Annotated in this window: 58 protein-coding genes (2 of these 58 running past the window's edge); 42 read left to right on the forward strand and 16 right to left on the reverse strand. The window is 69.1% G+C overall.

Going from position 1 to position 55,439, the window contains the following annotated elements; translation table 11 throughout:
* Both Q0599_RS13260 and Q0599_RS13265 read left to right on the forward strand, forming a co-directional pair.
* Positions 1–273, forward strand: the final stretch of a protein-coding gene (locus Q0599_RS13260; RefSeq protein WP_298830117.1) for a hypothetical protein. The gene continues 708 nt to the left of window position 1, outside the view; the window shows 273 of its 981 coding nt (coding positions 709–981); the start codon falls outside the window, past its left edge; the stop codon is at positions 271–273.
* A gap of 6 nt (positions 274–279) precedes the next feature.
* Positions 280–1,245: a ribose-phosphate diphosphokinase gene (locus Q0599_RS13265; RefSeq protein ID WP_298830119.1), complete on the forward strand. Its 966-nt coding sequence runs from the start codon at positions 280–282 to the stop codon at positions 1,243–1,245.
* Here Q0599_RS13265 and Q0599_RS13270 read toward each other — a convergent pair.
* The 3 genes from Q0599_RS13270 to Q0599_RS13280 are packed head-to-tail and all read right to left on the reverse strand — an operon-like array spanning position 1,214 to position 3,404.
* A complete protein-coding gene (locus tag Q0599_RS13270; RefSeq protein ID WP_298830121.1) occupies positions 1,214–2,215 on the reverse strand; it encodes a hypothetical protein in 1,002 nt (333 codons plus the stop codon). The genes Q0599_RS13265 and Q0599_RS13270 overlap by 32 nt on opposite strands.
* A 14-nt stretch (positions 2,216–2,229) precedes the next feature.
* Entirely contained in the window at positions 2,230–2,751 is a 522-nt protein-coding gene (locus tag Q0599_RS13275; protein ID WP_298830123.1) for a CBS domain-containing protein, read from the reverse strand.
* Positions 2,748–3,404 carry a dienelactone hydrolase family protein gene (locus Q0599_RS13280; RefSeq protein WP_298830126.1) on the reverse strand — a complete coding sequence of 219 codons (657 nt, stop codon included), beginning with the start codon at positions 3,402–3,404 and terminating at the stop codon, positions 2,748–2,750. Before Q0599_RS13280 ends, Q0599_RS13275 begins: the two co-directional genes overlap by 4 nt.
* Positions 3,405–3,512: 108 nt before the next feature.
* On the opposite strand from Q0599_RS13280, the gene Q0599_RS13285 reads away from it, so the two are divergent.
* Positions 3,513–4,283, forward strand: a complete 771-nt coding sequence (locus Q0599_RS13285) for a bifunctional DNA primase/polymerase (protein WP_298830128.1) — start codon at positions 3,513–3,515, stop codon at positions 4,281–4,283.
* A gap of 14 nt (positions 4,284–4,297) precedes the next feature.
* On the opposite strand, the gene Q0599_RS13290 is transcribed toward Q0599_RS13285, so the two are convergent.
* Entirely contained in the window at positions 4,298–4,828 is a 531-nt protein-coding gene (locus Q0599_RS13290) for an HPF/RaiA family ribosome-associated protein (RefSeq protein WP_298830130.1), read from the reverse strand.
* Between the two features lie 64 nt (positions 4,829–4,892).
* Positions 4,893–5,906, reverse strand: a complete 1,014-nt coding sequence (locus tag Q0599_RS13295; RefSeq protein ID WP_298830132.1) for an MBL fold metallo-hydrolase — start codon at positions 5,904–5,906, stop codon at positions 4,893–4,895.
* Between the two features lie 99 nt (positions 5,907–6,005).
* On the opposite strand from Q0599_RS13295, the gene Q0599_RS13300 reads away from it, so the two are divergent.
* Positions 6,006–6,722 (forward strand): SagB/ThcOx family dehydrogenase, encoded by a 717-nt coding sequence (locus Q0599_RS13300; RefSeq protein WP_298830135.1) that lies wholly within the window; start codon positions 6,006–6,008, stop codon positions 6,720–6,722.
* 19 nt (positions 6,723–6,741) lie between these two features.
* On the forward strand, positions 6,742–7,857 hold the full coding sequence (gene ald, locus Q0599_RS13305; protein WP_298830150.1) for an alanine dehydrogenase: 1,116 nt from the start codon (positions 6,742–6,744) through the stop codon (positions 7,855–7,857).
* Here the strand turns inward: ald and uvrB are convergent.
* Positions 7,823–9,949, reverse strand: a complete 2,127-nt coding sequence (gene uvrB / locus Q0599_RS13310; RefSeq protein WP_298830152.1) for an excinuclease ABC subunit UvrB — start codon at positions 9,947–9,949, stop codon at positions 7,823–7,825. The genes ald and uvrB overlap by 35 nt on opposite strands.
* 99 nt (positions 9,950–10,048) lie before the next feature.
* On the opposite strand from uvrB, the gene Q0599_RS13315 reads away from it, so the two are divergent.
* The 9 genes from Q0599_RS13315 (at position 10,049) to Q0599_RS13355 (ending at position 16,805) form a co-directional block, all read left to right on the forward strand.
* A complete protein-coding gene (locus tag Q0599_RS13315; RefSeq protein WP_298830154.1) occupies positions 10,049–11,260 on the forward strand; it encodes an amino acid aminotransferase in 1,212 nt (403 codons plus the stop codon).
* 144 nt (positions 11,261–11,404) lie between these two features.
* Complete coding sequence (locus Q0599_RS13320; RefSeq protein ID WP_298830156.1) at positions 11,405–12,694, forward strand: polyhydroxyalkanoate depolymerase; 1,290 nt, start codon at positions 11,405–11,407, stop codon at positions 12,692–12,694.
* A 7-nt stretch (positions 12,695–12,701) separates the two neighbouring features.
* Entirely contained in the window at positions 12,702–13,370 is a 669-nt protein-coding gene (rsxB, locus tag Q0599_RS13325; protein WP_298830158.1) for an electron transport complex subunit RsxB, read from the forward strand.
* A 7-nt stretch (positions 13,371–13,377) separates the two neighbouring features.
* On the forward strand, positions 13,378–14,010 hold the full coding sequence (gene nth / locus Q0599_RS13330) for an endonuclease III (protein ID WP_298830160.1): 633 nt from the start codon (positions 13,378–13,380) through the stop codon (positions 14,008–14,010).
* A 71-nt stretch (positions 14,011–14,081) separates the two neighbouring features.
* Entirely contained in the window at positions 14,082–14,702 is a 621-nt protein-coding gene (locus Q0599_RS13335) for a GAF domain-containing protein (protein WP_298830162.1), read from the forward strand.
* Positions 14,703–14,789: 87 nt separating this feature from the next.
* Complete coding sequence (locus Q0599_RS13340; protein WP_298830164.1) at positions 14,790–15,008, forward strand: DUF904 domain-containing protein; 219 nt, start codon at positions 14,790–14,792, stop codon at positions 15,006–15,008.
* Positions 15,005–15,307, forward strand: a complete 303-nt coding sequence (locus tag Q0599_RS13345; protein WP_298830166.1) for a cell division protein ZapA — start codon at positions 15,005–15,007, stop codon at positions 15,305–15,307. Before Q0599_RS13340 ends, Q0599_RS13345 begins: the two co-directional genes overlap by 4 nt.
* A 255-nt stretch (positions 15,308–15,562) precedes the next feature.
* The gene (locus Q0599_RS13350) at positions 15,563–16,027 is read left to right on the forward strand and encodes an EVE domain-containing protein (RefSeq protein ID WP_298830168.1); all 465 of its coding nucleotides are present in this window, start codon (positions 15,563–15,565) and stop codon (positions 16,025–16,027) included.
* Positions 16,028–16,040: 13 nt separating this feature from the next.
* Complete coding sequence (locus tag Q0599_RS13355; RefSeq protein WP_298830170.1) at positions 16,041–16,805, forward strand: fumarylacetoacetate hydrolase family protein; 765 nt, start codon at positions 16,041–16,043, stop codon at positions 16,803–16,805.
* Positions 16,806–16,811: 6 nt separating this feature from the next.
* Here Q0599_RS13355 and Q0599_RS13360 read toward each other — a convergent pair whose 3' ends face one another.
* From Q0599_RS13360 to Q0599_RS13380, 5 genes are read right to left on the reverse strand one after another with little or no spacing between them, the layout of a single operon-like run.
* Positions 16,812–17,822, reverse strand: a complete 1,011-nt coding sequence (locus tag Q0599_RS13360; RefSeq protein WP_298830171.1) for a 2-dehydropantoate 2-reductase — start codon at positions 17,820–17,822, stop codon at positions 16,812–16,814.
* Positions 17,823–17,832: 10 nt separating this feature from the next.
* Complete coding sequence (locus Q0599_RS13365; protein ID WP_298830173.1) at positions 17,833–19,344, reverse strand: tripartite tricarboxylate transporter permease; 1,512 nt, start codon at positions 19,342–19,344, stop codon at positions 17,833–17,835.
* 9 nt (positions 19,345–19,353) lie between these two features.
* Positions 19,354–19,863, reverse strand: coding sequence for a tripartite tricarboxylate transporter TctB family protein (locus Q0599_RS13370; RefSeq protein ID WP_298830175.1), 510 nt, complete (start codon positions 19,861–19,863; stop codon positions 19,354–19,356).
* Between the two features lie 54 nt (positions 19,864–19,917).
* Positions 19,918–20,928 carry a tripartite tricarboxylate transporter substrate binding protein gene (locus Q0599_RS13375; protein ID WP_298830176.1) on the reverse strand — a complete coding sequence of 337 codons (1,011 nt, stop codon included), beginning with the start codon at positions 20,926–20,928 and terminating at the stop codon, positions 19,918–19,920.
* Between the two features lie 40 nt (positions 20,929–20,968).
* Entirely contained in the window at positions 20,969–22,492 is a 1,524-nt protein-coding gene (locus Q0599_RS13380) for an acyl--CoA ligase (protein WP_298830178.1), read from the reverse strand.
* Positions 22,493–22,747: 255 nt separating this feature from the next.
* On the opposite strand from Q0599_RS13380, the gene Q0599_RS13385 reads away from it, so the two are divergent.
* Complete coding sequence (locus Q0599_RS13385) at positions 22,748–23,566, forward strand: sulfite exporter TauE/SafE family protein (protein WP_298830180.1); 819 nt, start codon at positions 22,748–22,750, stop codon at positions 23,564–23,566.
* 15 nt (positions 23,567–23,581) lie between these two features.
* On the opposite strand, the gene Q0599_RS13390 is transcribed toward Q0599_RS13385, so the two are convergent.
* On the reverse strand, positions 23,582–24,622 hold the full coding sequence (locus Q0599_RS13390; protein WP_298830181.1) for a sensor domain-containing diguanylate cyclase: 1,041 nt from the start codon (positions 24,620–24,622) through the stop codon (positions 23,582–23,584).
* A 542-nt stretch (positions 24,623–25,164) separates the two neighbouring features.
* Between Q0599_RS13390 and nirB the strand changes: the two genes are divergently transcribed.
* From nirB to Q0599_RS13510, 24 genes are all read left to right on the forward strand, one after another.
* Positions 25,165–27,609 (forward strand): nitrite reductase large subunit NirB, encoded by a 2,445-nt coding sequence (gene nirB, locus Q0599_RS13395; protein ID WP_298830183.1) that lies wholly within the window; start codon positions 25,165–25,167, stop codon positions 27,607–27,609.
* Positions 27,609–27,965, forward strand: a complete 357-nt coding sequence (gene nirD / locus Q0599_RS13400; protein WP_298830185.1) for a nitrite reductase small subunit NirD — start codon at positions 27,609–27,611, stop codon at positions 27,963–27,965. The genes nirB and nirD overlap by 1 nt, the downstream gene beginning before the upstream one ends.
* Position 27,966: 1 nt before the next feature.
* Positions 27,967–30,738, forward strand: a complete 2,772-nt coding sequence (locus Q0599_RS13405; RefSeq protein ID WP_298830186.1) for a nitrate reductase — start codon at positions 27,967–27,969, stop codon at positions 30,736–30,738.
* A gap of 29 nt (positions 30,739–30,767) precedes the next feature.
* Positions 30,768–31,721, forward strand: a complete 954-nt coding sequence (gene ybiB / locus Q0599_RS13410) for a DNA-binding protein YbiB (RefSeq protein WP_298830188.1) — start codon at positions 30,768–30,770, stop codon at positions 31,719–31,721.
* Positions 31,718–32,491, forward strand: a complete 774-nt coding sequence (gene cobA, locus Q0599_RS13415) for a uroporphyrinogen-III C-methyltransferase (protein ID WP_298830190.1) — start codon at positions 31,718–31,720, stop codon at positions 32,489–32,491. Before ybiB ends, cobA begins: the two co-directional genes overlap by 4 nt.
* Positions 32,492–32,540: 49 nt before the next feature.
* Positions 32,541–33,680: a sterol desaturase family protein gene (locus Q0599_RS13420; RefSeq protein ID WP_298830192.1), complete on the forward strand. Its 1,140-nt coding sequence runs from the start codon at positions 32,541–32,543 to the stop codon at positions 33,678–33,680.
* A 125-nt stretch (positions 33,681–33,805) separates the two neighbouring features.
* Complete coding sequence (locus tag Q0599_RS13425) at positions 33,806–34,615, forward strand: enoyl-CoA hydratase-related protein (RefSeq protein WP_298830193.1); 810 nt, start codon at positions 33,806–33,808, stop codon at positions 34,613–34,615.
* Positions 34,616–34,619: 4 nt separating this feature from the next.
* Entirely contained in the window at positions 34,620–35,063 is a 444-nt protein-coding gene (gene paaI, locus Q0599_RS13430; protein ID WP_298830194.1) for a hydroxyphenylacetyl-CoA thioesterase PaaI, read from the forward strand.
* A 28-nt stretch (positions 35,064–35,091) separates the two neighbouring features.
* Positions 35,092–36,411 carry a phenylacetate--CoA ligase PaaK gene (gene paaK, locus Q0599_RS13435; protein ID WP_298830195.1) on the forward strand — a complete coding sequence of 440 codons (1,320 nt, stop codon included), beginning with the start codon at positions 35,092–35,094 and terminating at the stop codon, positions 36,409–36,411.
* Between the two features lie 11 nt (positions 36,412–36,422).
* Positions 36,423–37,433, forward strand: coding sequence for a 1,2-phenylacetyl-CoA epoxidase subunit PaaA (paaA, locus tag Q0599_RS13440; RefSeq protein ID WP_298830196.1), 1,011 nt, complete (start codon positions 36,423–36,425; stop codon positions 37,431–37,433).
* A gap of 1 nt (position 37,434) precedes the next feature.
* Positions 37,435–37,725 (forward strand): 1,2-phenylacetyl-CoA epoxidase subunit PaaB, encoded by a 291-nt coding sequence (paaB, locus tag Q0599_RS13445; RefSeq protein WP_298830197.1) that lies wholly within the window; start codon positions 37,435–37,437, stop codon positions 37,723–37,725.
* Complete coding sequence (gene paaC / locus Q0599_RS13450; protein WP_298830198.1) at positions 37,725–38,474, forward strand: 1,2-phenylacetyl-CoA epoxidase subunit PaaC; 750 nt, start codon at positions 37,725–37,727, stop codon at positions 38,472–38,474. The genes paaB and paaC overlap by 1 nt, the downstream gene beginning before the upstream one ends.
* Positions 38,471–38,956, forward strand: a complete 486-nt coding sequence (gene paaD / locus Q0599_RS13455; RefSeq protein ID WP_298830199.1) for a 1,2-phenylacetyl-CoA epoxidase subunit PaaD — start codon at positions 38,471–38,473, stop codon at positions 38,954–38,956. The genes paaC and paaD overlap by 4 nt, the downstream gene beginning before the upstream one ends.
* Positions 38,956–40,020: a 1,2-phenylacetyl-CoA epoxidase subunit PaaE gene (paaE, locus tag Q0599_RS13460; RefSeq protein ID WP_298830201.1), complete on the forward strand. Its 1,065-nt coding sequence runs from the start codon at positions 38,956–38,958 to the stop codon at positions 40,018–40,020. The genes paaD and paaE overlap by 1 nt, the downstream gene beginning before the upstream one ends.
* An 8-nt stretch (positions 40,021–40,028) precedes the next feature.
* Positions 40,029–40,655 (forward strand): TetR/AcrR family transcriptional regulator, encoded by a 627-nt coding sequence (locus tag Q0599_RS13465; RefSeq protein WP_298830203.1) that lies wholly within the window; start codon positions 40,029–40,031, stop codon positions 40,653–40,655.
* A gap of 54 nt (positions 40,656–40,709) precedes the next feature.
* On the forward strand, positions 40,710–41,861 hold the full coding sequence (locus tag Q0599_RS13470) for an ABC transporter substrate-binding protein (RefSeq protein WP_298830205.1): 1,152 nt from the start codon (positions 40,710–40,712) through the stop codon (positions 41,859–41,861).
* A 61-nt stretch (positions 41,862–41,922) separates the two neighbouring features.
* Entirely contained in the window at positions 41,923–43,152 is a 1,230-nt protein-coding gene (locus Q0599_RS13475; protein WP_298830207.1) for an NAD(P)/FAD-dependent oxidoreductase, read from the forward strand.
* 154 nt (positions 43,153–43,306) lie between these two features.
* The gene (gene rpsU, locus Q0599_RS13480; RefSeq protein ID WP_054018851.1) at positions 43,307–43,519 is read left to right on the forward strand and encodes a 30S ribosomal protein S21; all 213 of its coding nucleotides are present in this window, start codon (positions 43,307–43,309) and stop codon (positions 43,517–43,519) included.
* Between the two features lie 63 nt (positions 43,520–43,582).
* A complete protein-coding gene (locus Q0599_RS13485) occupies positions 43,583–44,029 on the forward strand; it encodes a GatB/YqeY domain-containing protein (RefSeq protein ID WP_298830209.1) in 447 nt (148 codons plus the stop codon).
* A gap of 12 nt (positions 44,030–44,041) precedes the next feature.
* Complete coding sequence (locus tag Q0599_RS13490) at positions 44,042–44,398, forward strand: TIGR01244 family sulfur transferase (RefSeq protein WP_298830210.1); 357 nt, start codon at positions 44,042–44,044, stop codon at positions 44,396–44,398.
* A 33-nt stretch (positions 44,399–44,431) separates the two neighbouring features.
* Positions 44,432–45,811 carry a cache domain-containing protein gene (locus Q0599_RS13495; protein WP_298830211.1) on the forward strand — a complete coding sequence of 460 codons (1,380 nt, stop codon included), beginning with the start codon at positions 44,432–44,434 and terminating at the stop codon, positions 45,809–45,811.
* Entirely contained in the window at positions 45,811–46,431 is a 621-nt protein-coding gene (locus tag Q0599_RS13500; protein ID WP_298830212.1) for a response regulator transcription factor, read from the forward strand. Before Q0599_RS13495 ends, Q0599_RS13500 begins: the two co-directional genes overlap by 1 nt.
* A gap of 93 nt (positions 46,432–46,524) precedes the next feature.
* Positions 46,525–47,163 (forward strand): TRAP transporter small permease subunit, encoded by a 639-nt coding sequence (locus Q0599_RS13505; RefSeq protein ID WP_298830214.1) that lies wholly within the window; start codon positions 46,525–46,527, stop codon positions 47,161–47,163.
* 3 nt (positions 47,164–47,166) lie between these two features.
* Complete coding sequence (locus Q0599_RS13510; RefSeq protein ID WP_298830216.1) at positions 47,167–48,984, forward strand: TRAP transporter large permease subunit; 1,818 nt, start codon at positions 47,167–47,169, stop codon at positions 48,982–48,984.
* A gap of 90 nt (positions 48,985–49,074) precedes the next feature.
* On the opposite strand, the gene Q0599_RS13515 is transcribed toward Q0599_RS13510, so the two are convergent.
* Both Q0599_RS13515 and pmbA read right to left on the reverse strand, forming a co-directional pair.
* Entirely contained in the window at positions 49,075–50,157 is a 1,083-nt protein-coding gene (locus Q0599_RS13515; RefSeq protein ID WP_298830218.1) for a TRAP transporter substrate-binding protein, read from the reverse strand.
* A gap of 128 nt (positions 50,158–50,285) precedes the next feature.
* Positions 50,286–51,668: a metalloprotease PmbA gene (pmbA, locus tag Q0599_RS13520; RefSeq protein WP_298830219.1), complete on the reverse strand. Its 1,383-nt coding sequence runs from the start codon at positions 51,666–51,668 to the stop codon at positions 50,286–50,288.
* A gap of 46 nt (positions 51,669–51,714) precedes the next feature.
* Here pmbA and yjgA point away from each other — a divergent pair, with 46 nt between their 5' ends.
* Positions 51,715–52,269 (forward strand): ribosome biogenesis factor YjgA, encoded by a 555-nt coding sequence (yjgA, locus tag Q0599_RS13525; RefSeq protein ID WP_298830220.1) that lies wholly within the window; start codon positions 51,715–51,717, stop codon positions 52,267–52,269.
* Positions 52,262–52,849, forward strand: coding sequence for a molybdopterin adenylyltransferase (mog, locus tag Q0599_RS13530; protein ID WP_298830221.1), 588 nt, complete (start codon positions 52,262–52,264; stop codon positions 52,847–52,849). The genes yjgA and mog overlap by 8 nt, the downstream gene beginning before the upstream one ends.
* Positions 52,850–52,996: 147 nt before the next feature.
* On the opposite strand, the gene cysE is transcribed toward mog, so the two are convergent.
* Together cysE and Q0599_RS13540 are read right to left on the reverse strand one after the other, a co-directional pair.
* Positions 52,997–53,776: a serine O-acetyltransferase gene (gene cysE / locus Q0599_RS13535; protein WP_298830222.1), complete on the reverse strand. Its 780-nt coding sequence runs from the start codon at positions 53,774–53,776 to the stop codon at positions 52,997–52,999.
* 59 nt (positions 53,777–53,835) lie between these two features.
* Positions 53,836–54,561, reverse strand: coding sequence for an RNA methyltransferase (locus Q0599_RS13540; protein ID WP_298830224.1), 726 nt, complete (start codon positions 54,559–54,561; stop codon positions 53,836–53,838).
* Positions 54,562–54,656: 95 nt separating this feature from the next.
* Here Q0599_RS13540 and Q0599_RS13545 point away from each other — a divergent pair, with 95 nt between their 5' ends.
* On the forward strand, positions 54,657–55,439 hold the 5' portion of the coding sequence (locus Q0599_RS13545) for an inositol monophosphatase family protein (protein WP_298830226.1). Its footprint extends 180 nt past the window's final position; only the first 783 of its 963 coding nucleotides appear in the window; it begins with the start codon at positions 54,657–54,659; the stop codon falls past the right edge of the window.

Here is a 55,439-nt window from a genome sequence, read left to right on the forward strand (position 1 = left end):
CCCGACGCGCCATGGAGCCGGCGCGTCTCGGGTGTGCTCGCGAACGAGCTCGCGGCCGAGCGGCCGGCGCAGGCACAGGCGGTGCTTCGCCCACGGCGCAGCGGCGACCTGATGGTCAGCGTGCGCGCCCCGCGTGCCAACCCGCACGGCGCCAGTCGGGTCTGCACCACCTTCGGCGGCAGCGGGCGGGCCGCGGCGGCCGGCATCGACGCGCTGCCGGCCGGAGAACTGGAGCGCTTCATCCAGGCCTTCGCCACCGCGCATTGGGAGTGACACGACATGCTGATCCATTCGCTCGATCCCACCTGCACGCTGGCGCCCGCGCTCGCGCAGGCGCTGGACGAGACGCTGGCGCCGCACGAAGACCGCGCCTTCGAGGACGGCGAACACAAGTGGCGGCCGCTGACCGATCCGCGCGGCGACGATGCCTACGTGGTCGCCGGCCTGCACGGCGGTCCGGCCGAGAGCCCGCAGGACAAGCTGGTGCGGCTGCTGATGTTCATCGCCACGCTGCGCGACCACGGCGCGGCGCGCATCACCGCGGTCGTGCCCTACCTCGCCTACGCGCGCAAGGACCGACGCACCAAGCCCTTCGACCCGCTGGCGCTGCGCTACGTGGCGCAGCTGCTCGAGGCCGTGGGCACCGACCAGCTGATCGTGCTCGAGCCGCACGACATCGGCGCCTTCCAGAACGCCTTCCGCCGGCCGGTGCAGGCGTTGAGCGCGCACCCGGCCTTCGATGCCGTCGTCGACGAGCTGGCCGCGCAGGCCACGGGCAGCCTCGCGGTGGCCTCGCCCGACCCCGGCGGCGTGAAGCGGGCGCAGCTGTGGCGGGAGTCGCTGGAGGCGCGGCTGCGCCGGCCGGTCGGATTCGCGATGGTCGACAAGCGGCGCAGCGCCGGCGTGGTGAGCAGCCTGCGGCTGGTGGCCGGCGAGGTGGAAGGCGCGACGGTGCTGCTGCTCGACGACCTCATCGCCAGCGGCGAGACGATGCAGCGCGCCGCCGCCGCGCTGCGCGAGGCGGGCGCGCTCGAGGTGCATGCCTTCGCCGCGCATGGCCTCTTCGTCGGCGGGGCCGCCCAGGCGCTGGCCGACCCGGCGATCGCGCGCGTGGTGGTCTGCGACAGCGTGCCGCCGTTCCGCCTGCCGGCCGACGCGGCGGTGCGCGGCAGGCTGCAGGTCGTCCCGGCCGTGCCCCTGCTCGCCGCCGCGATCAGGGACAGCCACCTGGCATGGCGACGCTGAAGGCGTCGCCACGCTCGAAGGCGTCGAGCGCGCACAGCGCGCGCGTCACGTAGCGTTGCGCCTGCGGCGGCCAGCGCTCGGGCGTGCGCGGCCGCGGATCGAGCAGGTGCGCGATCGCCAGACGCGCGCGCAGCAGCGCCCGGCCGGCGGTGTAGAGATGCAGCAGCGCCGCCGGCGGCGCGTCCTGCAGCGCGGCGGCGCAGCCGGCCACGAGCCGCGGGCCGATCCACGCGGCGCCGGCCATGTCGCATTCCAGCGCGAGGAAAGCCAGTTCGTCGAAGGGGTCGACCTGGCGCAGCGCGGCATTGAACTCCAGGCAGTCGATCACCACCGGCGGGTCGAGCAGGCAAACGTGCTCGGGGCGCAGGTCACCATGGCCGTCGACGATGCGACCCTGTTCGGCGCGCGCCTGCAGCAGGCCGCGTCCCTGCCTCAGCGCACGCTCGAAGCGGTCGAGCGCCGGCGCCGCGCCGGGCACCTGGAACTGCGGGCGCAGCAGCAGTTCGCGGTCGACCGCGTGCTCGCGCTCGAAGCGTGCGCCATAGGCGGCCGGATCGGGCGCGATGCGCAGCGCATCGCGGTAGAAGGTGGAGAGCACGGCCACCAGGGCGTCGAGCTCGGCGGGCTCGACGCGGCCCATCGCGAGCCTGCGGTCCAGCATCTGCTCGCGCGGCAGCCGCTTCATCCACACCAGCCAGTCGACCGTGCGTCCGGTGGCCGCCTCGCCCTCCTCGCGCAGCGCGAGGCGGCCGTCGCGCTCCTGCAGCACCATCAGTCCGCGGTAGACGCCCGGCGCGAGCCGCTGGTTCAACCGCACCTCCTCCCGGCAACAGGCCTCGCGCGCCTCCAGCGTGGAGAAGTCGAGGAAGGGATAGCGCACCGGCTTCTTCAGCTTGAGCACCTGGTCGCCGGCAAGAAACACCCAGGACATGTGCGTCTCGATCACCTCCACCGGCGAGGCGCCTGCCACGACGCGCAGCGCGCTCAGCCTCTCGGGCCCCAACCCGCCGTGCCCACTGCGGGAATGCGCAGCAGGTCGGTGGGCAGCGGCGGCGTCGGCAGTGTCTCGCTGACCTCGCGGTCGATGCCGGCCCGCAGCACGCCGGCCAGCCCGGCGAACTGGTTGGCGAAGCCGCGCAGCAGGTCGTCGATCGAGACGATGCCGGCGAGCCTTCCATCGGCATCGGTGACGAGCAGGCGCCGCACGCCGGCGGCCTGCATGGCGGCGATGGCCGCGGAGGCGTCATCGTCCTCGGACACGCTGGCCACGGTGGCGCTGGCCAGCGCGCCGATGCGGCTGCCGGCAGGATCCAGGCCGCGGGCGAGCACGTCCAGCACCAGGTCGCGGTCGGTGACGAGCCCGCTCACTGCCAGGCCCTGCGCGGTCTGCCTGGTGACGACCAGCGCACCGACATGGTGTTCGCGCATCAGCGCGGCGGCCTGAGCGAGGCCGGCCTCGGCGTCGACGGTGACGACACGGCGCGTGCACAGCGAGGCGATCTTCATGGGCTGCTCCAGCTCAGGTGGGCGGTGAACCAGTCGGCGGCGAGGTGCGCCACCGCATCAAGCGCACCCGGCTCCTCGAACAAGTGGGTGGCGCCAGGCACGACCTCCAGGCGCTTCGCGCAGCACAAGCTGCGCAGCGCCTCGCGGTTGAGCGCCAGCACCTCGGTGTCGGCCCCGCCGACGACGAGCAGGGTTGGCGCACGCACTCGTGGCAGCTCGGCCGCCGCCAGGTCCGGCCGCCCACCGCGGGACACCACCGCCGCCACATCACCGGGGCGACGCGCGGCCGTCCGCAGGGCTGCTGCTGCGCCTGTGCTCGCGCCGAACAGGCCGATGCGCAGGCCTTGCGTGGAGGGGCGCTTGCGCAGCCAGTCGAGCGCGAGGGCAAGGCGCTCGGCGAGCAGGTCGATGTCGAACACGAACTGGCGAACCTCCGCTTCTTCGGGGCTCAGCAGGTCGAGCAGCAGCGTGCACAGGCGGTGCGAATGCAGAACCTCGGCCACATGCCGGTTGCGCGGGCTTGCCCGGCTGCTGCCGCTGCCATGCGCGAAGGCGACCACGCCGACCGGCTGTGCCACCGCGACGAAGCTGCCGGCCAGCGCCTGCGGGCCGATGCGCACACCTTCGGCAGGCGCGCGATACCTGTTCTCCATGCGAGCCCAATCTAGGCGCACAGCGCCGCCGGCGGTTGATCAGCCTCAACCTTCGCCGGCACGCGGCGCGGCACAAGCGCGAATGGCCCCACTGCCGGGAGAGTTCACATGATGCTCGAGGCCGCCCTCGCCTATGCCGCGCGGGACTGGTCGGTCATCCCGATGCAGCCGCACGGCAAGCGCCCGCTGGTGGCGTGGCGCGGCTTCCAGCAGCGCCACGCCGGCGAATCGGAGATCACGGGCTGGTTCCGCCGCTGGCCCGACGCGAACGTGGGTCTGGTCACCGGGAAAGTGTCGGGACTGGTGGTCGTCGACGTCGACCTGCGCCACGGCGGACCGGCCAGCGTGGACGAGGCGGAGGCCGCAGAGGGCCGGCTGGAGGCCACGGTCGAGGCGATCACTGGCGGCGGCGGCCGCCACCTCTACTACGCCCACCCCGGCTGCTGGACGCCCAACCGTGTTGCCATCCGCCCCGGCATCGACGTGCGCGGCGACGGCGGCTGCGTCGTCGCGCCGCCTTCGATCCACCCGAGCGGCCGCCGCTACGCCTGGCGCGACGGCCGCGGGCCGGACGACGTCCGGCTGGCCGAACTGCCGCCGCACTTCTTCGGGCGCCGGCCGCCGTCGCACCCTGCCGGCCACCCGGCCGCGCACTGGCCGGAGGTGATCCGCGAACGCATCGCCGAAGGCCGGCGCAACGACACCATCGCCTCGCTGGCCGGCCATCTGCTCTGGCGCGACGTCGACCCCGCGGTGGTGCTCGAACTGCTGCTCGCCTGGAACCGCAGGCATTGCGCGCCACCGCTGGGCGACGACGAGGTGGCGCGCACGGTGGCGAGCATCGCCCGGCTGCACGGCCATGCCCCACCGGGCGGCTGAACGCCGCCCCGGGCTCAGGCCGCGCAGACGCGCCGCGCCTCGCGGCCGCCGCGACCCAGCGCCTCGAGGAATCGCACCTCCTGGTCGACGGCGAGCTGCTCGTAGCTCGGATGGTCGACCATGCCGCGGTCGAAGCGGTACTCCTCGCCAGCGTCGCTGACGATGCGGCCGACGCCCTGGTCGTCGAGAGCGACGATGCGGCCGTGCAGCACCAGCGGGTGCTGCTTGGTCTGCCCGCGCCGGCGGCGCACGTGGTCCTCGATCTGCCGGTCCACCGCGTCGAACGCGCCGTGCAACGCCACCATCACGTCCTCGTCGCCCTGGTGGCTTCCGGCGACGATCTCGCCCTCGGGCACGCGCACGTCGACCTTGACGCGGTACACGTGCCCCTGCCGATGCCGGTTGCCCTCGGCCTCGACGACCACGTGGCAGCTCATCACGCCGTGCCTCCAATGGTCGAGCCGCTCGACGCGACGCCGGATCTCGCCCTCCAGAGAGGGCAGCGGGACCATGTCCCGGAAGGTGATCTGCAGCGGCAGTTTCATGGCAGTCGAGGTGTCGGAGCTGTCGCCAATCTAGCCGGGCCGGCGTTCGTGCGGTTGACCAGCCTCAACCGCTGCCGGACCACGCGGCCCGCAGTTCGGCTTCGAGTTCCGCGGCGCGCCCGGCGTAGCGAGGCGAGAAGTGGAACGGCACCACGCAGCGGGCACCGAGCTCGCGCGCGATCAGGCCGGCCTGCCATGCGGTGAGGTGGTTCTTTCGCCGTGCATGCTCGCCCTCGGCGCTGAGGAACACGCTCTCGATGTAGAGCTGGTCGACGCCGGCAAGCAGTCGGGCGAGCACCTGCCGGTTCGCCGGCGTGAAGCGCAGGTCGGTGACGTAGCCGATGCGCTGGCCCGGCGCCACGTCGAGCAGCAGCCGCGCCAGTTCGCCGACGCTGCGCGTCGCCTCGTGCTCGCCGAGCCGGTCGCGCCAGTGCAGGCGGATCGGCGTGTCGGCCGGCGCGCCGCGCTGCACGGCGAGCCGCAGCTCGCGCAACCAGGCGCCGGTGGCGAGCCCCTCGGCGGCGAGCCGCACCTTGTCGACGCGCGGTCGCGGCTTCTCCTCCAGCGCGAAGGCGAGACAAGGCATCTCGTGGTCGACGAAGCTGCCGCGCACGCGCAGCAGCGCCTCGTCGTGCAGCAGGCCGTCCTGCACCACGAAGGCTTCCCCTTCCTCGCGACTGAAGCCATGGCGGCTGGAGAACCGGGCGCAACGCCCCTGTCCGTCGAGGCCCATCTCGCGCACCTCGAGCACCAGCTCGACCGCGTAGCGATGCACCACGTTCCAGGTGTAGGAACGCAGCCGATGCTCGACCTGATCGACGAACCCGGGGCCGCCGAACAGGGCGAGCCGCTGCATCCGTCCCAGCACCACGCGCAGCAGCGCATCGAAGCCGGCGAAGTGGTCCATGTGGGTGTGGCTGACGAACACCTGCGACAGGCGCAGCATCAGGCGCGGCGGCAGCCGGCTCACGTCGCCGAGGTCGAACAGCAGTGCGCGACCCTCGTCGCGCAAGTCGACATAGAGCGCCGGATCGCCGAAGGCGTCGTTGACGAGGCGGGAATCGAACAGACGGCGCATGAGGTGACGGGAGCGTCCCGCCTGTCTACCGTGGTGCCGGCGGCTGCGATTGATCGAGCGCAAGTGCGGTGCCGTGTTCGCTTGCCATCGTCGCGCCTGATGTCGCCCCACCCCGCTTTCCCCGAGCCGGAAGCCGTCGATGCGGCACGACGCGCGGCACTGGCACGCGCCCTCGCCGCGGCTGGCAGCCTGACGCTGCTGCCCGCGGTCGCTGCGGCCGCGGCCGATCTCGCGCTCGGCAGGGCCGCACGCCGCGGCGGCATGCCGCTGGCCGAGGCGCTGGCAGCGCGGCGATCGGTGCGTCGTTTCGGCCCCGGGTCCATCACCTTGGCGGCGGTCGGCCAGTTGATTTGGGCAGCGCAGGGGCTCAGCGCGAGCGGACGGCGTACCGCCCCTTCCGCAGGCGCGCTCTACCCCCTGGAACTGCACCTGGTCACGGCGCGCGTCGATGCCCTCGCGCCGGGGGGGTATCGCTACCTGCCCGACGTCCATGCGCTGCGCCGCTCCGACGTTCGGACCACGACGGCGGGCTTGCAGGCGGCGGCCCTCGGCCAGGCGTCGGTGGGCATGGCGGCCGCCGTGGTGGCGATCACCGCGGTGGAGGCACGCAGCGCAACGAAGTACGGCAGCCGCGCGGCCCGCTATGCCGCCTTCGAGGCCGGCGCGGCGGCGCAGAACCTCGCACTGCAGGCCGTCGCATTGGGGCTGGGCAGTCTGGTCGTCGGCGGCTTCGACGACGAGGCGGTCGGGCGCGTGCTGCGGCTGCCCGCCGGCGAACGTGCACTGGCACTGATGCCGGTCGGAAACCCGGCCTGATCACCACGGGAGAGACTCGATGCGCATCGGCGTGCCCACCGAAATCAAGGTCCACGAGCACCGCGTCGGGCTGACGCCGTCCAGCGTGCGAGAGCTGTGCGCGCACGGCCACGAGGTGCTGGTGCAGTGCGGCGCCGGCGCTGCCGCAGGACTGGACGATGGGCAGTACCGCGCGGCCGGTGCGACCCTGGTCGACGATGCCCAGGCGGTGTTCTCCGGCGCGCAGTTGATCGTCAAGGTCAAGGAGCCGCAGCCGCAGGAAGTCCGCTGGCTGCGGCCCGGCCAGGTGCTGTTCACCTATCTGCACCTGGCCGCCGATGCGGCGCTGGCGAGGGCGCTGCTCGCCTCGGGGGCGGTGGCGATCGCGTACGAGACGGTCACGGGCCCCGGCGGCCGGCTGCCGCTGCTCGCGCCGATGAGCGAAGTGGCCGGACGCATGGCGATCCAGGTCGGCGCGAGTTGCCTCGAGCAACCACGCGGCGGTCGGGGCGTGTTGCTGGGCGGCGTGCCGGGCGTGCCGGCGGCTCAGGTGGTGATCCTCGGTGCCGGCGTGGTCGGCACGAACGCGCTACAGGCTGCCGTGGGGCTCGGCGCTCGCGTCGCCATCCTCGACCATGACCTCGACCGGCTGCGCCAGCTCGACCTCACCTTCGGCAACCGCGTGATGACGCGCTACGCGACCACGCAGGCGCTCGAGGACAGCGTCGCCGCGGCGGACCTCGTCGTCGGCGCCGTGCTCGTGCCCGGCGCGACGGCCCCCCGGCTCGTCGCGCGCACCATGGTGGCAGGCATGAGGCGAGGCGCGGTGATCGTCGACGTGGCCATCGACCAGGGCGGCTGCGTCGAGACCTCGCGCCCGACCACGCACGCCGAGCCGACCTACGTGGTCGACGGCGTGGTGCACTACGCCGTGACCAACATGCCCGGCGCGGTGCCGCGCACCTCCACCTTCGCCCTCAACCACGCGACGCTGGCCCACGTGCTTGCGCTGGCCGACCAGGGCTGGCGCCAGGCCACGCTCGACGACCCGCACCTGCGCGCCGGACTGAACGTCGTCGAAGGCCGGCTGGCCCACGACGCGCTGGCGCGCAGCCTGGGCCTCAGCCCTGCCCAGGCACCAGCGGCACGACGTTGACGTCGTGCCCGGCAGCACCGAAGGCCTGCTCGCGCAGCAGTGCGAGTTGGTCGCGCACCCGTGCCGCCTTCTCGAACTCGAGGTTGCGCGCGTGGTCGAGCATCTGCTTCTCGAGCAGCTTGATGCGCTTGGCAAGATCCTTCTCGCTCATCGCCTCGACCGCGGCGGCCTCGGTCGCCGCCTTCAGGTCGTCCTTCGCGCTCTTCTCGCTGTAGACGCCGTCGATCAGGTCCTTGACCTTCTTGCTGACGCTGCGCGGCACGATGCCGTGCTCGGCGTTGAAGGCGATCTGCTTGGCGCGGCGTCGCTCCGTTTCGCCGATCGCCTTGCGCATCGACTCGGTCACGGTATCGGCGTAAAGGATCGCCTTGCCGTTGAGGTTGCGCGCCGCGCGGCCGATGGTCTGGATCAGGCTGCGCTCGGCGCGCAGGAAGCCTTCCTTGTCGGCGTCGAGGATGGCCACCAGCGACACCTCGGGGATGTCCAGTCCTTCGCGCAGCAGATTGATGCCCACCAGCACGTCGAACGTGCCCAACCGCAGGTCACGCAGGATCTCGACACGCTCGATGTTGTCGACGTCGCTGTGCAGGTAGCGCACCTTCGCGCCATTGTCGCTGAGGTAGTCGGTCAGCTGCTCGGCCATGCGCTTGGTGAGCGTGGTGATGAGCACGCGCTCGTTGACCTTCACGCGCTCGCGGATCTCCTGCAGCACGTCGTCGACCTGGGTAGCGGCCGGCCGCACCTCGACCTCGGGGTCGATCAGGCCGGTGGGCCGCACCAGCTGCTCGACCACCTGACCGGCATGCTGCTGCTCGTAGGCCGCCGGCGTGGCCGAGACGAAGATCGCCTGGCGCATCTTCTTCTCGAACTCCTCGAACTTCAGCGGCCGGTTGTCCAGCGCGCTGGGCAGGCGGAAGCCGTACTCCACCAGCACCGTCTTGCGCGCGCGGTCGCCGTTGAACATGCCACCGAACTGGCCGATCAGCACGTGGCTTTCGTCGAGGAACATCAACGCGTCGGCCGGCAGGTAGTCGACCAGGGTCGGCGGCGGCTCGCCCGGCGCGGCGCCGGAGAGGTGCCGCGTGTAGTTCTCGATGCCCTTGCAGTGCCCCACCTCCTGCAGCATCTCGAGATCGAAGCGGGTGCGCTGCTCGAGGCGCTGGGCCTCCACCAGCTTGCCCATCTTCACCAGCTCGTCGAGCCGCTCGCGCAACTCGGCCTTGATGGTCTCGATGGCGGCTACCACGCGGTCACGCGGCGTCACGTAGTGACTCGAAGGGTAGACGGTGAAGCGCGGGATCTTCTGGCGGATGCGCCCGGTCAGCGGGTCGAACAGCTGCAGCGTCTCGACCTCGTCGTCGAACAGCTCGATGCGGATCGCCAGTTCGGAGTGTTCCGCCGGGAACACGTCGATGGTGTCGCCGCGCACGCGGAAGGCGCCGCGGGAGAAGTCGGTCTCGTTGCGCTGGTACTGCATGCGGATCAGGTGCGCGATGACGTCGCGCTGGCCCAGCTTGTCGCCGACGCGCAGCGTCATCACCATGCGGTGGTAGTCGGCCGGGTTGCCGATGCCGTAGATCGCGCTGACGCTGGCGACGATGACCACGTCGCGCCGCTCGAGCAGGCTCTTGGTGGCCGACAGGCGCATCTGTTCGATCTGCTCGTTGATCGAGCTGTCCTTCTCGATGAACAGGTCGCGCTGCGGCACGTAGGCTTCGGGCTGGTAGTAGTCGTAGTAGCTGACGAAGTACTCGACCGCGTTTTTCGGGAAGAACTCGCGGAACTCGCTGTACAGCTGCGCGGCCAGCGTCTTGTTCGGCGCGAACACGATCGCCGGGCGGCCGAGCCGCGCGATCACGTTGGCCATCGTGAAGGTCTTGCCCGATCCGGTGACGCCCAGCAGCGTCTGGTAGCTCAGACCGTCGTGGATGCCCTCGACGAGCTTGTCGATCGCCGTGGGCTGATCGCCCGCCGGCGGATAGGGCATGAAGAGCTGGAAAGGCGAGTCGGGGAAGCTGACGAATTCCCCCGCCGGCACCTCATGAGGCACCGCGACGGGGCGGACTTCGCGAACTTCGGGAAGGTCGGCCATGGCGGATAAAATCTCCGGGTTAACCCGCCTCGCGCGATCACAAGGCAATCGGACAGGTTAACGGAAAACGCCCCTCGGCTCTACTGACAAGGACTGACCATGTCTTCGCCCTCCACGTCGCTGTTCGCCGCCGTCGAACTGGCCCCGCGCGACCCCATCCTCGGCCTGAACGAGCAGTTCGCCGCCGACCCCAACCCGGCGAAGGTGAACCTCGGCGTGGGCGTGTACTACGACGACGGCGGGAAGCTGCCGCTGCTGAAATGCGTGCAGGAAGCCGAGCGGCTCATGATGGAAGCGCCGAAGGCACGCGGCTACCTGCCCATCGACGGCATCGCTGCCTACGACAAGGCGGTGCAGGGCCTGGTATTCGGCGCCGACAGCGCTGCCGTCAAGGCCGGCCGCATCGCCACCGTGCAGGCGCTCGGCGGCACCGGTGGCCTCAAGCTGGGTGCCGACTTCCTCAAGCGACTCGAGCCGCACGCCAAGGTGCTGATCAGCGACCCGAGCTGGGAGAACCACCGCGCGCTGTTCGAGAGCGCCGGCTTCCCGGTCGAGACCTACCCCTACTACGACGCGCACGTCAAGGGCGTGAACTTCGCCGGCATGCTGGCGGCGCTGAACGCGGCACCGTCCGGCACCATCGTCGTGCTGCACGCCTGCTGCCACAACCCGACCGGCTACGACATCAGCCCCGAACAGTGGAAGCAGGTGGTGGATGCCGTGAAGGCGCGCAACCTGGTCGCCTTCCTCGACATGGCCTACCAGGGCTTCGGCGAGGGCATCGCCGAGGATGGCGCAGTGATCGGCCAGTTCATGGACGCCGGCCTGGACTTCTTCGTCTCGACCAGCTTCTCGAAGAGCTTCTCGCTGTACGGCGAGCGCGTCGGCGCGCTCAGCGTGGTGTGCGAATCGAAGGAGGAGGCCGACCGCGTGCTCAGCCAGCTCAAGCGCGTGATCCGCACGAACTACTCCAACCCGCCGATCCACGGCGCCCAGGTCGTCGCCACGGTGCTGACCACCCCGGCGCTGCGCAAGATGTGGGAAGAAGAGCTTGCCGGCATGCGCCTTCGCATCAAGCAGATGCGCCAGGCGCTGCAGGGCAAGCTCGCCGCCGCCGGCATCAAGCAGGACATCAGCTTCATCACCCGCCAGAAGGGCATGTTCAGCTACTCGGGGCTGTCGAAGGAACAGATGCAGCGGTTGCGCAGCGAATTCGGCATCTACGGCGTGGATTCGGGCCGCATCTGCGTGGCGGCATTGAACAGCAAGAACATCGACGCAGTCGTCAGCGCGATCGCGAAGGTCTCCTGATCGGCCGAGCTGTCACCTAGGCGACACCCCAGGGCGCGATTTGCGCCCTTTTTTCTTGCCCGTTCGGGGTTTCCCGGCGTCCGCACGACAGCACCATGCAAGTAATGTTCCTAGAATGCTGCATTGCACCAAGAGGGCTAGACCATGCTGTATCAGATGTACGAGACCCAACGCGCCCTGCTGAGCCCGTTCGCCGAGTTTGCCAGCGCGTCGTCTAAGCTCTACAGCCATCCGCTGTCTCCGTTCGCGCATACGCCGATGGCCGACCGCGTCTCCGCCGGCCTGGACCTGATGCACCGGCTCTCGAAGGAGTACGAGAAGCCGCAGTTCAACATCACCTCGGTCGCCGTCGATGGCGTCGACGTGGCGGTGCAGCAGCAGACCGCGATGGAAAAGCCCTTCTGCCGCCTGCTGCGCTTCAAGCGCTTCAGCGACAACCCGAAGGTGCTGGAGGCGATGAAGAAGCACCCGACCGTGCTGGTCGTCGCGCCGCTGTCCGGCCACCACGCCACGCTGCTGCGCGACACGGTGCGCGCGCTGCTGCGCGACCACAAGGTTTTCATCACCGACTGGACGGACGCGCGCATGGTGCCGCTGGACGCCGGCCCGTTCCATCTTGACGACTACATCGCCTACGTGCAGGAGTTCATCCGCCACATCGGCCCGGAGGTCAACGTGATCTCGGTGTGCCAGCCCACCGTGCCGGTGCTCGCCGCCATTTCGCTGATGGCCAGCAACGGCGAAGCCACGCCGCGCACGATGACCATGATGGGCGGCCCGATCGATGCGCGCCGCAGCCCGACGGCGGTGAACAACCTGGCCATGAACAAGAGCCACAACTGGTTCGAGCACAACGTCATCTACCGCGTGCCGGTCAACTACCCCGGCGCCGGCCGCCGCGTCTACCCCGGCTTCCTGCAGCACAGCGGCTTCGTGGCAATGAACCCCGACCGCCACCTCAGCTCGCACTACGACTACTTCCTCGACCTGGTGCGCGGCGACGGCGACAGCGCCGAGTCGCACCGCGAGTTCTACGACGAGTACAACGCGGTGCTGGACATGCCCGCGGAGTACTACCTCGACACCATCAAGACGGTGTTCCAGGACTTCGCGCTGGTCAACGGCACCTGGCGCGTCAACGGCCAGCTGGTGCGACCGCAGGACATCAAGACCACCTGGCTGCTGACCATCGAGGGTGAACTCGACGACATCTCCGGGGCCGGCCAGACGCGCGCCGCCCACGGACTGTGCACCGGCATTCCGCAGAGCCGCCAGTTTCACTACGACGTGGTCGGCGCCGGCCACTACGGCATCTTCTCGGGCCGCCGCTGGCGCGAAAAGGTCTACCCGGAAGTGCGCAACTTCATCGCCGCGCACCAGGACGCCACGCCCAGGGCCGCGCCGGCGAAGAAGGCCCGAGCCCGCGCCCGATAATCGGCCGGTGTCCGACGCTGCCCGACTCGCCTCACTGATCGACGCCGCATTGCCGCAGACGCAATGCACGCGCTGCGGCTATCCGGACTGCGCGGCCTACGCACGGGCGGTGGCCGCCGGCGACGCGCAGATCAATCAGTGCCCGCCGGGCGGGCAGGAAGGGGTAGCGCGGCTGGCCGCGCTCACCGGCCGGGCGGCGCAGCCGCTCGATGCCGAGCACGGCCTCGAGGGGCCACTGCGCCTGGCCGTCATCGACGAGGCCTGGTGCATCGGCTGCACGCTGTGCATCAAGGCCTGCCCGGTGGACTGCATCGTCGGCGCGCCGAAGCTGATGCACACGGTGATCGAGGCGCAGTGCACCGGCTGCGAGCTGTGCATTCCAGCCTGTCCGGTGGATTGCATCGGCCTCGTCGATGCCAGCGGGGAGCGCACGGGCTGGGCAGCCTGGAGCCCCGCGCAGGCCGAGCAGGCGCGCAGTCGTCACGCCTTCCGCAAGGTCCGTCTCGAGCAGGCCGCACGGGACAATGACGCACGGCTCGCCGCCAAGGCGCAGGCCAAGCTCGCCGATCTGCCCAGCCACACCCATCACACCGACCCGGCGGTGATCGAGCGCAAGCGCTCGGTCATCGAGGCCGCGCTGGCGCGCGCCCGCGCCCGCCTGCAATCGGGCGAATGAACGCGGCATGGACGAGCGCCTGATCGAACCCTTCTTCGCCACGCTGAAGGCGGCCAATCCGAACCCGGTGAGCGAGCTCGAATACACCAACGTGTTCGAGTTGCTGGCAGCGGTGCTGTTGTCCGCCCAGGCCACCGACGTCGGCGTGAACAAGGCGACGCGCCGGCTCTTTCCCACCGCCAACACACCGCAGCGCATGCTCGCGCTCGGCTTGCCGGCGCTCACCGAGCACATCCGCACCATCGGCCTGTACCGCACCAAGGCGCGCAACCTCTACGAGACCTGCAGGCTGCTGGTGCAGCGTCACGGTGGCGAGGTGCCCCGCTCGCGCGAGGCGCTGGAGGCGTTGCCCGGCGTCGGCCGCAAGACCGCCAACGTCGTGCTCAACGTCGCCTTCGGCGAGCCGACCATGGCGGTCGACACGCACATCTTCCGCGTGGCCAACCGCACCGGTCTGGCGCCGGGGCGCAACCCGCGGGAAGTGGAGAAGAAGCTGCTCGAGCGAGTGCCGCCGGCCTATCTGGTCGACGCGCACCACTGGCTGATCCTGCACGGCCGCTACGTCTGCCGTGCACGCCAGCCGCGCTGCGGCGAATGCGCCGTGGCGGCCTACTGCGACTCGCGGCCCGACCGACACTGACCCCTCGTTCAAGGGGACCCTGCAAGAACTTGCAGTATCGACAAACGGGGTGAACTGCCCAGAATCGGCACATGCCCGAAGTCAGGGACATCCAGGAGATCTGCGGCCGCCTCGACCGCGGCGAGATCGACCGCGACCAGTTCTTCGAGCAACTCACCCGAGCCATCGCCGACCTGATCGGCTGCACGCGCGCGGGCGTGTGGATCTTCCTCGACGCCGCCGAGGACCGGACGCTTCGCTGCATGGCGATGTATGACCGGCGCGTCGACCGCATCGTCGGTGTCGCCGACATGCTCAACGCCGCCTCGGGCCCCTATTTCGACATGCTGGTCGCCGACGGCAGTGTCGTGGCTCCCGAAGCGCGCCACCACCCGGCCACCGCCGACTTCGGCGACGCGTACCTTGTCCCGCTGGACATCCACTCGGTGCTCGACGTCTGCTTCTCCGTCAACGGCGTGCCTTTCGGAACATTCAGCTGCGAGCAGACCGGCGCGCCGGTGGTCTGGACGCAGCGGCAGGTCCATCTGCTGCGCCAAGTCGGATCACGCGCCAGCCTGGCATTGCTGCACGCTGCGACCGCCTACACGGACACCCAGCCCGCCGCGCTGTGGGAACCGAGTTCGCCGAACCGTCTGCTGACGATGCCTGCGCCGCTGGCACCGGACGAAGCCACCCGCAGCGATCCGTCGTGACGCGCTGCACGGCCAGCCCGTGCCGCCCCCCCGGCCGCCGTCTTGGCGACGCCTACAATTCCGGCTTCGCCCACCTCTTCGTGCGCCATGTCCCAACTCCAGGATCTTGCGGAACGGGTCGAACGCCTGCTGCTGAGGCACCAGGAACTGCAGCGCACCAACGCCTTGCTCGAACAGCAGCTCGCCAATGTCACCCAGGAACGCGACAGCCTGCGCTCGCGCCTGAACGCGGCGCGCGGCCGGATCGATGCGCTGCTGGAGCGGCTGCCTGCAGAAGCCGGAGACAGCCCGGGGAGCGCATCGTGAAGCAGATCGAGGTCACGATCCTGGGCCAGAGCTACATCCTGGGCTGCCCCGAAGGCGGCGAGACCTCGCTGCTCGAGGCGGTCAACAGCGTCGACCGCGAGATGAGCGCGATTCGCGACGCCGGCAAGGTCAAGGCCCGAGAGCGCATCGCCGTGCTGGCCGCGCTGAACCTCGCCTTTGCACTGGCCGAGCGGCCGAGCGCACCGGCCGCGACGGGAGAGGCGGCGGCCAGCCTCGACGTCGACGCGCTGATCCGCCGCATCGACCAGACCCTCGGCGCCGACGGCCAATTGCTCTGACTCTGCGCCAGCTCGCGACGCAGAGACGTAGAATCTCCGGGTCCGTCGCGTTCGCGTGAGTCTTATATTTCCTTGAACCGATGCTCTTGCGAGCAAGGGCTTGGAACATCGCCCGGCAGGTGTGATCGTCTCGCGTCAGATGAACCCGAAACCGTGCTGACCTCGCCCACCTGAATCCCCTGGGTTCAGGAATGCGGCTCCCGGTTCGTGGCGGACACCCTACCCACCGCGTTGCAGCGCGCACGCACGAGGCCGATGTCCTTCTGGCTGATGAAAAGCGAGCCCGACGAGTGCTCGATCGACGACCTCGCCGCGGCGCCGAAGCAGACGGTCCCCTGGTTCGGCGTGCGCAACTACCAGGCGCGCAACTTCATGCGCGACGCGATGCGCATCGGTGACGGCGTGTTGTTCTACCACTCGTCCTGCCCCGAGCCCGGCGTGGCGGGGCTGGCCGAAGTGGCGAGCACGCCCTACCCGGACGAGACGCAGTTCGACCCGCAGAGCCCCTACTTCGATGCGAAGTCTCCGCGAGGGGCCCCACGCTGGCTGCTTGTCGACGTGAAGCTGCGCCGCAAGACGGCGTTGCTGCCGCTCAAGCGCATGCGCGAGCTGCCGCAGTTGCAGACCATGGTCCTGCTGCGCCCGGGCAGCCGGCTGTCGATCACGCCCGTCACCGAAGCCGAATGGCAGTCAGTGCTCGAACTGCTCGGCGACGGATAGACAGGAGACGGACATGAAATGGATGCGCTGCCGCCACCAGGGCCGCGAACGCTTCGGCGTGCTGGAGGACGGCATGATGGCCGTGCACGAAGGGGATCTGTTCGGCGAGCATCGCGCCACCGGCGAGCGTGTGGGCGTCGACGGTGTCGAGTGGCTGCTGCCCTGCCGCCCCGGCAAGATGCTCGCACTGTGGAACAACTTCGGGGCTGCCGCCGAGAAGAACGGCTGGGCGGTTCCCGTCGAGCCGCTGTACTTCCTCAAGGCGCCGAGCAGCTACGCAGCACATGGCCAGCCCATCGCGGCAGTGGCCCCGGAGGTGGGGCGCGTCGCCTACGAGGGCGAACTCGCCGTCGTCATCGGCTGCCGCGCCAAGGCGGTGCCGGCCGACCAGGCCGCGGCGCACATCTTCGGCTATGCCTGCGCGAACGACCTCACCGCGATCGAACTGCTCAACCGCGACCCGGCCTTCCCGCAGTGGACGCGCGCCAAGGGCTTCGACGGCTTCGGCGTGCTCGGCCCGGTGATCGAAACCGACCTCGATCTGGCGACCGCCACGGTGCGCACGCTCGTCGGCGGCCGCGAGCGGCAGAACTATCCGCTCGCCGACATGATCTTCCCGCCGCACGAACTGGTGTCGCGCATCTCGCAGGACATGACGCTGGAACCCGGCGACGTGATCCTGTGCGGCACCTCGCTCGGCGTGCTGCCGATGAAGCCGGGCAGCACCGTCGAGGTGGAGATCGACGGCATCGGCCGCCTGGTCAACACGTACGGCTGAGCGCCCTCAGGCGAGCGGCCGGACTTCGAGCCGGCCACGCTGCGTTGCCAGCGTCTGCGCGAGCAGGCTGGTCGCGGCATAGACCGCGTCGATGGTCGGCGTGGGCGTCTCGGTGATGCGACCGAGCTCGACCACCGAACCGACCAGCGCCTCGAGCTCGAGCGCGCGGCCATGCTCGACGTCCTGCAGCATCGAGGTCTTGTGCGCACCCACCGCTTCCGCGCCGGCGATGCGTTGCTCCAGCGAGATCTTGAACCGCACGCCCAGCTTCTCGGCGACCGCCTGCGCCTCGCGCATCATCGACGCAGCCAGCGCGCGCGTCGGTCCGAAGCGGCAGATCTGCTCCAGCGTCGCGTGGGTCAGCGCCGAGATCGGGTTGAAGCTGAGGTTGCCCCACAGCTTGATCCAAAGCTCGCTGCGGATGTCGCGACTCACCGGCGCCTTGAAGCCGGCGCGCATCATCGCCTGCGACAGTGCCTCGATGCGCTCGCTGCGCTGGCCGTCGAGTTCCCCGAGGGTGAAGCGGTTGCCCTCGATCACCTTGACCACGCCGGGCTCGACGAGTTCGCTGGCCGGGTAAACCACGCTGCCGATGATGCGATCACGCTCGATGTGCTCGTCGATCACGCCACCTGGATCCACGCTGTCCAGGCGCCGGCCCTCGTAATCGCCGCCGAGCTTGTGGAAGTACCACCACGGGATGCCGTTGATCATGGTCACCACCATGGTCTGCGGGCCGAACAGCTCGCGCAGCGCGGGCAGCACGTCCTTGACCTGATGGGCCTTCAGCGTCAGCAGCACGGCGTCCTGCGGCCCCGCCTCGGCCATGTGCTGCACGGCGCGCACCGTGGACGCATGCTCCTCGCTGCCGTCCTCCAGGATGAGCCGGAAGCCGCGCGCGTTGATCGCCTCCAGGTTGCGATTTCGCGCGATGAAGGTGACTTCCTCGCCGGCGCGCGCCAGTTTGGCTCCCAGGTAGCCGCCGATGGCTCCGGCGCCGACCACCGCGATCTTCATGTCCTCGTCCTCACCTCAATTGCGCGTACTCGCGCGAGCGCAGGGTCTTGCGCGCAAAGCTCCACAGCGGCCACAGCAGCATCGCCATCGACAGCATGACGATGCTGCCCACCAGCCCGTTCGACCAGAAGATCGCCAGATCACCCTGCGACAGCAGCATCGCCTGGCGGAAGCTGGCCTCGGCCATGTCGCCCAGCACCAGTGCCAGCACCAGCGGCGCGAGCGGATACTTGAGCTTCTTGAACAGGTAGCCGAGCACACCGAAGACCAGCATCATCACCACGTCGAACATCGAACTGTGCACCGTGTAGGCGCCGATGGCGCAGATCACGATGATCACCGGCGCGATGACCGAGAACGGGATGCGCAGCAGCGCCGCCCACCAGGGGACGGTGGTCAGCACGACGAACAGGCCGACCAGGTTGCCCAGGTACATCGAGGCGATCAGGCCCCAGACGAAGTCCTTCTGCTCGACGAACAGCATCGGCCCGGGCTGCAGGCCCCAGATGAGCAGTCCACCGAGCAGCACGGCCGCGGTCGGCGAGCCGGGAATGCCCAGCGTCAGCATGGGCAGCAGCGCGGACGTGCCTGCGGCGTGCGCCGCGGTCTCGGGCGCGACCACACCCTCGATCGCGCCCTTGCCGAAGTTCTGCGGCTCCTTCGAGAAACGCTGCGCCACGCCGTAACCCATGAACGAGGCCGGTGTCGCGCCGCCAGGGGTGATGCCCATCCAGCAACCGATCGCCGTCGAGCGCAGGAAGACCTTCCAGTACTTGAAGATCTCGCCCCACGTCTGCCACACCACCTTGGGGCTGATGCGTGCGCTCTGGCCCTTGAACGCCAGGCCTTCCTCCATGGTCAGCAGGATCTCGCCGATGCCGAACAGGCCGATCACGGCGATGAGGAAGTCGAAGCCCTTGAGCAACTCGGACACGCCGAAGGTCATGCGCAATTGGCCGGTAACGGCGTCCATGCCCACCGCGGCGAGCGCGAATCCAAGCATCATCGCGGCGATGGTCTTGGTCGGCGGCTCCTTGCTCATGCCAACGAAGCTGCAGAAGGTCAGCAACTGCACGGCGAAGAATTCCGCCGGCCCGAACTTGAGCGCGAACTTCGCGAGCCAGGGCGCCAGGAAGGTGATCATCACCACGGCGAAGAAGGCGCCGACGAAGGACGAAGTGAAGGCCGCCGTCAGCGCCTGCGCCGCGCGGCCCTTCTGCGCCATCGGATAACCGTCGAAGGTGGTCGCCACCGACCAGGGTTCGCCAGGAATGTTGAACAGGATCGAGGTGATCGCCCCGCCGAACAGCGCTCCCCAGTAGATGCAGCTCAGCATGATGATCGCCGACGTCGGATTCATGCTGAAGGTCAGCGGCAGCAGGATGGCCACGCCGTTGGCGCCACCGAGCCCCGGCAGCACGCCGATCAGCACACCCAGCGTGATGCCCACCAGCATGTAAAGCAGGTTGGGCCCGGTCAGTGCAACGTTGAAGCCGTGCAGGAGATTGCCGATGTCTTCCATCGCCGCCCTTCAGAAGCCCAGCGCCCGCTCGAGCGGCCCCTTGGGCAGCAGCACGAGGAACCAGCGTTCGAAGATGAGGAAGAAGGCCACGGGCACCGCCACCGACACCGCCATCGTCGGCAGCCAGCCGTACTTGCCGTGCCGGCGCATGAAGTAGGCGATGAGCAGGAACGAGGCGACGTAGATGCCGATGCCGGCAATCAACGCGACGTACACCACCATCGGCACCAGCACGGCGAACACCATGCCGATTTCCTCGCGCGTGGCGAATCGAGTCTTCGAGGTGGCCCAGTTCAGCAGCGCTCGCACCAGGGTGAAGCCGCTCGCGCCGATCAGGATCAGACCGACGTAGAAGGGAAAGTATCCCGACCGCGGGCCGTCGTCGGCCCAACCGATGCCCGCCCTCAGGCTGTCAGCCACCACCAGTGCGCCGATGGCAACGAGGAAGGCGGCCACGCCGACCTCCGGCCCTCGGCTGCCGACGACGTCTCCGCCGCCGGCTCCCTTCTCCTGCGTCATGGAATCTCCTTGCGCCGGCGCGACCGGCCCGGGCGTGCGTGCGTGGACGGCGAGTCAGTTGGCGATGAAGCCGGCTTCCTTCATCAGCACGCGGTGCATCTGCTCATTGCGCCCCAGCCAGTCCACGAATTGCGGCCCGGTGAGGGCAGACTGGCGAAAGGCGCCCTTGTTCATGAATTCCTTCCACTCGGGAAGCTCACGCACCTTGGCGAACAGGTCCAGGTAGAACTTGACCTGGTCCGGGCTCACGCCCGGCGGCATAAAGATGCCGCGCAGCATCACGTACTCGACCGGAATGCCGGCCGAAGTGCACGGCGGCAGGTCGGCCCACGACTGGCTGGCCGTCACCTTGGCGGTGTACGGCAGCTTCTCCTTGTCCATCACGCACAGCGCGCGCAGCTTGCCGGCGCGCCAGTGCGACTCCGCCTCGATCGGGTTGTTCACCGTCGAGTCGATGTGATTGCCGACGAGCTGCACCGCCACGTCGCCGCCACCCTTGAACGGGATGTAGGTGATCTTCTTGCCCGCGGCCTTCTCGAGCATCACGGTGATGATCTGGTCCTCCTGCTTGGAGCCGGTGCCGCCCATCTTGAACTGATTCGGGTTGCCGGCCTTGATGGCCTCGAAGTAGGCCTTGGCCGTCTTGTGCGGCGACTCCTCGTTGACCCACAGCACGAACTGGTCGAGCGCGAGCATCTGCACCGGCGTCAGGTCGCGCCAGTTGAAGGGCACGCCGGTGGCCAGCGGCGTGGTGAACAGGTTGGACAAGGTGATGATGATCTTGTGCGCATTGCCCTTGTCGCCCTTGACGTCGAGGAAGCCCTCGGCGCCGGCGCCACCGGACTTGTTGACGACCACGATCGGCTGCTTCGTCAGGTTGTTCTTCGCTGCCACGCCCTGAATGAAGCGCGCCATCTGGTCGGCACCGCCGCCGGTGCCGGCCGGCACGATGAACTCGATCGGCTTGGTCGGCTCCCACGCCGATGCGGCAAGGCTGGCGCAAGCGCCGGCCACGGCCAGCAGGGCAGCCCGCAGACCCTTCAGGGGATATCGTGTGCTTGTCATGTCGTCTCCTCCATCGATCGAAAGGGATTCGCCGGGCGCCTCAGCCCAGCCCCAGCTTGGCGGCCAGGCCGATGCGCTGCAGCTTGCCGGTCGCCCCCTTGGGGATCTCCGGCATGAACAGCACCTTCTTCGGCACCTTGAAGTCGGCGGCCCGCTGCGCCACGAACTCCTGCAATTCGCGTTCGGTCGCCTGCTGGCCGTCGCGCAGCACCACCACCGCAGCAACCTCCTCGCCGAGCTTGGGATGCGGCATGCCGAAGCAGACCACCTGCGCCACGGCCGGGTGGTCCATGAGGATCTCGTCGACCTCGCGCGGGCTGATCTTCTCGCCGCCGCGATTGATGATCTCCTTCAGGCGGCCGGTGATCGAGACATAGCCGTCGGCGTCCATCACACCCTGGTCGCCGGTGCGGAACCAGCCGTTGACGAAAGCCTCGGCGTTCGCCTTCGGGTTGCTCTCGTAGCCGGCAGTGACGTTCGGACCGCGGATGACGATCTCTCCCGTCTCGCCGCGCGGCAGCAGCGAGCCGTCCTCGGCCATGATGGCCACCTCCGGGCCGGCCGCCTGGCCCACCGTGCCGGGCTTGCGCACCGCCGGCGGCAGCGGGTTGGAGCACATCTGGTGGGTGGCCTCGGTCATGCCGTAGGCCTCGATCAGAGGCGCCTTGAACACCTCTTCAAGCTCGCGGATCACCTGCGGCGGGATCGACGACGACGAGGAGCGCAGGAAGCGCAGCGGGTTGCGCGCGATCACCTCGGCGTTCTTCGCGGCGCGGCCCAGAATGGCCTGATGCATGGTCGGCACCGCCGTGTACCAGGTGGGCTTGGCCTCGTCCATCCAGCCGAAGAACTTCAGCGCATTGAATCCCGGTGTGCAGAAGACCTGGGAGCCGGCCGACAGCGGCGCGAGCACACCGGCGATCAGGCCATGGATGTGGAACAGCGGCATGATGTTCAGGCCGCAGTCCTTGGCCGTGAACTGCAGCGTGCGCGCGATGTGCGAGGCCGAGGCGGCGAGGTTGCCCTGCGACAGCGGCACGATCTTCGGCCGCGAGGTGGTGCCCGACGTGTGCAGCACCATCGACACGTCGTCGGGCTGCGCAGAGCCGCCCTGCGCGGCCGGCGCGGTGGCACGCGCTTCACGCGGCTCGAGCGTGAAGCTGCCGGCCGGCTCGGCGGCGTCGCTGACAAGGTCGAGCACCGGCACGCCGAGCTTGTGGGCCACATCCACCGCCGGCGAGCTGCTGCCGCGGGCGACGACGAGAGCCTTGGCGCTCAGGTCGGCGAGGTAGAACTCGAACTCCTCGGCACGGTATGCCGGGTTCAGCGGCGCGCTGGCCACGCCGCTCGCACAGGCGATGAAACAGGTGGCCATCTCCGGGCCGTTGTCGAGCACGATCGCCACGCGATCGTTGCGGCCCAGGCCCAGACCGTTCAGCCGCGCCAGCGTCGCGTCGATCAGCCTGCGCAGCGCGCCGTGGGTGAGCGTCGGTCGGCCTGGCGCAGAGACGGCGGCAGCGGACTCGGCGCCTAGCGCCAGAAGGTCCTTCAGGGTGCGGGACATGAGGTTCCTCGGATCAAGACAGGCCAAAAGTGCCAGCGGCCGACGTCGGCAGGACAGCGGCACAGGCAGGGGGCGCGGGGATGCTTGCAGCCCGATGTCCGGCTGATGGCCGGACCGATACACGGGCCTCGATGCAGGCCCAGACCGCAAGCGCCCTATTTATAGCGCGAAGCCACAGGCGGCACAATTCATGGTGTTCCCCACGTGTTGCCGAGCGCAGCGGATCCCGCCGCGAGGCCCGATGAGTCCTCGCCGATGCCACTGCCCTCGCCCGCGCTGCTGATCGAATTCCTCCTGCTCGGCGCCATCGCCGGCTTCCTTGCGGGGCTGCTCGGCATCGGTGGCGGCATGCTGATGGTGCCGTTCGTGACCTACATCGTCACGGCGCGCGGCGTCGAGCCTGGTCTCGCGGTGAAGATGGCCATTGCCACCTCGATGTCGACCATCCTTTTCACCTCGATCGCCAGCCTGCGCGCCCACCACAGACGCGGCGCGGTGCGCTGGGACCTGGTGCGTGGCATCGCGCCTGGCATCGTGCTGGGCTCCCTCGCCGCCGGTGCCGGCGCCTTCGCGCTGATCAAGGGCTCGGCGCTCGCCGTGTTGTTCGCGCTGTTCGTCGGCTTCTCTGCGACCCAGATGCTGCTGAACCGCAGACCCAAGCCGTCGCGGGGCCTGCCGGGACCACTCGGTCAAGGCGCCGCGGGCGCGGGCATCGGATTCCTCTCCGGGCTGGTCGGCGCCGGCGGCGCCTTTGTCTCGGTGCCCTTCATGACCTGGTGCAACGTGCCCATCCACAACGCGGTGGCCACCAGCGCGGCGCTTGGCTTCCCGATCGCGCTGGCCAGCACGGTGGGCTACGTGATCGGCGGCTGGAGCCTTCCGGACACCTTGCCCGGTGCGGTGGGCTACCTCTACCTGCCGGCTCTGGTGTGCATTGCCGCGGCGAGCGTCAGCACGGCACCGCTGGGCGCCCGCGTTGCCCACAGCCTCGGCGTGCACCATCTCAAGCGGGTATTCGCGCTGATGCTCTACGCGCTCGCCGCCTACATGGTGCACAAGGGCCTGGCGAGCTGAACCCGCGTCGCCGCGCTACTCCAGTTCGAAGCGGATGCTGGCCAGCGTGACGTGGTTGCCGCCACGCTTGCGCGCCTCGGCCAGCGCGGTCTCGGCGGCGTCCACCAGCGCCTCCTGCGTGTGCGCCGTGTGCGGGAAGCTCGCCACGCCCATCGACACGCTGAAGCCGATGTTGCGGCCCTCGAGCACCACGATCTGCGTCGCGCACTGGCGCCGCAGTCCCTCCATGCGCGAGTGGGCGGTGGCCAGGCCGACGCCGGACAGCAGCACGGCGAAGCGGCTCTCGTCAAGCCGACAGGAGGCGTCCATCGCGCGCGTGTTGCCACGCAGCAGACGGCCGAGGGCCTCGAGGACGCGCGCGCGCGCCAACGGGCCCATGGCCCGGGCCTCGTCGGACAGGGGATCCAGTTCGATCGACACCAGCGAGAACTCACGGTGCTCACGCGAGGACAGGTCCACTTCGCGGCGCAGCTGATCTTCGAAGTGGATCTTCTGGTACAGACCGGTCACCGCATCACGCAGGCTCTGGTCCTGCGTTTCGCGGCGCAGGACCTCGGCGGCCTGCTGCTGCTGCTCGAGCTGCGACAGCGCGAGCAGCAGTTTGGCCTCGGTCTGGCGCTGCGCGGTGAGTTCCATCCACAGGGAGCACAGCGCCACCGGCGTGCCGCGGCCGTCGCGCCACGCCACGCGGGCGACGCTGAACTCGCGCCGCGTGCCGCCGAGTTCCAGCTTGTGCTCGGTCAGCGCACCCCGGGGCATGGCCAGCGCGGCGTTTTCGGCGGTCCGCAAGCTGGGCCATTGGCTCGCTTCCAGCCACTGGGTGTCGTCCGTGCCGATCATCGCCTCTGGCGAACTTCCGAACAACGCGGCCATGCGCGCGTTCACGTAGCGGTACTGCGAAGTGGTCGCATCCTTGACGGCGAGCGGCAGATCGACGCGGCCGATCAACTCGAGCAGGATCTCGGCCAGCGGCGTGGCTCCCGCTCGCAGCAGTTCGGCGAGCCCCACCGCTGATGGGGCAGGACCTGCGAGGGTCTGCGAGGTGGCTTCGGTCATCGCTCTTCTTTCGCGCGGGCCGCCCGACGCGGCACCGTCGCTCTCATCTTGGTCTTCACTGGGGCGCTTGACAAGGCGACCGCCCGGCCCAGCATCACACCCCCAAACTTGCGAACCATCATAACGGGGCCGTCCGGGCGGCACCGCCCGAATGGGGTTGGGCCAGGCGATCAAGCCCCAATCGGCTTCGAGGCAGCGTGGCGTCCGGCGCAGTGCACCAAGCCGGGTGCAATTCGAACCGGCCCCGCGACTGGCGAAGCCCGATCGCACCACTGTAGTGCAGTTGGAACAGCTTGCAAGGGTCATGGGCTGGCCCGTCGCTTGCATGTCCTTCGCCCGGGTGTAACGACGCACCCGGCGGCGCCTCCGCGCCGCCGCGCGCACACAGGCGTGCGCGGTGATGCCACAGTGCCCGCCGGCGCCGCCGGTGGAAGGCCCCTTGGAGCCCGTCATGACCGTCGTTCACACCGCACTCCGGATGGATCGCGCCGCGCGCACGGCCATGGCATCTCGCTTGCTCTGACTCTCCCGGAGATCCCCCCATGAAGAAGATGAAGCTCGTGATGGTTGGCAACGGCATGGCCGGCGTGCGCACCCTCGAGGAACTGCTGAAGATCGCGCCCGACCTGTATGACATCAGCGTATTCGGCGCCGAACCCCACCCCAACTACAACCGCATCCTGCTCAGCCCGGTGCTGGCGGGCGAGCAAACGCTCGACGAGATCGTCCTCAATCCGCTGAACTGGTACGAGGAGCATGGCATCCAGCTGCACCTGGGCAAGAAAGTGGTCGAGGTCGACCGCCGACAGCGCATCGTGCGCGCCGCCGACGGCACCGAAGAGGAGTACGACCGGCTGCTCATCGCCACTGGCTCCAACCCATTCATCCTGCCCGTACCCGGCAAGGATCTCGACGGCGTGATCGCCTACCGCGACATCGCCGACACCAACACGATGATCGAGGCGGCGAAGAAGTACAAGCACGCGGTGGTCATCGGCGGTGGCCTGCTCGGCCTCGAAGCGGCGAACGGCCTGATGCTGCGTGGCATGCAGGTGACGGTGGTGCACATCATGCCCTGGCTGATGGAGCGCCAGCTCGACGATACCGCCGGCAAGCTGCTGCAGAAGTCGCTGGAAGACCGCGGCCTGAAGTTCATGATCGGCGCGCAGACGCAGGCGCTGATCGGCAAGGATGGGCGGGTGACATCCGTGCAGTTCAAGGACGGCACCGAGATCCCGGCCGACCTGGTGGTGATGGCCGCCGGGATCCGCCCCAACACGGAGCTGGCGCTGAAGATCGGCCTGCACTGCTTCAACGACGGGCGGGGCGGTATCGTCGTCAGCGACACCATGCAGACCGTCACCGACCCGCGCATCTACGCCGTCGGCGAGTGCGCGGCACACCGTGGCATCGCCTACGGCCTGGTGGCGCCCCTGTTCGAGCAGGGCAAGGTCTGCGCGACGCACCTCGCCGAGTTCGGCATCGGCCGCTACACCGGCAGCCAGACCAGCACCAAGCTGAAGGTGACCGGCATCGACCTGTTCTCGGCCGGCAACTTCACCGGCGGCGACGACTGCGAGGAGATCGTGATGAGCGATCCCTTCGGCGGCGTCTACAAGAAGCTGGTCATCCAGGACGACAAGCTGGTCGGAGCCTGCCTGTACGGCGACACCGTCGACGGCTCCTGGTACTTCAAGCTGCTGCGCGAGGGGCGCAAGATCGCCGACATCCGTGACAAGCTGATGTTCGGCGAGAGCAACATCGGCGACGTCGGCCACGAAGGCCACCACAAGGCAGCCGCCATGGCCGACAGCGACGAGGTGTGCGGCTGCAACGGCGTGACCAAGGGCACGATCTGCAAGGCGATCAAGGACAAGGGCCTGTTCACGCTCGACGAGGTGCGCAAGCACACCAAGGCCAGCGCGAGCTGCGGCTCCTGCACCGGCCTGGTCGAGCAGTTGCTGATGTTCACGGCCGGCGGCGACTACTCGAAGGCGCCGACGCAGAAGGCGATGTGCGGCTGCACCGACGCCAGCCACCAGGAGGCGCGCGAGACCATCCGCTCCGAGCACCTGCTGACCATCGACAGCGTCTACAAGCGTCTCGGCTGGCGCACGCCCAACGGTTGTGCCTCCTGCCGCCCGGCGATCAACTACTACCTGATCAGCACCTGGCCGAAGCAGGCGAAGGACGACCCGCAGAGCCGCTACATCAACGAGCGCAGCCACGCCAACATCCAGAAGGACGGCAGCTACTCGGTGATCCCGCGCATGTGGGGCGGCGAGACCACCGCCGACGAGTTGCGGCGCATTGCCGACGCGGTCGACAAGTACGGCATCCCCACCGTGAAGGTCACCGGCGGCCAGCGCATCGACCTGCTCGGCGTGAAGAAGGAAGACCTGCCCAAGGTCTGGGCCGACATCGGCATGCCCTCCGGCCACGCCTACGCCAAGGCGCTTCGCACGGTGAAGACCTGCGTGGGCAGCGAGTGGTGCCGCTTCGGCACCCAGGACAGCACGCAGATGGGCAAAGACCTCGAGCGCGCCCTGTGGCGCATGTACGCGCCGCACAAGGTCAAGCTCGCCGTCAGCGGCTGTCCGCGCAACTGCGCCGAGGCCGGCATCAAGGACGTCGGCGTCATCGGCGTCGACTCGGGCTGGGAGATCTACGTCGCCGGCAACGGCGGCATCAAGACCGAGGTGGCGCAGTTCCTCGTCAAGTTGAAGACCGCGGCCGAGGTGCTGGAATACAGCGGCGCATTCCTGCAGCTCTACCGCGAGGAGGGCTGGTACCTGGAGCGCACCTGTCACTACGTCGGACGCGTCGGGCTGGACCATGTGAAGAAGAAGATCCTCGACGACGCCGAGGGTCGCCGGGCGCTGTGGGCGCGGTTGCAGTTCAGCCTGGACGGCGAGCCCGACCCCTGGTTCGAGTTCGACAAGGCAGCGGTCGACACGCGCCAGTTCACCCCCGTGGGAGCGCTGTGATGAGCCAGTGGAAGACGATCTGCGCGGTCGACGACATCCCGTTGCTGGGCGCACGCCGCGTGACCCGCGCCAACGGCCCCGAAGTGGCGGTGTTCCGCAGCGCCGAGGACAAGGTCTTCGCCCTGCTCGACCGATGTCCGCACAGGGGCGGGCCGCTCAGCCAGGGCATCGTGTTCGGCGAGAGCGTGGCCTGCCCGCTGCACAACTGGACCATCGGCCTGGCCGATGGCTGCGCCAAGGCGCCCGACGAAGGCTGCACGCCGCGCTTCAGCGTCAGGGTCGAGAACGGCCAGGTGTCGCTGGACCTCGACGAGCTGAACTCGATCGCGCTCGACGACAGTCCGAAGGTCGACTGACATGACTGAAACCCGCTCCACCTGCCCGTACTGCGGCGTGGGCTGCGGCGTGATCATCGAGTCGCAGGGCCGACAAATCACCGGCGTGCGCGGCGACCCCGACCATCCGGCCAACTTCGGCCGGCTGTGCAGCAAGGGCAGCACCTTGCACCTGACCGCCACCGCCGCGGTGACGCTGCAGACCCGGCTGCTGCACCCGATGCACCGCGCACAGCGCGGCGCGCCGCCGCAGCGCATCGGCTGGGATGGCGCGCTGGACATGGCGGCCGACCGCTTCGCGGCCATCGTGCGCGAGCACGGCCCGGATGCGGTCGGCTTCTACCTCTCCGGCCAGCTGCTGACCGAGGACTACTACGTCTTCAACAAGCTCGTCAAGGGGCTGATCGGCACCAACAACCTCGACACCAACTCGCGGCTGTGCATGAGCTCGGCCGTGTCGGGCTACAAGGCGACGCTGGGCGCGGATGCGCCGCCGGCCTGCTACGAGGACCTCGGCCTCGCGCAGACGCTGTTCATCGCCGGTTCGAACGCTGCCTTCGCCCACCCCATCCTGTTCCGCCGCATCGAGGACGCCAAGCGCGCCAACCCCGCGCTGCGCATCGTCGTCGTCGACCCGCGCCGGACCGAGACCGCCGAAGCCGCCGACCTGTTCCTTCAGATCCTGCCCGGCACCGATGTCGCGCTGTTCAACGGCCTGCTGCACCTCATGCTGTGGGAGGGCCTGGTCGACCAGGCGTACATCGGCGCGCACACCCAAGGCTTCGAGGCGCTGCGCGACCGCGTGCGCGAGTTCACGCCGAAGGAGACCGCGGCGCTGTGCGGCATCGCCGAAGCCGACCTCGTCACCGCGGCACGCTGGTTCGCCGGCCTGGATGGGGCCGACGGGCGGCGCCCGACGCTGTCGCTGTACTGCCAGGGCCTCAACCAGAGCGCGAACGGCACGGCGAAGAATGCCGCGCTGATCAACCTGCACCTGGCCACCGGTCAGATCGGCCGGCCCGGCGCAGGTCCCTTCTCGCTGACCGGCCAGCCCAACGCGATGGGCGGGCGCGAGGTGGGCGGGTTGGCCAACCTGCTGTCGGCTCACCGCGACATGGGCAACGCGCAGCACCGTGCCGAGGTGGCCCGGCTGTGGGGTGTGGACGACGTGCCGGCGACGCCGGGCAAGACAGCGGTGGAACTGTTCGAGGCCGTTGCCGACGGCCAGATCAAGGCACTGTGGATCGCGTGCACGAACCCGGCGCAGTCACTGCCCGACCAGGCCACGGTGCGCCGCGCGCTGGAACGCGCCGAGTTCGTGGTCGTGCAGGAAGCCTTCGCCACCACCGCCACCTGCGCCTATGCCGACCTGCTGCTGCCGGCCAGCACCTGGGGCGAGAAGGACGGCACCGTGACCAACAGCGAGCGCCGCATCAGCCGCGTGCGCCCCGCCGTGTGGGCGCCGGGCGAGGCCCGCCACGACTGGAGTATCGGCACCGCGTTCGCCCAGCGGCTGGAGGTCCGGCTGCGCCCCGGCAGGCCGACGTTGTTCGCCTATGCGACACCGGAATCGGTGTGGAACGAGCACCGCGAATCGACCCGTGGCCGCGACCTCGACATCACCGGGCTGAGCTACGCGCGGCTCGACGTGGCTCCGCAGCAGTGGCCCTTCCCCGCCGGCGCCGACGCAGGCCGCGCGCGGCTTTACGAGGACGGCCGCTTCCCCACGCCCGACGGCCGCGCGCGATTCGCCGACACCCGGCACGTGGCGCTGGCCGAGCCGCGCGACGCGCGTTATCCGTTTTCGCTGAACACCGGCCGGCTGCGCGACCAGTGGCACGGCATGAGTCGCACCGGCACGGTGCCACGCCTGTTCGGCCATGTGGCCGAGCCGGCGATCGAGATGCACGCGCAGGACATGGCAAGGCTGAGGCTCGCCGAGGGCGATCTGGTGCACGTCACCTCTCGGCGAGGCTCGCTGGTGCTGCCGGCAAGGACAAGCGTGCAGGTGGCCCCGGCGCAGGCCTTCGTCGCGATGCACTGGGGCGAGGAGTACCTCAGCGGCAGCAGCGCCACCGGAGCGCGCGCTACCGGCGTCAACACGCTGACCAGCCCGGCCTTCTGTCCCAGCTCGAAGCAGCCTGAACTCAAGCATGCGGCGGTGAAGATCCTCAAGGCCGAGCTGCCCTGGAGGCTGCTCGCCATGGCCTGGCTGCCGGAGGGCGAGGCGCTGCACGCCCAGTCGCAGCTGCGCGCGCTGATGGGGGCCTTCGCCTTCGCCACCGCCATACCTTTCGGCCGCGAGCGCAGCGGTGTGCTGTTTCGCGCCGCCGCCTACGAGCCGGCACCGCCGTCCCTGCTGCAGCAGCTCGAGGCCCTGCTCGGACTGGCCCAGCCCGGCGTGCTGCGCTATGCCGACCGGCGCCGTGGCCAGCAGCGCAGCATGAAGCTGGCCGGCGACGCCCGGCTCGACGCCTTCCTGCTCGCCGGCGACACCAGCGCCGAGGCCTGGGTGCGGCCGCTGCTGCAAGGCGGGGCGAGCGCACGCGACTTCGGCCGGGCACTGCTGCAGCCGGGCGCGAAGGCGCCGCTGACGCTGCCCGAGCGCGGGCGGCAGATCTGCAGTTGCTTCGACGTCGGCGAGGCGCAGATCGCCGCAACGCTGGCACGGTGCAGCGGCACGCCCGACACGCAGCTCGCGCAATTGCAGGCCGAGCTGAGGTGCGGCACCAACTGCGGATCCTGCGTTCCCGAACTCCGGCGTATCGTCCGTCTCCGACAGCAAGCGGCATGAAGATTGCGGAGTCCGCGCAGGAGACGACGATGAGCATTGCCCCCTACATCAAGGAGATCGGCCGCGGCAGGGAGGGTGCCCGCTCGCTGACGCAGGCACAGGCCCACGACGTGATGCGTCAGATCCTGGACGGCCAGGTCACCGACCTCGAGATCGGCGCCTTCGCGATCGCGATGCGCATCAAGGGCGAGACGGTCGACGAGCTCGCCGGATTCCTCCACGCGGTGCACGAGCGCTGCATTCCGCTGCATCCGCAGCACGCCACGGTGGTGCTGCCCTCGTACAACGGCGCACGCAAGCTGCCCAACCTGACGGCCCTGCTCGCGCTGCTGCTCGCGCAGGAGGGCGTGCAAGTGCTGGTGCACGGACCGGAGCACGATCCAGGCCGCATCACCACCGCCGAGATCTTTCACACGCTGGGCCTGCCCTGCGCCGAAGACACCGCCGACATCCACGCCGCCTGGCAACGACGCGAGCCGGTATTCATGCGCACCGAGGCGCTGTGCCCGCCGCTGGCGCGGCTGCTCGACGCGCGCCGGGTCATCGGCCTGCGCAATCCGGCTCACACCGTGGCCAAGCTGCTCACCCCCTGCCGCCAGACACCCTCGCTGCGCGTGGTCAACTACACCCATCCCGAATACGGCACGACGCTGACGCATTTCCTCGCCCAGACGAAGGCCGACGCGATGCTGATGCGGGGCACCGAAGGCGAGCCGGTGGCCGACCCGCGCCGGCTGCAGCGGCTCGATGTCTTCCTCGACGGGCAGTTTCGCCCGGAGCTGTCACGCGGCGCGCAGGAAGGTGTGCTCACCGAGTTGCCGGTACTGCCGCGCAGCCACGATGCGGCCACCACGGCGCTGTACATCCAGTCGGTGGTCAGCGGCGAGAAGCCGGCGCCGGCGCCGCTGCAGCAGCAGGTCGAGGCCCTGCTGGCTGCACTGGCGGCGCTGCAGCAGCCGCAGTCCCGGGAGAAGACGGCGTGAGACGGGGCGGCGTGACCCTGGTCGGCGCCGGTCCGGGCGACCCGGAGCTGCTGACGCTCAAGGCGATCCGCGCCATCCGTGCCGCCAGCGTGCTGCTCGTCGACGATCTGGTCGGCGAGGGTGTATTGCGCTATGCACGGCGCTCGGCTCGCATCGTGCACGTGGGCAAGCGCGGTGGGTGCGCGAGCACGCCGCAAGCGTTCATCGAGAAGCTGATGACGGCAGAGGCGCTGAAGGGGGAGCGCGTCGTGCGCCTGAAGGGCGGCGACCCCTTCGTCTTCGGTCGCGGCGGCGAGGAGGCCGAGCATCTCCGGGCGCAGGGCATCGCGGTCGAGGTCGTCAACGGCATCACCGCTGCCCTGGCCGCCACCACCGCGCTCGGCGTGCCGCTGACGCACCGCGACCATGCGCATGGTGTGATCATGGTCACCGGCCACGCACGCGGCGAGGATGCAGCGCTGCACTGGCCCACGCTTGCCGCTGCCGCCCAGCAGGGCCTCACGCTGGTCGTCTACATGGGCGTGTCCAGCGTTCGCGCGCTGCAGCACGGCCTGCTCGGCGCGCTGCCGCCGCACACACCGGTGGCGATCGTGCAGCAGGCCAGCCTGCCGCAGCAGCGACACGCCGTCGGCACGCTGGCCGGCCTGGCCGAGCTGGTCGCCGAGCACGGCCTCGGCAGCCCGGCGATCATCGTCGTCGGCGACGTGTTGCGTGGACTGCATCACGCGTCGCTCGCCGGGCCACCGATGCAACAAGATCGCGCGGCCTGAACCGCCATCGGGCTCGTATCATGCGGCGCCACCCAGGGAGCGCACGCAGATGCAGGATCTCGACAAGCTCAGGCAGCTGAGCGAATCGCACGGCGCGCTGCGCCCCGGCAAGGGGCTGGTTTCCGGCGTCATCGCGCTGTTGCTGGCGGCGCTTTGCTTCCTGGGCGTGCTCGCCTTCCACTTCCCCGAATACCTGACCACGCCGCAGCTGCGCAAGGCCTACAGCGTCGAGCTGCTGCGCCAGCTGATGTACGGCGCGATGGTGCTCGCTGGCGGTCTGGCGGTCTTCAACATCGTCCTCGGCCGTGCCCGCTGGCTGGCCGCGGCCGCCTTCGCGCTGGTGTCGCTAACCGCCCTGCTCGGCGGCCACAAGGTGCCCGTCCACGACTTCGCCGACGGCACGCCCTACATCGGTCTGGACTGGTTCATCCTCGACCTGCTCGGCTCCTCGCTGATCTTCGTCTTCATCGAGAAGCTGTTCGCGCTGCGCACACAGCAGCCGGTGTTCCGCGCCGAATGGCAGACCGATTTCCACCACTTCATGGTCAACCACATGCTGGTGGGCTTCGTGCTGCTGGCCGCCAACCTGCTGGTGCACCGGCTGTTCGGCTGGGCGGCGACGGAAGGCGTGCGCCTGCGCGTGCAGGATCTTCCCTTCCCGGTCGCGATGTTCCTCATCATCCTGGTGGCAGACCTGGTGCAATACTGGACGCACCGCGCCCATCACGAGCTGCCTCTTCTATGGCGCCTGCACGCCGTGCACCACAGCGCCAAGAGCATGGACTGGCTGGCCGGCTCGCGCCAGCATGTCGTCGAGCTGCTGATCACGCGCACGCTGGTGCTCGCACCGATCTACGTGCTCGGCTTCAGCAAGGAAGTGATCGATGCCTACATCGTCATCGTCGGCTTCCAGGCCGTGTTCAACCATGCCAACGTGAGCGTGCGGCTCGGGCCGCTGCGCTACGTCATCGTGACGCCCAACTTCCACCACTGGCACCACTCGCAGGAGGACGAGGCGATCGACCGCAACTACGCGGCGCACTTCGCCTTCCTCGACCACCTGTTCGGCACCGCGGTGCAATCCGATCGGAACTGGCCGGATCGCTACGGCGTGCAGGGCGACTACGTGCCCGACGGGTTCCTCAGGCAACTCGCCTTCCCGTTCGTCTGGAAAAAGACCTCTTCCTGACCGAATTCCGCCCGCCTCGGTGAAAGCCCGGATCCGCGGACAGCTTGTCGGCGGCGTGGGCTTGATCTACATTAATCATTTATTGACCGATCGGTCAATGAATCTGCATCATCCCCGAGGTTCCCATGGCCGAAGACGCCACCCCCTTGCTCAGCCGCCGCGACGGCGCGGTGCTGACCCTGACGCTGAACCGGCCGCAAGCGCTGAACAGCTTCGATGGCGCGCTGCACGACGCGCTGATCGGCGCACTCAAGGCGGCCGCGGCTGACGCCGGCATACGCTGCGTGGTGATCACCGGCGCCGGCCGTGGCTTCTGCGCCGGGCAGGACCTCTCCGACCCGGCCGTCGCACCCGACCTCACGCCCGGCGCGCAACCGCGTGACATCGGCAACCTGATCGAGGCGCGCTACAAGCCGCTGGCGATGCTCATCCACCAGTTCCCGGTGCCGGTGATTGCCGCGGTGAACGGCGTGGCCGCCGGCGCCGGCGCCAACCTGGCGCTGAACTGCGACATCGTGCTGGCAGCGCGCTCGGCCAGCTTCATCCAGGCCTTCTCGAAGATCGGACTGATCCCGGACTGCGGAGGCACCTGGCTGCTGCCGCGCCTGGTCGGACGCGCCAATGCGCTGGCGCTGGCCCTGCTGGGCGACAAGTGCAGCGCCGAGGAGGCGCAGCGCATCGGCATGATCTGGCGCTGCGTCGACGACGCCGCGTTGGCCGAGGAGACGCAGGCGCTGGCCCAGCGGCTGGCGGCGATGCCGAGCAAGGCGCTGGCGGAAACTCGGCGCGCCTTCGACATCGCCGACCACATGGACCTGTCGACCGCGCTGAGCATGGAGGGCGAGGCGCAGCGGCGCCTCGGCAGGAGCCACGACTACCTGGAAGGCGTGTCGGCGTTCTTCGCCAAGCGCACTCCGCGCTTCAAGGACCGCTGATCCGATGAAGGACGACAGTTACAGCGAGGCGCAGAAGCTCGCCGAGCGTGTGCGCGACACGATGTTCGCCGCCGACAAGGCGGCACACGCCCTCGGCATGGAGGTCAGCGCGATCTCGCCAGGCCACGCCAGCGTGACGATGACGGTGCGCGAGGAGATGCTCAACGGCTTCGGCATCTGCCAGGGCGGGCTGATCGCCACGCTGGCCGACATGGCCTTCGCCTACGCCTGCAACTCGTACAACGAGCTGACGGTCGCCTCCGGATTCGATGTCGACCTGCTCGGGCCCGGCAAGCTCGGCGACCGCCTCACCGCCGACGGCCGCGTCGTGTCGCAGGGCTCGCGCATGGGCGTCTACGACATCGAGGTGACCAACCAGAACGGCGACCGCATCGCGGTGTTCCGCGGCCGCTCCTACCGCATGAAGGGCAAACAGGTCGCCACCTGACCCGCCCCGCCCCACGGAGACAGAACCGATGCCCGTCAAGCGCCCCGCTCCCGGCGACCTCGAAGCGATCGAGACCGCCAGCCGCGACGAACTGCAAGCCCTGCAGCTGCAGCGCCTGCAATGGTCGCTGCGCCATGCCTACGACAACGTGCCGCACTACCGGAGCGCGTTCGACGCGAAGGGCGTGCACCCGTCCGACCTGAAGTCTCTCGCCGACCTCTGCAAATTCCCCTTCACGACGAAGAAGGAACTGCGCGAGAACTACCCCTTCGGCATGTTCGCCGTGCCCCGCGAGCGGGTGGTGCGCGTGCACGCCTCGTCGGGAACGACCGGCAAGCCCACGGTGGTGGGCTATACGCAGGGCGACATCGAGCGCTGGGCCGACCTGGTGGCACGCTCCATCCGTGCCTCCGGCGGCCGCCCCGGCGACATGGTCCATGTCGCCTACGGCTACGGCCTGTTCACCGGCGGCCTGGGCGCGCACTACGGCGCCGAGAAGCTCGGCTGCACGGTGGTGCCGATGTCCGGCGGGCAGACCGAGAAGCAGGTGCAGCTGATCGTCGACTTCAAGCCCGACATCATCATGGTCACGCCCAGCTACATGCAGGTGATCATCGAGGAGTTCCGCCGCCAGGGACTCGACCCGCGCGAGATGTCGGTGAAGGTGGGCATCTTCGGCGCCGAGCCCTGGACCGAGGCGATGCGGCGCGATATCGAGGCCGCCGCGGGGATCGACGCGGTCGACATCTACGGCCTGTCGGAGGTGATGGGCCCGGGCGTGGCCAACGAGTGCATCGAGTCCAAGGACGGCCCGGTGATCTGGGAGGACCACTTCTACCCCGAGATCATCGACCCGGACACCGGCGAGGTGCTGCCCGACGGCGCGGAAGGCGAGCTCGTCTTCACCACGTTGACCAAGGAGGCGCTGCCGGTGGTGCGCTACCGCACGCGCGACCTGACGCGGCTGCTGCCGCCCACCGCGCGCAGCATGCGCCGCATCGGCAAGATCGTCGGCCGCAGCGACGACATGCTGATCATCCGCGGCGTCAACGTGTTCCCGACGCAGATCGAGGAACTGATCCTCGGCAACGACAAGCTCAGCGGCCAGTACCAGATCGTCGTCACGCGCAACGGCCACCTCGACCACATGACGGTGCGCTGCGAGGTGCGCCCCGACGCCGGCATGGCGGGCACGGCCGACCGGCGCGAGATCGGCGAGTGGCTGCAGCACCGCATCAAGACGCTGGTGGGCGTGAACGCCGAGGTCGAGGTCGGGGTGCCCGACTCGATCGAACGCACCCTGGTGGGCAAGGCGCGCCGCGTGATCGACCAGCGCCCGAAAGGATAAGGAGCGACACCATGTACACCCAAGCCATGGACACCCTGGCGCGCGAGACCAAGGGCCAGGTGCAGGCGGTCAAGACGCCCGAGGAGGAGGCGCGCGAGGCCGCCTTCGAGGCACGCATAGACGCGGGCGAGTTCATCGAGGCCAAGGACTGGATGCCCGAGCACTACCGCAAGACGCTGGTGCGGCAGATCAGCCAGCACGCGCACTCGGAGATCGTCGGCATGCTGCCCGAGGGCAACTGGGTCACCCGCGCGCCCACGCTCAAGCGCAAGGCCATCCTGCTGGCCAAGATCCAGGACGAAGGCGGCCACGGCCTGTACCTCTACGCCGCGGCCGAGACGCTGGGCGTGTCGCGCGACGAGCTGCTCGAGGCCCTGCACAGCGGCCGCGCCAAGTACAGCTCGATCTTCAACTATCCGACGCTCACCTGGGCCGACGTGGGCGTGATCGGCTGGCTGGTCGACGGCGCGGCGATCATGAACCAGGTGCCGCTGTGCCGCTGCTCCTACGGGCCCTATGCGCGCGCGATGGTGCGCATCTGCAAGGAGGAGTCCTTCCATCAGCGCCAGGGCTTCGATGCGCTCTACACCATGATGAGCCAGGGCACGCCCGCGCAGCGCGAGATGGTGCAGGACGCCGTGAGCCGCTGGTGGTGGCCGAGCCTGATGATGTTCGGTCCGCCGGACGCGGAATCCACCCACAGCACGCAGTCGATGCGCTGGGGCATCAAGCGCATCAGCAACGACGAGCTGCGGCAGAAGTTCGTCGACGCCACGGTCGAGCAGGCCAAGGTGCTGGGCGTCGCCCTGCCCGACCCCGAGCTGAAGTGGAACGAGGCGCGCCAGACCCACGACTTCGGCGCGATCGACTGGAGCGAGTTCTGGAACGTGGTCAACGGCCACGGCCCGTGCAATCGCGAACGCCTGGCCGACCGCGTCCAGGCCTGGGACGATGGCGCCTGGGTGCGCGAGGCGGCGATCGCCCACGAGCGCAAGAAGCAACTCAAGACGAAGGCGGCGTGACATGAGCAACCGAAACGAATGGCCCCTGTGGGAAGTGTTCGTGCGCAGCAAGAGCGGGCTGGACCACAAGCACTGCGGCAGCCTGCATGCGAGCGACTCGGCGATGGCGATCCAGATGGCGCGCGACGTCTACACGCGGCGCCAGGAGGGCGCGAGCGTGTGGGTGGTGCGCTCCGACCAGATCGTCGCCAGCGATCCCGACACCAAGGACATGTTCTTCGAGCCGGCGCAGGACAAGGTCTACCGCCACCCGACCTTCTACAAGCTGCCGGCCGACGTGGACCACATGTGATGGACGCCAGGCTCGACTACATCCTTCGCATCGCCGATGCCTGCCTGATCCACGGCCAGCGCCTCGGGCAGTGGTGCGGTCATGCGCCGGTGCTGGAAGAGGACATCGCGCTGACCAACGTGGCGCTCGACCACATCGGCCAGGCGCGCGCCCTGCTGACCCTCGCCGGCGAGCTGGAAGGCCGCGGCCGCGACGAAGACGCGCTGGCCTTCCTGCGCCAGGAACGCGACTACCGTAACGTGACGATGCTGGAGCTGCCCAACGGCGACTTCGCACGCACCGTGCTGCGCGCCTTCCTGTGGGCCAGCTTCATGAAGGTGTTGTGCCAGGCGCTCGCGACCTCCACGAATGCGCAGCTCGCGGCGATCGCCGCCAAGACGCTCAAGGAGGTGCGCTACCACCAGCAGCACACGGGTGACTGGGTGGTGCGGCTCGGCGACGGCACCGAGGAATCGGCGCGCCGCATCGGCGAGGCGCTGACGCTGCTGTGGCCCTACACGGCCGAATGGTTCGCCGACGACGACACCGACATCGAGGCGCGCTCCAGCGGCCTCGGTCCGGCCTGGAGCACGCTGAAGGACGCGTGGATGTCCGAACTGCGGCCGGTGCTCGGCGAGGCCGGCCTCGCACCGCTGGCCGACACCCCTTTCCGCTCCACCGGCAAGCTCGGGCGTCACAGCGAACACATGGGCTTCCTGCTCGCCGAGATGCAGTCGCTGCCGCGCGCCTTCCCCGGAGCGGTGTGGTGAACACGGCCCAGGCCTGGGCGACGCTGGCCCAGGTGCCCGATCCCGAGGTGCCGGTGCTGTCGGTCGTCGACCTGGGCATCGTGCGCGAGCTCGACGTGACCGACGGCGACTGCGTGGCGGTGACGCTCACGCCCACCTACTCCGGCTGCCCGGCCACCGAGGTGATCCAGGACTCCGTCGTGAAGGCGCTGCGTGAAGCCGGTGCGCGCGAGGTCTCGGTGACGACGCGCCTCGACCCAGCCTGGACGACGGACTGGATCAGCGCCGAGGCCGGCGAGAAGCTGCGCGCCTACGGCATCGCGCCGCCGCATCTGAAGGCTGCCGACGCGCAGCCGCTGCGCTTCCATCCCAAGGGCATCGCCTGCCCGCGCTGCGGCAGCCAGGACACGCAGCGGCTGTCGGCCTTCGGCTCGACGGCCTGCAAGGCCCTGTACCGCTGCCTGGCCTGTCTGGAACCCTTCGAACACTTCAAGCCGATCTGATGAGCCTGCAATTCCACTCCCTGCCGGTGCAGAACGTCCAGCAAGACGCCGATGCGTTGATCGTCGGCTTCGGCGTGCCGCCCGCGCTGCGCGACACCTTCGCCTTCGCACCGGGCCAGTACCTCACGCTGCGTGCCGAGGTCGCCGGCGAGGATCTGCGGCGTTCCTATTCGATCTGCAGCGGACTCGACGACGGCGCGCTGCGCGTGGGCATCCGGCTGCTGCCCGGCGGCGCCTTCTCCGGCTGGGCGGCCGAAAACCTGCGCGAGGGCCAGACGATGCAGGTCATGCCGCCGCAGGGTCGCTTCACACTGACGCCCGACCCGGCCAGTCAGCGCCACCTGCTGTTCATCGCCGCAGGCAGCGGCATCACGCCGATGCTCTCGCTCATCAAGTCGCTGCTCGGTCGCGAGCCGGCCACGCGCTGCACGCTCGTCTACGGCAACCGCCGCGTGGCGACGATGATGTTCAAGGAGGAACTGGAGGACTTGAAGGACCGCTACCTGCAGCGCTTCACGCTGCTGCCGGTGTTCTCGCGCGAGGCCCAGGACGCTCCGCTGTTCAACGGCCGGCTCGACGAGGCGCGCATCGCCGAGTTCCTGCGCACGCTGGTGCCCGCCGACACGGTGGACGAGGCCTTCGTCTGCGGGCCTGCCGGCGTGCTGGACGGCGCCGTGGCTGCGCTGGCCGGCGCCGGGCTCGCGGTCGAACGCATCCACGTCGAGCGCTTCGGCGACGTGAATGCGGCGGCGGCGCATCACGTCGAGGCAGGCGACGCCGACCATGCCAAGGTGACGCTGGTGATCGATGGCCTCGCGCGCCAGGTCGAATTCCGGCTCAGCGACCCGTCCATCCTCGATGCCGCGCGCCGCACCGGGCTCGACGTGCCCTATGCGTGCAAGGCCGGCGTGTGCTCCACCTGCAAGGGCAAGCTGCTCGACGGGCAGGTGCGCATGGACCGCAACTTTGCGCTCACGGAGGCGGAGGTCGCGCAGGGCTTCGTGTTGTGCTGCCAGGCTCACCCGACCACGCCGGGCGTGACCATCACGCTCGACGAACGCTGAGCACCCGCATGGCCCGCGGACGTTCGGCCGACTACGACCTCAATCGCGAGACCATCGTGCGCACGGCCACGCGGCTGTTCGCGCAGCAGGGCTACCCCGGCACCTCGATGAGCGACCTCGCGCGTGCCTGCGGCATCTCCAAGCCGCTGCTCTACCACTACGTCAGCGACAAGTACCAGTTGCTGCGCGAGATCACCGAAGGCCACGTGACCCGCCTGGAAATGCTGGTCGGCGAGGTGCAAGCCCAGAAGCTCGCACCGGCCCCGCGCCTGCGCGAGCTCATCCGCCGCTTCGTTCACGAGTACGCCCAGGCGCGCCACGACCACGGCGTGCTGACGCAGGACGTCAAGTTCCTCGAGACGCGCGACCGCAACCGCGTGCTGCGCAAGGAGCGCGCGGTGGTGTCCGCTTTCGCCGCCACCATCGCTGAAGCGCGTCCGGACCTCGCCACGGCGGCGCTGGACAAGCCGCTGACCATGCTGCTTTTCGGCATGATCAATTGGATGTTCACCTGGCTGCGGCCCGACGGCACGCTGGGCCACGACGACATGGCACCGATCGTCGCCGACCTCTTCCTCGGCGGGCTCGGCGCAGTGCAGCCCCCGGTAACCCTTTCAGTAGAAGCCCCGAACTGATTCATCGACCGATCAGTCAATAATTTTCCACCCTGCCCTCCGAGGAGACATTCGATGAACTTCAAGCGCCTCTTGCTGCCCGCCCTGCTCGCCCTCCTGGGCGCCACCGGCGCGGCACGGGCCGACATCACCGTCGGCGTCACGGTCTCGGCCACCGGCCCGGCCGCCTCGCTCGGCATTCCCGAGAAGAACACCATCGAGCTGATGCCCAAGACCATCGCCGGGCAGAAGATCAACTACATCGTGCTCGATGACGGCTCCGACACCACCAAGGCGGTGGCGAACACGCGCAAGCTGATCACCGAGGACAAGGTCGACATCGTGCTCGGCTCGACGATCACGCCGAACTCGCTGGCGATGATCGACGTCGTCGCCGAGAACCAGGTGCCGATGATCTCGATGGCTGCCTCGGCGCGCATCGTCGAGCCCGTCGACGCGAAGAAGCGCTGGGTGTTCAAGACGCCGCAGAACGACATCATGATGTCGCTGGCGATCGCCACCCACATGGCCAACAGCGGCGTGAAGACGGTCGGCTTCATCGGCTTCGCCGACGCCTACGGCGAAGGCTGGTACGGGGAGTTCGCCAAGATCGCCTCGCTCAAGGGCCTGCAGATCGTTGCCAACGAGCGCTACGCACGTACCGACACCGCCGTCACCGGGCAGGTGCTGAAGATCATGGGCGCCAAGCCCGACGCGGTACTGATCGCCGGCTCGGGCACACCGGCGGCGCTGCCGCAGAAGACGCTGAAGGAGCGCGGCTACACCGGCAAGTACTACCAGACGCACGGCGTGGCCAACGCGGACTTCCTGCGCGTGGGCGGCAAGGACGTCGACGACACCTTCCTGCCCGCCGGCCCGGTGCTGGTGGCCGACCAGCTGCCCACCTCGAATCCCGTGCGCAAGTCGGCGCTGGCCTATGTCGCGGCCTACGAGGCAGCGCACGGCAAGGGCTCGGTGTCGACCTTCGGCGCCCACGCCTGGGATGCCGGCCTGCTGATGACGGCAGCCATTCCGGCCGCGCTGAAGAAGGCCCAGCCCGGCACGGCGGCGTTCCGCGCTGCATTGCGCGACGCGCTGGAGCAGGTGAAGGACCTGCCCGGTGCGCACGGGATCTTCAGCATGTCGCCGACCGACCATCTCGGCCTGGACCAGCGGGCACGCGTGATGGTGAAGATCCAGAACGGCGCCTGGAAGTACCAACCCTGAGCCAGCTTGGTGCTCGCCGACGGCGAAGGGGGCCTGCGGGCCCCCTTTATCATTCGTGCCGATGACCCGAGCCTCTGACTTCGACGCCGTGATCGTCGGTGCCGGAGCCGCCGGGCTTCATTGCGCGGGCATTGCCGGCCAGCTCGGCGCCCGGGTGCTGCTCCTGGACCACTCGGCCAAGGTGGCCGAGAAGATCCGCATTTCCGGCGGCGGGCGCTGCAACTTCACCAACCGCGACACGACGCCGGCGAACTTCCTCTCCGACAATCCGCACTTCTGCCGCTCGGCGCTGGCGCGCTACACGCCGGCGGACTTCATCGCTCTGGTGAACCGGCACGGCATCGCCTGGCACGAGAAGCACAGGGGCCAGCTGTTCTGCGACCGCTCCGCCGAGGACGTCATCGGCATGCTGCTGCGCGAGTGCGAGGCCGGCGGCGTGGTGCGGCGCCAGCCCTGCGCGGTGCGCGCCGTGCGGCATGCGGGCGAAGCGTTCGAACTCGACACCGACGCCGGCACGGTACGCGCACCGAGACTCGTCGTCGCCACCGGCGGCCTGTCGGTCCCGAAGATCGGCGCCACCGACTTCGGCCACCGGCTGGCCCAGCAGTTTGGCCACCGCATCGTGCCAACGCGGCCGGGACTGGTGCCCTTGACCTTCGACGCCGCCGGCTGGGCACCCTTCGTGCCGTTGGCCGGCATCTCGCTCGAGGTCGGCATCGAGGCCGGCAGCGGCAAGTCGCGCGGCCGTTTCGTCGAGGACCTGCTCTTCACCCACCGCGGCCTGAGCGGCCCGGCGGTCTTGCAGGCCTCGAACTACTGGCACGACGGCGAGCCGCTGCGCATCGACTTGGCGCAGGGCCACGCACTGGCGGAGGAACTGCTGCTGGCCAAGCGCAGCTCGCGCCGGCAGTTCGGCAACGAGCTCGCGGAGCGGCTGCCGCGGCGGCTGGCCGAGGCCTGGCTCGCCGCCCGCCCGGGCTGGGCGGCACGGCCGCTGGCCGAGATGCGCGACCAGGACCTGCGCGAGCTGGCCGCCGGCCTGCAGCGCTGGGAGATCGTGCCCGACGGCAGCGAGGGCTACCGCAAGGCCGAGGTGACGCTGGGCGGTGTGGACACCCGCGAACTGAGCTCACAGTCGATGGAAAGCCGCCTCGCGCCCGGGCTGCACTTCATCGGTGAGGTGGTCGACGTCACCGGCTGGCTCGGCGGTTACAATTTCCAGTGGGCCTGGGCCAGCGCCGCCGCCTGCGCGCGCGCCCTGGCGGCGCGCCCCGTGGAGAGTGCCCACTGACCGCCGGCTTGCATGCGACCCGTTCCGGCATATAATCGCGGTCTTTGCTGGCAAACCCGCGCCGCGATTGCGGGGGCGGCCGCGGACAGGAACTCCGGACCCTTCTGACCGTTGCCACTCGCAACACCGAGCGCATCTCAACCCAACTTTCTACATGACTACGATTCGCGTCAAAGAAAACGAGCCGTTCGACGTGGCACTGCGCCGCTTCAAGCGCACCATCGAGAAACTCGGGCTGCTGACGGACCTGCGCGCCCGCGAGTTCTACGAGAAGCCCACCGCCGAGCGCAAGCGCAAGAAGGCTGCGGCCGTCAAGCGCCACTTCAAGCGCGTTCGCAGCATGCAGTTGCCGAAGAAGCTGTACTGAACTTCCGGCCGCCTACCGAAGCCCGCAGCCGTCCTGCGGGCTTTGTCGCTTCTGGAGTCGAGCATGAGCCTCAAGGACCGCATCACCGAAGACATGAAGGCCGCCATGCGTGCCAAGGAAGCCGCCCGGCTGCTGACCATCCGCGGCCTGATGGCGGCGATGAAGCAGAGGGAAGTCGACGAGCGCGTCGAGCTCGACGACGCGGCCATCATCGGCATCGTCGACAAGCTGATCAAGCAGCGCAAGGACTCGATCGCGCAGTTCGGCGCCGCCGGCCGCGCCGACCTGGTTGAGAAGGAGACCGCGGAGCTCCAGGTTCTGGAGGGCTACCTGCCAGCACGCCTGTCGGCCGAGGAGATCACGGCCCAGGTGGCGGCCATCGTGGCCGAACTCGGCGCCGCCGGAGCGGGCGACATGGGCAAGGTGATGGGCGCCGCAAAGGCAAGGCTCGCGGGCAAGGCCGACATGGCCCTCGTGTCCGCAGCGGTCAAGCAGGCGCTGGCGCCCTGAGGTGAGTCGAACATGAGCCATACCCCCCACCATCCGTTCCTGCGTCAGATCGCGGCCGATGTGTGCGTCGCCCCGCAGCTCACTCCGGAGATCATGGCCGAACTGGCCGCGCTGGGCTTCAAGAGTATCGTCAACAACCGGCCCGACTTCGAGGAGGGCGCCGCCCAGCCGACCAGCGCGCAGATGGAGGCAGCCGCCCGCGCCGCCGGCCTGGAGTACGCCTACCTGCCCGTGCAGTCGGCCCACCAGTCGCCCGATCAGATCGAGCGCATGGCCGAGCTGCTTGCCACGCTCCCGCGCCCGATGGTCGCCTTCTGCCGCAGCGGCGCGCGCTCGGGCAAGCTCTACCAGGCTGCCGTCGCGCGCTGAGCGCGGCGCGGCGCGCCCCCTGCCCCTCCAGCCATGCGCCCGCGCTCGACCTTCCTGCTGCTGGCGATCCTGCCGCTGCTGCTGACGCTGTCGCTGATCGCGGTGGCGATGTTCCAGCAGCAGCAGGACCTGTCCCGCCGCGAGCGGCAGGTGATCGAGCAGGCCACCATGGCCGCCAAGGAGGCCGAGCTGCTCAACCTGGCCGGCATGGCGCGCAGCGCGCTGACCCCGCTGTACGAGTCGCGCCGCGACGACCCCGAGACCATCGCCGAGGCGCTGCGCCTGCTGGCCCGGCTCGACTACGGCATCGACGGCTACTTCTTCGTCTTCGACACCGGCGGGCGCAACCTGCAGCACCCGCGCCAGCCTGAGCTGCAGGGCCAGGACCTCTGGAACCTGCGCGACACCCAGGGCGTGCCGGTGATCCGCGAGCTCATCGCCCGCGCCCACGAGGGCGGCGGCTTCGTGCGCTACCTGTGGGAGAAGCCGTCGACCCGCAAGCTGGCACCCAAGCTGGCCTATGCGATCTCGATGCCGCGCTGGAACATGGTGATCGGCACCGGCGTCTACCTCGACGACATCCAGGTCACCCTGGCACGGCTGGATGCCCAGGTCGACGAGAACATCGCCAAGACGATGTGGTGGATCGCCGGCATCGCAGTGCTCGGCGTGGTGCTGATCGCAGGCAGCGGGCTGGCGCTGAACCTCAGCGATGCGCGCGTGGCCGACGGCAAGCTGCGCAACCTGGCCCGCCAGGTGGTGAAGTCGCAGGAAGACGAGCGCGCCCACCTGTCTCGCGAGCTGCACGACAGCACCAGCCAGACGCTGGTGTCGATCAAGCTGCTGCTCGAGTCGGCGGCCAGCCAGCTCGGCCGCGAGCGCACGCCGGCCGCGCTGCATCGCGCCGTGCAACGGCTGGGCGATGCGCTGCACGAGGTGCGCCGCATCTCGCACCGCCTGCGCCCCGCCGAACTCGACACGCTGGGCCTGCCCGCCGCGCTCGACGACCTGGCTGAGGAATTCAATCAGCACGGCCGCGTACGGGTGGCGCTGCAGCTGTGGGGCGACGCGCAGGCGCTGCCGGACGAGGTCAACACCGTGCTGTTCCGCGTGGTGCAGGAGTCGCTGACCAACATCGAGAAGCACGCCCGCGCCACACGCGTGAACGTGCGGCTGATCTTCCACGCCAGCGGCCTGCGACTGCGCATCGTCGATGACGGCGTGGGCTTCGACGTTCCGACGATCCGGGCCGACCCGCGCCGCGGCATCGGCATGCGCAACATGCGCGAACGCGTGGAGTCCATCGGCGGCAGCTTCAGCATCGAGTCGCGCCCCGGGCGCACCGCCGTGCTGGCCGACCTGCCCACCGAGGCGATCCAACGGCTGCGTGCGCCGCAGCAGGCGGCGGCCTGATGGGCACGCGCATCCTGCTCGTCGACGACCACCCGTTGGTGCGCGAGGGCCTGCGTGCGCGACTGGCCGACACGCCGGGCATCGAGGTGGTCGGTGAAGCCGGCGATGCCGCGCAGGCCTTCACCCGGGTGGCCATGCTGCTGCCCGACCTGGTGCTGATGGACGTGGGCATGAAGCAGGTCAACGGCATCGAACTGGCCGCGCGGCTGCGCGAGAAGCATCCGGCGCTACGCGTGCTGATGCTGAGCATGTACGACAACCCCGAGTACGTTCACCGTGCGCTGGCTGCCGGCGCCATGGGCTACGTGCTGAAGGAGGCACCGTCGGAGGAGATCGTCCAGGCCATTGTCGCCGTGGCAGCCGGTCGCCATTTCCTCGGCTCGGGCCTGGCGGCCACATCGGGCCGCCCCGACGATGGCCGACCGCTGCTGTCGGCCCGCGAATCCGAGATCCTGCGCTGCCTGGCCGACGGCATGGCCAGCAAGCAGGTGGCCGAGGCGCTGGGCATGAGCGTGCGCACCGTCGAGACGCACCGGCAGAACATCCGCCGCAAGCTCGGCCTGGCCGGCCAGGCCGAGCTCATCAAGTACGCCGTCGAGCGCTGCCGCGGGCCTGCGTAATTCCACGTACCGGTTTCACCGGTTGCGCTGGGGCCGCGGGCGAGGTCTGATCGGCACAATGCGGCGCAGACCGCGCCACCCTCGGAGATCCCCTTGAACGCCCTGCTTCCCCTCTCGAGCCTGATCGACCGCTTCAGTAACGGCATCGGACACCTCGTGCGATGGTTCGTCCTGGCGGCGGTTCTCATCAGCGCCACCAACGCCATCGTGCGCAAGGCCTTCAACATCAGCTCGAACGCCTTCCTCGAGGTGCAGTGGTACCTGTTCGCCGCGGTGTTCATGCTCGGCGCGGGCTACGCCTTCCTGCGCAACGTGCACGTGCGCATCGACTTCATCGCCAACAAGCTGTCGCGGCGCACCAACGCGGTGATCGACGTGCTGGGCATCGTGATCTTCCTGATCCCGTTGTGCCTGATCATGATCACGCTGAGTTGGCCGCTGTTCGTCAATGCCTGGGACAGCGGCGAGATGTCCCAGAACGCCGGCGGGCTGATCCGCTGGCCCGTCTACCTGCTGATCCCGGTGGGCTTCACCATCCTGCTGCTGCAGGGCGTCTCCGAGCTGATCAAGCGGCTGGCCTTCCTGCAGGGAGCGATTCCCGAACCCTTCAGCGTCGAGCACCACAAGTCGGAGGAGGAGGAACTCGCCGAGGAGCTCGCCGCCGAGGCCGAGCGCCATGAGCAGGAACTGCTGGCCCGGCGCCAGAACAACGACAAGAACGAGGCACGCTGAGCCATGGTCGAGTTCATCACCCAGAACTTCGTCCCGCTGATGTTCGCGGGGCTGTTCGTCTTCCTGCTGTCGGGCATTCCGGTCGCATTCGGCCTCGCCGCCACCGGATTGCTGTTCGGCTTCATCGGCATGGAAGCCGGCCTGTTCGGCAGCAACCTGTTCCAAGCGCTGCCGCTGCGGGTGTTCGGCATCATGCAGAACGACACGCTGCTGGCGATTCCGTTTTTTACCTTCATGGGCATCGTGCTCGAGCGTTCCGGCATGGCCGAAGACTTGCTCGAGACGGTCGGTCAGGTGTTCGGCCCGGTGCGTGGTGGCCTGGCCGTGGCGGTGATCCTGGTGGGCGCGCTGCTGGCCGCGACCACCGGCGTGGTGGCTGCGGCGGTGATCAGCATGGGCCTGATCTCGCTGCCGATCATGCTGCGCTACGGCTACAACCGCACCATCGCCACCGGGACCATCACCGCCTCGGGCACGCTGGCGCAGGCCATCCCCCCCTCGCTGGTGCTGATCGTGCTGGCCGACCAGCTGGGCCGCTCGGTCGGCGACATGTACGCCGGCGCGCTGATCCCCGGCCTGCTGCTGGTCGGGCTGTACCTCGCCTTCGTGGTGCTGGTGGCCATCGTCAAGCCCTCGTGGATGCCGGCGCTGCCGCACGAGGCGCGCATCTACCGCGAGCCCAACGGTTCCAGCGGCCACCGCTCGCTGCTGGCGCTGCTCGTGCTGTGCGCCGGCGTCGGTTGGGCCTGGTCGAGGGTGCACCAGTCGGTCATCAACCCGCTGATCGACCGTCAGCTGCCGGCACCGGGCGACGAGATCGTCATCCTCTCGATGACGGTGGCCTCGGTGCTCGCGCTGGTGCTGGCACTGGTCAACAAGCTGCTCAGAATCGGCCTGCTGTCGAGGCTGACCGAGCAGGTCACCTTCGTGCTGATCCCCCCGCTGGTGCTGATCTTCCTCGTGCTCGGTACCATCTTCCTGGGCATCGCCACGCCGACCGAGGGCGGCGCGATGGGTGCGCTCGGCGCGCTGATCATGGCGGTGTCGCGCAACCGCATGTCTCGCAAGCTGATGGTGCAGGCACTGGACAGCACCGCCCGGCTGTCGATCTTTGTGCTGTTCATCCTGATCGGCTCGACGGTGTTTAGCTTCACCTTCAACGCCGCCGACGGCCACATCTGGGTCGAGCATCTGTTCGACAACATGCCCGGCGGCGCGCTGGGCTTCCTGATCGTGGTGAACATCCTGGTGTTCATCCTGGGCATGTTCATCGACTTCTTCGAGATCGCGTTCATCGTGATCCCGATCCTGGCGCCGGTGGCCAACAAGATCCTGCCCGAGCTGCTGCCCGAAGGCACCCCACCCAACATGGCGCTGGTGTGGTTCGGTGTGATCATCGCGATGAACCTGCAGACCTCGTTCCTGACACCGCCGTTCGGCTTCGCCCTCTTCTACCTGCGCAGCGTCGCGGCCCGCAAGGACTACAAGGACCGCATCACGGGCGAGACGATCCCGGCCGTCACCACTCCGCAGATCTACAAGGGTTCGATCGCCTTCATCGTGCTGCAGGTCGTCATGGTGGCGGCCGTGATTGCCTTTCCGAACCTGGTTACCGGCGGCATCGACAAGGGCGTCACCATCGATGCCGACAAGGCGCTCGAGATGCTGCAGAAGCAGGACACCGGCTCGCGCCCGGCGGATCCGATGGCCGGCTTCGACGTGCCGGCCGCCGCGTCGGCGCCGGAGAGCGCCGCACCCGAGCAGAAGGACGACCCCATGAAGGGCCTGCTCGAATCGATCAAGGAGGACCAGAAGAAGTAACCCCGTCCGCACCGGCCCGGATCGCCGCCGGGCCGGGCACGAAAAAGCCCCGCCGAGGCGGGGCTTTCTTCTGGACGGACGCGGTGCCGATCAGAGCTTTTGCGACTGCATGAAGTCGTCGAAACCCGACTCGGTGAAGCGGAACCAGAGGTTGGCGTCGCGGCGGAACGCGGCGTAGTCCTCGTAGATCTTCTTCCAGGCCGGGTTGGTGTTGTTCAGTTCGCCGTAGACCTCCATGGCGGCCTTGAAGGCGCCCTCCATGACGTCCTTCGGGAAGCGGAACAGCTTGGTGCCCTGGCTGACCAGCGTCTTCAGCGCGGCGGGGTTGCGCGCGTCGTAGCGGGCCTGCATCTCGACGTGGGCATAAGCCGCAGCGCTCTCGATGATCGCCTTGTACTCGGACGACAGGCCGTCGTAGGCCTTCTTGTTGACGTACAGCGACAGTTGCGGGCCACCTTCCCACCAGCCGGGGTAGTAGTAGTTCGGCGCGACCTTGTTGAAGCCCAGCTTCAGGTCGTCGTACGGACCGACCCACTCGGCCGCATCGATCGTGCCCTTTTCGAGGGACTGGTAGATCTCGCCACCGGGGATGTTCTGCGGCACGGCGCCGATGCGCTCGAGCACCTTGCCGCCGAAGCCGCCGATGCGCATCTTCAGGCCCTTGATGTCGGCCAGCGACTTGATCTCCTTGCGGTACCAGCCGCCCATCTGGGCGCCGGTGTTGCCCATCGGGAAGTTGAGGATGCCCACCTGACCGTAGAACTCGCGGGTCAGCTTCAGGCCATTGCCCTCGTACATCCAGGCGGTCATCTGGCGGCTGTTCAGACCGAAGGGGATGGCGCAGTCCAGCGCGTAGGTCGGGTCCTTGCCGAAGAAGTAGTACGGCGCGGTGTGCGCCATCTCGACCGTGCCGTTGGAGGCGCCGTCGAGCACGCCGAACGGAGGCATCAGTTCGCCGCCGGCATGCACCGAGATCTGGAACTTGCCGCCGGTCATGTCGCCGACCTTCTTGGCCATCACCTCCGCGGCGCCGTAGATGGTGTCGAGCGACTTCGGGAAGCTGGAGGCCAGACGCCAGCGGATGTTGGCCTGGGCGTGCACGATGGCCGGTGCGGCACCGGCGGCCAGCACGCCGGCCAAGCCGGCGCCATGAATGAACGAGCGACGTTCCATGCGGATTCTCCTGATGTGGATAGAGCGGAGGAAGGGTTGAGCGAAGAAATTCTAGGAGGGGGGTATAAGCCCCCCGCCCCGTGTTTACCCCTGCGCAAAATTACGTGCCCACCGCGCGGCGCAGGCGCTCAGCTGCCGGCCAGCTTCATGCGGTCGATCAGCACCGAGCCGATCGTCCGCGTGCCGGCCGTGTAGGCATCGGCACCGACGGCGACGATGCCCTTGAACATCTCGCGCAGGTTGCCGGCGATGGTGATCTCGTGCACCGGATAGGCGATGTGGCCGTCCTCGACCCAGAAGCCGGCCGCGCCGCGCGAGTAATCGCCGGTGACCTGGTTGACGCCCTGCCCCATCAGCTCGATGACGAACAGTCCGCGATGCAGCTTCTTCAGCATCGCGTCGAGGTCGTCCCCCGGCTGCGTGAGGCGGCTGTTCATCGTCAGGTTCTGCGCCCCGCCGGCATGGCCGGTGGTGCGCATGCCGAGCTTGCGCGCCGAATAGCTGGAGAGAAAGTAGCCCTGCAGCACGCCGCCCTTGACCACGTCGCGCGGTCGCGTGACCACGCCCTCGTCGTCGAAAGGCGCACTGCCCTTGCCGCGAAGCACGTGCGGATCCTCGCGGATGTCGATGTGCGGGGCCAGCACCGCCTTGCCCAGGCTGTCGAGCAGGAAGCTCGACTTGCGGTACAGCGCGCCGCCGCTGACCGCCTGCACCAGCGAGCCCAGCAGCCCGGCGGCGACGGTGGACTCGAACAGTACCGGCACCTCGGCAGTGGCGACCTTGCGGCTGCGCAGCCGCGACAGCGCACGCTCGGCGGCGTAGCGGCCCACTGCTTCGGGAGCCGCCAGGTCGTCCGGTGCGCGCATCGAGCTGTACCAGGCGTCGCGCTGCATGTCGTCGCCGTTCTTGCCCGGCAACGAGGCGATCGGCGCCACCGACAGCGAGTGCCGCGAGCTGGCGTAGCCGCCGCGGAAGCCGCGGCTGTTGGCCATGAAAAAATGGGACTGCTGCGCGGATACGCCTGCGCCGTCGGAATTGGTGATGCGGCGATCGACCTCGAGCGCGGCCTCCTCGCAGCGCAGCGCGATCTCCACGGCCTGCTCCGCGACGATGGGCCAGGGATGGAACAGGTCGAGGTCACGCTCCGCTGCGGCGCCGAAGGCGAGGTCCTCCACTTCGGGCAGGCCGGCGGCCGGGTCCTCGGCGGTGAAGCGTGCGATGTCGTGGGCGGCGCGCACCGTCTGCTCCATGGCGGTGCGTGAGAAGTCCGACGTGCTGGCGTTGCCTCGGCGCTTGCCGACGTAGACCGTCACGCCCAGAGACTTGTCGCGGTTGCGCTCGACGTTCTCGATCTCGCCCTTGCGCACGCTGACCGACAGCCCCACGCCTTCGGAGACTTCCACCCCGGCCTCGCTGGCTCCGAGCGATTTCGCCAGCGCCAGCGCGTCTTCGGCGAGCTGCTGGAAGTGTTCGCGCGTGTAGGCGAAGCCGCGGGCATTCTTGTCGGTCATGGGGAGGCGTTCGTGCAGAGGGCGCGGGCTATGATAACCACGCGCCATGCGCTCACCGACCATGTCCCGCCACCTTCCTCTCCACCTCCCTGTCGACGCTGTCGACCCCGACGAACGCCCCAGCAAGACACAGCGCAAGAAGGCCTCGCACGAATTGCAGGACCTCGGCCAGGCGCTGGTCGACCTGCCCGAATCGCGCGTCAAGGACCTGGCCATCCCCGAGAACCTGCGCGATGCGGTGCACGAGTACCGCCGCACGCGCACCCACGAGGGCCGGCGCCGCCAGATGCAGTACATCGGCAAGCTGATGCGCGGCGTGGACACCGAGCCGATCCGCCAGGCGGTGCTCGACATGCAGCTCGGGCGCGCCAAGGATGCGCTCGCGCTGCACGAGGCCGAGCGCTGGCGCGCCGAGCTGGTCGCCAGCGACGACGCCGTCACCGGCTTCCTGCAGCAGTTCCCGCGCAGCGACGCGCAGCAGCTTCGCAGCCTGATCCGCAGCGCGCGCAAGGACGCCGCGGCGCATCCCGAGCAGCGCAGTGGCCGCGCCTTCCGCGAGCTGTTCCAGTTCATCCGACAATCCCGCGACGATCATGAGTGACTCCCGCTTCGACCCTGTGCGCATCGGCGTCGTTTCGATCAGCGACCGCGCCTCCTCCGGCGTCTACGAGGACAAGGGCATCCCGGCGCTGCAGGACTGGCTGAATCGAGCGTTGCGCAACCCGATTGCCTGGGAGGCGCGGCTGATCCCCGACGATCTGGAGGGGATCGGCGCCGCGCTGCGCGAGCTGGTCGATGTGGCGAAGTGCGACCTCGTGCTCACCACCGGCGGCACCGGCCCGGCGCCGCGCGACGTCACGCCCGAAGCGACGATGGCCGTGGCCGACAAGCTGATGCCTGGCTTCGGCGAACAGATGCGCCAGATCAGCCTGAACTTCGTGCCCACCGCGATCCTCTCGCGCCAGGTGGCCGCGATCCGCGGCAAGGCGCTGATCATCAACCTGCCCGGCCAGCCGAAGTCGATCGCCGAGACCCTCGAAGGATTGCCGGACCGCGGCGTGCATGGCATCTTCGCCGCCGTGCCCTACTGCATCGACCTGATCGGCGGCCCCTACTTCGAGACCGACGAGGCGGTGTGCAAGGCCTTCCGGCCGAAGTCGGCGCTCCGACCGCCCGGCTGAGCCGATGGCCCTGGCCCGCCGCGCCGCCGCACTCGCCTCACGAGCCCCCTAGCGCGACGCCGGACATCGACGCAGTGCGCGGCGGGGGCCACCTCCGGATGCTCACGCTGCCGCTGAGCCTGCGGTGAGCGCCGCCACGCTCGCCGCTCACTTCACCAGGCGATTGAGGCGCTCGGCGTCGAACTGCTCGGTGGTGTGGGCATCGTCGGGCACACAGTCGGTGCTCGGCAACTCCCGCGAGCGCTGCGAGAGCTTCTCGATCGCGTGCCACAGCAGCGCGATCTGGTGCTCGTGGCCGGACGCGTTGTCGATCAACCCCTTCATCGCCTGCGCGACGGGGTCGTCGCCCTGCGTCACGCCATAGGCCGAGAAGCCCATCTTCGCCGCCGCCGCCTCGCGCGCCGCATCGCTGTCGGCGTTGATCACACGCGCCGGGTTGCCTACGGCGGTGGCGCCGGCCGGCACCGGTTTGACGACCACCGCGCCGGATCCCACGCGTGCGCCGTCACCGACGGTGAAACCGCCGAGCACCTGCGAGTTCGCGCCGACGATCACGCCGCGACCCAGCGTCGGGTGCCGCTTGGCGCCCTTCGACAGCGAGGTGCCCCCCAGGGTCACGCCCTGATAGATGGTGCACTCGTCGCCGATCTCTGCCGTCTCGCCGATCACCACGCCCATGCCGTGGTCGATGAAGACACGGTGGCCGATGGTCGCCCCAGGATGGATCTCGATGCCGGTGAGGAAGCGCGCGAGGTGCGAGACGAAGCGGCCCAGCCAGCGCCAGTCGCGCTTCCAGCAGGCGCTCGCCCAGCGATGCATCACCAGCGCGTGCAGGCCCGGGTAACAGGTCAGCACCTCCCAGCGCGAGCGCGCGGCGGGGTCGCGCTCGAGGATGCAATCGATGTCTTCGCGCAGGCGCTGGAACATGGCTGACTCTCGAGGAGGTGGGGAACCAGTGTAGCGGGGGCTGCGAGACCCTGCTCGGCTCAGTCGCGAGACCTGCCGACGAAGCGCGCCATGCCGCGCAGGATATCGACCTCCTCGCGGCTGAGGCGCGCGCGGTTGAGCAGCTGATTCAGGCGCGGCATCAGCTTCTTCGGCGCGGCGGGGTCCAGGAAGCCGATCTCCACCAGCACCTGCTGCCAGTGCGCCAGCAACCCCTGCACCGAAGCGGCATCGGCCAGAGTCGGATCGGTGGTGCGCGGTTCCACGTCGAAGCCCCCCAGCGCCTCGCGCCAGTCGTAGGCGATCAGTTGCACCGCCTGGGCGAGGTTGAGCGAGCCGTAGTCGGCTCTCGTCGGGATGCTCAGGCAGGCATGGCAGCGGTAGACGTCCTCGTTGGCCATGCCGAAGCGCTCCGAGCCGAACAGGAAGGCGACACGTTCCCGCGCGGGCGCCAGCGTAGCGAACAGCTCGCGCGGCGCGAAGGTCGGCGGACCGAAGTCGCGCGGCGTCATCGCGGTCGCGCAGAGGTAGCTCACGTCCTCGAGCGCTTCGGCCAGCGTGGGCACCACGCGCGCGGCGGCGAGCACGTCGGTCGCGCCGCTGGCCATCGCCACCGCCTCGTCGTGCGTCGCCGCTCGGGGGTCCCGTGGCGCGACCAGCCACAGCTCGGAGAAACCCATCACCTTCATCGCCCGCGCCGCCGCGCCGACGTTGCCCGGGTGGCTGGTGCCGATGAGGATGAAGCGCGTCGGGTCCGGTGCTTGCATGGGGTGCCGGGTAAAATCAACATTATCCGCAGCGGTCACTCGCCGTTGCCGCGCTCTTACCTCCCCGCCGGTCCCTCTCCTGTCCAGGTTGCCCCATGTCGCAAGCGCTCCACCCCATGCTCAACATCGCCATCAAGGCGGCACGCAGCGCCGGGGCCATCATCAACCGCGCCTCGCTGGACCTGGATCTGCTGAAGATCAACACCAAGGGACCGAACGACTTCGTCAGCGAGGTCGACCAGGCCGCCGAGCAGGCCATCATCGAGACGGTGCTCGGCGCCTATCCCGGCCACGGCATCCTGGCCGAGGAGTCCGGCCGCACGCACGGCGCGCGCGACAGCGACTACGTGTGGATCATCGACCCGCTGGACGGCACCACCAACTTCCTGCACGGCTTCCCGGTCTACGCGGTGTCGATCGCGCTGGCCTTCCGCGGACAGGTGCAGCAGGCGGTGGTCTACGACCCGACGCGCAACGACATGTTCTATGCCTCCAAGGGGCGCGGCGCCTACCTGAACGACAAGCGACTACGCGCCTCGAAGCGCACACGACTGTCGGACTCGCTGATCGGCACCGGCTTTCCCTTCCGCAAGGGCGACAACTTCAAGCGCTACGTGCAGATGTTCGAGGAAGTCATGCAGCACTGCGCCGGCCTGCGCCGCCCGGGCGCCGCGGCGCTGGATCTGTGCTACGTGGCCGCCGGCTACTACGACGGCTTCTTCGAGACCGGCCTGAACCCCTGGGACATCGCCGCGGGCTCGCTCATCATCACCGAGGCTGGCGGCCTGATCGGCAATTTCACCGGCGAGGCCGACTACCTCTACCAGCGCGAGGTGGTGGCCGGCAACCCGAAGGTCTACGCGCAGCTCGTGCAGATC

The organism is uncultured Piscinibacter sp. (assembly GCF_937952055.1).
Taxonomy (GTDB): Bacteria; Pseudomonadota; Gammaproteobacteria; order Burkholderiales; family Burkholderiaceae_C; genus Piscinibacter.

Coding starts and splice junctions, on each gene's coding strand:
- paaC (WP_298830198.1), top strand. CDS start 37,725: ATGGACGCCAGGCTCGACTACATCCTTCGCATCGCCGATGCCTGCCTG.
- Q0599_RS13280 (WP_298830126.1), bottom strand. CDS start 3,404: ATGGAGAACAGGTATCGCGCGCCTGCCGAAGGTGTGCGCATCGGCCCG.
- uvrB (WP_298830152.1), bottom strand. CDS start 9,949: ATGGCCGACCTTCCCGAAGTTCGCGAAGTCCGCCCCGTCGCGGTGCCT.
- Q0599_RS13540 (WP_298830224.1), bottom strand. CDS start 54,561: ATGCAAGCACCGGACCCGACGCGCTTCATCCTCATCGGCACCAGCCAC.
- Q0599_RS13315 (WP_298830154.1), top strand. CDS start 10,049: ATGTCTTCGCCCTCCACGTCGCTGTTCGCCGCCGTCGAACTGGCCCCG.
- Q0599_RS13475 (WP_298830207.1), top strand. CDS start 41,923: ATGACCCGAGCCTCTGACTTCGACGCCGTGATCGTCGGTGCCGGAGCC.
- Q0599_RS13425 (WP_298830193.1), top strand. CDS start 33,806: ATGGCCGAAGACGCCACCCCCTTGCTCAGCCGCCGCGACGGCGCGGTG.
- paaB (WP_298830197.1), top strand. CDS start 37,435: ATGAGCAACCGAAACGAATGGCCCCTGTGGGAAGTGTTCGTGCGCAGC.
- rpsU (WP_054018851.1), top strand. CDS start 43,307: ATGACTACGATTCGCGTCAAAGAAAACGAGCCGTTCGACGTGGCACTG.
- Q0599_RS13490 (WP_298830210.1), top strand. CDS start 44,042: ATGAGCCATACCCCCCACCATCCGTTCCTGCGTCAGATCGCGGCCGAT.
- Q0599_RS13365 (WP_298830173.1), bottom strand. CDS start 19,344: ATGGAAGACATCGGCAATCTCCTGCACGGCTTCAACGTTGCACTGACC.
- pmbA (WP_298830219.1), bottom strand. CDS start 51,668: ATGACCGACAAGAATGCCCGCGGCTTCGCCTACACGCGCGAACACTTC.
- Q0599_RS13300 (WP_298830135.1), top strand. CDS start 6,006: ATGTCGCCCCACCCCGCTTTCCCCGAGCCGGAAGCCGTCGATGCGGCA.
- Q0599_RS13405 (WP_298830186.1), top strand. CDS start 27,967: ATGACTGAAACCCGCTCCACCTGCCCGTACTGCGGCGTGGGCTGCGGC.
- Q0599_RS13350 (WP_298830168.1), top strand. CDS start 15,563: ATGTCCTTCTGGCTGATGAAAAGCGAGCCCGACGAGTGCTCGATCGAC.
- Q0599_RS13370 (WP_298830175.1), bottom strand. CDS start 19,863: ATGACGCAGGAGAAGGGAGCCGGCGGCGGAGACGTCGTCGGCAGCCGA.
- Q0599_RS13500 (WP_298830212.1), top strand. CDS start 45,811: ATGGGCACGCGCATCCTGCTCGTCGACGACCACCCGTTGGTGCGCGAG.
- Q0599_RS13275 (WP_298830123.1), bottom strand. CDS start 2,751: ATGAAGATCGCCTCGCTGTGCACGCGCCGTGTCGTCACCGTCGACGCC.
- Q0599_RS13285 (WP_298830128.1), top strand. CDS start 3,513: ATGATGCTCGAGGCCGCCCTCGCCTATGCCGCGCGGGACTGGTCGGTC.
- nirD (WP_298830185.1), top strand. CDS start 27,609: ATGAGCCAGTGGAAGACGATCTGCGCGGTCGACGACATCCCGTTGCTG.
- Q0599_RS13420 (WP_298830192.1), top strand. CDS start 32,541: ATGCAGGATCTCGACAAGCTCAGGCAGCTGAGCGAATCGCACGGCGCG.
- Q0599_RS13380 (WP_298830178.1), bottom strand. CDS start 22,492: ATGTCCCGCACCCTGAAGGACCTTCTGGCGCTAGGCGCCGAGTCCGCT.
- nth (WP_298830160.1), top strand. CDS start 13,378: ATGGACGAGCGCCTGATCGAACCCTTCTTCGCCACGCTGAAGGCGGCC.
- paaI (WP_298830194.1), top strand. CDS start 34,620: ATGAAGGACGACAGTTACAGCGAGGCGCAGAAGCTCGCCGAGCGTGTG.
- Q0599_RS13355 (WP_298830170.1), top strand. CDS start 16,041: ATGAAATGGATGCGCTGCCGCCACCAGGGCCGCGAACGCTTCGGCGTG.
- Q0599_RS13470 (WP_298830205.1), top strand. CDS start 40,710: ATGAACTTCAAGCGCCTCTTGCTGCCCGCCCTGCTCGCCCTCCTGGGC.
- paaE (WP_298830201.1), top strand. CDS start 38,956: ATGAGCCTGCAATTCCACTCCCTGCCGGTGCAGAACGTCCAGCAAGAC.
- Q0599_RS13515 (WP_298830218.1), bottom strand. CDS start 50,157: ATGGAACGTCGCTCGTTCATTCATGGCGCCGGCTTGGCCGGCGTGCTG.
- ald (WP_298830150.1), top strand. CDS start 6,742: ATGCGCATCGGCGTGCCCACCGAAATCAAGGTCCACGAGCACCGCGTC.
- Q0599_RS13495 (WP_298830211.1), top strand. CDS start 44,432: ATGCGCCCGCGCTCGACCTTCCTGCTGCTGGCGATCCTGCCGCTGCTG.
- Q0599_RS13290 (WP_298830130.1), bottom strand. CDS start 4,828: ATGAAACTGCCGCTGCAGATCACCTTCCGGGACATGGTCCCGCTGCCC.
- Q0599_RS13295 (WP_298830132.1), bottom strand. CDS start 5,906: ATGCGCCGTCTGTTCGATTCCCGCCTCGTCAACGACGCCTTCGGCGAT.
- Q0599_RS13385 (WP_298830180.1), top strand. CDS start 22,748: ATGCCACTGCCCTCGCCCGCGCTGCTGATCGAATTCCTCCTGCTCGGC.
- Q0599_RS13375 (WP_298830176.1), bottom strand. CDS start 20,928: ATGACAAGCACACGATATCCCCTGAAGGGTCTGCGGGCTGCCCTGCTG.
- paaK (WP_298830195.1), top strand. CDS start 35,092: ATGCCCGTCAAGCGCCCCGCTCCCGGCGACCTCGAAGCGATCGAGACC.
- Q0599_RS13390 (WP_298830181.1), bottom strand. CDS start 24,622: ATGACCGAAGCCACCTCGCAGACCCTCGCAGGTCCTGCCCCATCAGCG.
- mog (WP_298830221.1), top strand. CDS start 52,262: ATGAGTGACTCCCGCTTCGACCCTGTGCGCATCGGCGTCGTTTCGATC.
- Q0599_RS13265 (WP_298830119.1), top strand. CDS start 280: ATGCTGATCCATTCGCTCGATCCCACCTGCACGCTGGCGCCCGCGCTC.
- Q0599_RS13340 (WP_298830164.1), top strand. CDS start 14,790: ATGTCCCAACTCCAGGATCTTGCGGAACGGGTCGAACGCCTGCTGCTG.
- Q0599_RS13465 (WP_298830203.1), top strand. CDS start 40,029: ATGGCCCGCGGACGTTCGGCCGACTACGACCTCAATCGCGAGACCATC.
- ybiB (WP_298830188.1), top strand. CDS start 30,768: ATGAGCATTGCCCCCTACATCAAGGAGATCGGCCGCGGCAGGGAGGGT.
- Q0599_RS13510 (WP_298830216.1), top strand. CDS start 47,167: ATGGTCGAGTTCATCACCCAGAACTTCGTCCCGCTGATGTTCGCGGGG.
- cysE (WP_298830222.1), bottom strand. CDS start 53,776: ATGTTCCAGCGCCTGCGCGAAGACATCGATTGCATCCTCGAGCGCGAC.
- Q0599_RS13360 (WP_298830171.1), bottom strand. CDS start 17,822: ATGAAGATCGCGGTGGTCGGCGCCGGAGCCATCGGCGGCTACCTGGGA.
- Q0599_RS13320 (WP_298830156.1), top strand. CDS start 11,405: ATGCTGTATCAGATGTACGAGACCCAACGCGCCCTGCTGAGCCCGTTC.
- yjgA (WP_298830220.1), top strand. CDS start 51,715: ATGCGCTCACCGACCATGTCCCGCCACCTTCCTCTCCACCTCCCTGTC.
- paaA (WP_298830196.1), top strand. CDS start 36,423: ATGTACACCCAAGCCATGGACACCCTGGCGCGCGAGACCAAGGGCCAG.
- nirB (WP_298830183.1), top strand. CDS start 25,165: ATGAAGAAGATGAAGCTCGTGATGGTTGGCAACGGCATGGCCGGCGTG.
- Q0599_RS13485 (WP_298830209.1), top strand. CDS start 43,583: ATGAGCCTCAAGGACCGCATCACCGAAGACATGAAGGCCGCCATGCGT.
- Q0599_RS13335 (WP_298830162.1), top strand. CDS start 14,082: ATGCCCGAAGTCAGGGACATCCAGGAGATCTGCGGCCGCCTCGACCGC.